This window comes from Sphingomonas panacisoli, assembly GCF_007859635.1.
GTDB lineage: Bacteria > Pseudomonadota > Alphaproteobacteria > Sphingomonadales > Sphingomonadaceae > Sphingomonas > Sphingomonas panacisoli.
This window is the reverse complement of sequence record NZ_CP042306.1, coordinates 2,122,907-2,180,577: the sequence shown is the minus strand read 5'-3', so window position 1 is coordinate 2,180,577 and position 57,671 is coordinate 2,122,907. Positions and strand designations below refer to the sequence as shown.

General features: G+C 64.5%; 52 protein-coding genes, 1 tRNA gene and 1 pseudogene (2 of these 54 running past the window's edge). 29 read left to right on the top strand and 25 right to left on the bottom strand.

Features of this window, described 5'->3' with window-relative positions; all coding sequences use genetic code 11:
- The 8 genes and pseudogenes from lptG to proB all read right to left on the bottom strand — a co-directional run.
- On the bottom strand, positions 1–16 hold the 5' end (the start) of the coding sequence (lptG, locus tag FPZ24_RS11020; protein WP_240047701.1) for an LPS export ABC transporter permease LptG. 1,076 nt of this gene lie to the left of the window's left edge; the window shows 16 of its 1,092 coding nt (coding positions 1–16); its start codon is at positions 14–16; its stop codon lies beyond the left edge, outside the window.
- Between the two features lie 5 nt (positions 17–21).
- Complete coding sequence (lptF, locus tag FPZ24_RS11015) at positions 22–1,263, bottom strand: LPS export ABC transporter permease LptF (RefSeq protein ID WP_186728777.1); 1,242 nt, start codon at positions 1,261–1,263, stop codon at positions 22–24.
- A gap of 98 nt (positions 1,264–1,361) precedes the next feature.
- Positions 1,362–1,715: a response regulator gene (locus FPZ24_RS17845; protein ID WP_338061651.1), complete on the bottom strand. Its 354-nt coding sequence runs from the start codon at positions 1,713–1,715 to the stop codon at positions 1,362–1,364.
- Positions 1,716–1,914: 199 nt separating this feature from the next.
- A pseudogene (locus FPZ24_RS17840) lies at positions 1,915–3,132 on the bottom strand (ATP-binding protein); the annotation flags it as partial.
- 231 nt (positions 3,133–3,363) lie between these two features.
- Entirely contained in the window at positions 3,364–4,620 is a 1,257-nt protein-coding gene (spt, locus tag FPZ24_RS11005; RefSeq protein ID WP_146571944.1) for a serine palmitoyltransferase, read from the bottom strand.
- A gap of 4 nt (positions 4,621–4,624) precedes the next feature.
- Positions 4,625–4,867 carry an acyl carrier protein gene (locus FPZ24_RS11000; RefSeq protein WP_146571942.1) on the bottom strand — a complete coding sequence of 81 codons (243 nt, stop codon included), beginning with the start codon at positions 4,865–4,867 and terminating at the stop codon, positions 4,625–4,627.
- 61 nt (positions 4,868–4,928) lie between these two features.
- The gene (locus FPZ24_RS10995) at positions 4,929–5,834 is read right to left on the bottom strand and encodes an SDR family oxidoreductase (RefSeq protein WP_146571940.1); all 906 of its coding nucleotides are present in this window, start codon (positions 5,832–5,834) and stop codon (positions 4,929–4,931) included.
- Positions 5,831–6,940, bottom strand: coding sequence for a glutamate 5-kinase (gene proB / locus FPZ24_RS10990; protein WP_146571938.1), 1,110 nt, complete (start codon positions 6,938–6,940; stop codon positions 5,831–5,833). The genes FPZ24_RS10995 and proB overlap by 4 nt, the downstream gene beginning before the upstream one ends.
- Positions 6,941–7,009: 69 nt before the next feature.
- On the opposite strand from proB, the gene FPZ24_RS10985 reads away from it, so the two are divergent.
- The gene (locus FPZ24_RS10985; protein ID WP_186728775.1) at positions 7,010–7,480 is read left to right on the top strand and encodes a nuclear transport factor 2 family protein; all 471 of its coding nucleotides are present in this window, start codon (positions 7,010–7,012) and stop codon (positions 7,478–7,480) included.
- Between the two features lie 12 nt (positions 7,481–7,492).
- Here the strand turns inward: FPZ24_RS10985 and FPZ24_RS10980 are convergent, their stop codons facing one another.
- The 6 genes from FPZ24_RS10980 to rplU all read right to left on the bottom strand — a co-directional run bounded on the left by FPZ24_RS10980 (position 7,493) and on the right by rplU (position 11,028).
- Positions 7,493–7,831, bottom strand: a complete 339-nt coding sequence (locus FPZ24_RS10980; RefSeq protein ID WP_146571934.1) for a YciI family protein — start codon at positions 7,829–7,831, stop codon at positions 7,493–7,495.
- Between the two features lie 13 nt (positions 7,832–7,844).
- Positions 7,845–8,891, bottom strand: coding sequence for a GTPase ObgE (gene obgE, locus FPZ24_RS10975; protein WP_146571932.1), 1,047 nt, complete (start codon positions 8,889–8,891; stop codon positions 7,845–7,847).
- A gap of 77 nt (positions 8,892–8,968) precedes the next feature.
- Positions 8,969–9,562, bottom strand: coding sequence for a TetR/AcrR family transcriptional regulator (locus tag FPZ24_RS10970; RefSeq protein WP_146571930.1), 594 nt, complete (start codon positions 9,560–9,562; stop codon positions 8,969–8,971).
- Positions 9,563–9,639: 77 nt separating this feature from the next.
- Positions 9,640–10,185, bottom strand: coding sequence for a GNAT family N-acetyltransferase (locus FPZ24_RS10965; RefSeq protein ID WP_240047429.1), 546 nt, complete (start codon positions 10,183–10,185; stop codon positions 9,640–9,642).
- A 165-nt stretch (positions 10,186–10,350) separates the two neighbouring features.
- Positions 10,351–10,617 (bottom strand): 50S ribosomal protein L27, encoded by a 267-nt coding sequence (rpmA, locus tag FPZ24_RS10960; protein ID WP_146571928.1) that lies wholly within the window; start codon positions 10,615–10,617, stop codon positions 10,351–10,353.
- A 6-nt stretch (positions 10,618–10,623) separates the two neighbouring features.
- On the bottom strand, positions 10,624–11,028 hold the full coding sequence (gene rplU, locus FPZ24_RS10955) for a 50S ribosomal protein L21 (RefSeq protein ID WP_146571926.1): 405 nt from the start codon (positions 11,026–11,028) through the stop codon (positions 10,624–10,626).
- Between the two features lie 281 nt (positions 11,029–11,309).
- Between rplU and FPZ24_RS10950 the strand changes: the two genes are divergently transcribed.
- Positions 11,310–13,904, top strand: a complete 2,595-nt coding sequence (locus tag FPZ24_RS10950) for a TonB-dependent receptor plug domain-containing protein (protein WP_186728773.1) — start codon at positions 11,310–11,312, stop codon at positions 13,902–13,904.
- A 50-nt stretch (positions 13,905–13,954) separates the two neighbouring features.
- On the opposite strand, the gene hspQ is transcribed toward FPZ24_RS10950, so the two are convergent.
- Positions 13,955–14,335, bottom strand: coding sequence for a heat shock protein HspQ (gene hspQ, locus FPZ24_RS10945; protein WP_146571922.1), 381 nt, complete (start codon positions 14,333–14,335; stop codon positions 13,955–13,957).
- A 111-nt stretch (positions 14,336–14,446) separates the two neighbouring features.
- On the opposite strand from hspQ, the gene FPZ24_RS10940 reads away from it, so the two are divergent.
- Positions 14,447–14,534: transfer RNA gene (locus tag FPZ24_RS10940), tRNA-Ser, on the top strand.
- 768 nt (positions 14,535–15,302) lie between these two features.
- Here the strand turns inward: FPZ24_RS10940 and FPZ24_RS10935 are convergent.
- Positions 15,303–16,382: an ABC transporter substrate-binding protein gene (locus FPZ24_RS10935; protein WP_240047428.1), complete on the bottom strand. Its 1,080-nt coding sequence runs from the start codon at positions 16,380–16,382 to the stop codon at positions 15,303–15,305.
- 102 nt (positions 16,383–16,484) lie between these two features.
- Here FPZ24_RS10935 and FPZ24_RS10930 point away from each other — a divergent pair, with 102 nt between their 5' ends.
- The 12 genes from FPZ24_RS10930 (at position 16,485) to FPZ24_RS10875 (ending at position 30,933) form a co-directional block, all read left to right on the top strand.
- Complete coding sequence (locus tag FPZ24_RS10930; RefSeq protein ID WP_240047427.1) at positions 16,485–17,153, top strand: response regulator transcription factor; 669 nt, start codon at positions 16,485–16,487, stop codon at positions 17,151–17,153.
- On the top strand, positions 17,154–18,563 hold the full coding sequence (locus FPZ24_RS10925) for a sensor histidine kinase (protein ID WP_146571918.1): 1,410 nt from the start codon (positions 17,154–17,156) through the stop codon (positions 18,561–18,563). It begins immediately after the preceding gene.
- A gap of 88 nt (positions 18,564–18,651) precedes the next feature.
- Positions 18,652–19,722, top strand: coding sequence for a YncE family protein (locus FPZ24_RS10920; RefSeq protein ID WP_146571916.1), 1,071 nt, complete (start codon positions 18,652–18,654; stop codon positions 19,720–19,722).
- A gap of 66 nt (positions 19,723–19,788) precedes the next feature.
- Positions 19,789–21,141 carry a 2-hydroxycarboxylate transporter family protein gene (locus tag FPZ24_RS10915; RefSeq protein WP_205012832.1) on the top strand — a complete coding sequence of 451 codons (1,353 nt, stop codon included), beginning with the start codon at positions 19,789–19,791 and terminating at the stop codon, positions 21,139–21,141.
- Between the two features lie 117 nt (positions 21,142–21,258).
- Positions 21,259–21,930 (top strand): response regulator transcription factor, encoded by a 672-nt coding sequence (locus FPZ24_RS10910; protein ID WP_146574401.1) that lies wholly within the window; start codon positions 21,259–21,261, stop codon positions 21,928–21,930.
- The gene (locus tag FPZ24_RS10905; protein ID WP_146571914.1) at positions 21,923–23,263 is read left to right on the top strand and encodes a sensor histidine kinase; all 1,341 of its coding nucleotides are present in this window, start codon (positions 21,923–21,925) and stop codon (positions 23,261–23,263) included. Before FPZ24_RS10910 ends, FPZ24_RS10905 begins: the two co-directional genes overlap by 8 nt.
- Positions 23,260–24,606, top strand: a complete 1,347-nt coding sequence (locus FPZ24_RS10900; protein ID WP_146571912.1) for a TolC family protein — start codon at positions 23,260–23,262, stop codon at positions 24,604–24,606. Before FPZ24_RS10905 ends, FPZ24_RS10900 begins: the two co-directional genes overlap by 4 nt.
- Positions 24,603–25,637, top strand: coding sequence for an efflux RND transporter periplasmic adaptor subunit (locus FPZ24_RS10895; RefSeq protein ID WP_186728769.1), 1,035 nt, complete (start codon positions 24,603–24,605; stop codon positions 25,635–25,637). Before FPZ24_RS10900 ends, FPZ24_RS10895 begins: the two co-directional genes overlap by 4 nt.
- Positions 25,634–28,726: an efflux RND transporter permease subunit gene (locus FPZ24_RS10890; RefSeq protein WP_146571908.1), complete on the top strand. Its 3,093-nt coding sequence runs from the start codon at positions 25,634–25,636 to the stop codon at positions 28,724–28,726. The genes FPZ24_RS10895 and FPZ24_RS10890 overlap by 4 nt, the downstream gene beginning before the upstream one ends.
- 67 nt (positions 28,727–28,793) lie before the next feature.
- Entirely contained in the window at positions 28,794–29,537 is a 744-nt protein-coding gene (locus FPZ24_RS10885; protein WP_146571906.1) for a hypothetical protein, read from the top strand.
- 65 nt (positions 29,538–29,602) lie between these two features.
- Entirely contained in the window at positions 29,603–30,136 is a 534-nt protein-coding gene (locus tag FPZ24_RS10880) for a hypothetical protein (protein ID WP_146571903.1), read from the top strand.
- A gap of 2 nt (positions 30,137–30,138) precedes the next feature.
- A complete protein-coding gene (locus tag FPZ24_RS10875; protein ID WP_146571901.1) occupies positions 30,139–30,933 on the top strand; it encodes a class I SAM-dependent methyltransferase in 795 nt (264 codons plus the stop codon).
- Here FPZ24_RS10875 and FPZ24_RS10870 read toward each other — a convergent pair.
- Entirely contained in the window at positions 30,909–32,384 is a 1,476-nt protein-coding gene (locus FPZ24_RS10870) for a PstS family phosphate ABC transporter substrate-binding protein (protein ID WP_186728767.1), read from the bottom strand. The genes FPZ24_RS10875 and FPZ24_RS10870 overlap by 25 nt on opposite strands.
- 174 nt (positions 32,385–32,558) lie before the next feature.
- On the opposite strand from FPZ24_RS10870, the gene FPZ24_RS17195 reads away from it, so the two are divergent.
- From FPZ24_RS17195 to FPZ24_RS10845, 6 genes are all read left to right on the top strand, one after another.
- Complete coding sequence (locus FPZ24_RS17195) at positions 32,559–33,173, top strand: hypothetical protein (protein WP_186728765.1); 615 nt, start codon at positions 32,559–32,561, stop codon at positions 33,171–33,173.
- Entirely contained in the window at positions 33,173–33,976 is an 804-nt protein-coding gene (locus tag FPZ24_RS10865; RefSeq protein ID WP_186728763.1) for a tripartite tricarboxylate transporter substrate-binding protein, read from the top strand. The genes FPZ24_RS17195 and FPZ24_RS10865 overlap by 1 nt, the downstream gene beginning before the upstream one ends.
- A 209-nt stretch (positions 33,977–34,185) precedes the next feature.
- Entirely contained in the window at positions 34,186–34,656 is a 471-nt protein-coding gene (locus FPZ24_RS10860) for a type 2 periplasmic-binding domain-containing protein (protein WP_186728761.1), read from the top strand.
- Positions 34,657–34,712: 56 nt separating this feature from the next.
- Positions 34,713–35,828, top strand: coding sequence for a PstS family phosphate ABC transporter substrate-binding protein (locus tag FPZ24_RS10855; protein ID WP_205012831.1), 1,116 nt, complete (start codon positions 34,713–34,715; stop codon positions 35,826–35,828).
- Between the two features lie 113 nt (positions 35,829–35,941).
- Positions 35,942–36,799 (top strand): PstS family phosphate ABC transporter substrate-binding protein, encoded by an 858-nt coding sequence (locus FPZ24_RS10850; protein WP_146571891.1) that lies wholly within the window; start codon positions 35,942–35,944, stop codon positions 36,797–36,799.
- 110 nt (positions 36,800–36,909) lie between these two features.
- On the top strand, positions 36,910–39,312 hold the full coding sequence (locus tag FPZ24_RS10845) for a TonB-dependent siderophore receptor (RefSeq protein ID WP_146571889.1): 2,403 nt from the start codon (positions 36,910–36,912) through the stop codon (positions 39,310–39,312).
- Positions 39,313–39,448: 136 nt separating this feature from the next.
- Here the strand turns inward: FPZ24_RS10845 and FPZ24_RS10840 are convergent, their stop codons facing one another.
- Positions 39,449–40,537 (bottom strand): PstS family phosphate ABC transporter substrate-binding protein, encoded by a 1,089-nt coding sequence (locus FPZ24_RS10840; RefSeq protein ID WP_205012830.1) that lies wholly within the window; start codon positions 40,535–40,537, stop codon positions 39,449–39,451.
- A gap of 182 nt (positions 40,538–40,719) precedes the next feature.
- Here FPZ24_RS10840 and FPZ24_RS10835 point away from each other — a divergent pair, with 182 nt between their 5' ends.
- On the top strand, positions 40,720–41,709 hold the full coding sequence (locus FPZ24_RS10835; protein ID WP_186728759.1) for a PstS family phosphate ABC transporter substrate-binding protein: 990 nt from the start codon (positions 40,720–40,722) through the stop codon (positions 41,707–41,709).
- Here FPZ24_RS10835 and FPZ24_RS10830 read toward each other — a convergent pair.
- Genes FPZ24_RS10830 through FPZ24_RS10820 form a run of 3 tightly spaced genes read right to left on the bottom strand, consistent with a single transcriptional unit; the run spans position 41,661 to position 43,942 of the window.
- Positions 41,661–42,983 (bottom strand): HAMP domain-containing sensor histidine kinase, encoded by a 1,323-nt coding sequence (locus FPZ24_RS10830; RefSeq protein ID WP_146571885.1) that lies wholly within the window; start codon positions 42,981–42,983, stop codon positions 41,661–41,663. The two genes, FPZ24_RS10835 and FPZ24_RS10830, sit on opposite strands and share 49 nt — an antisense overlap.
- Entirely contained in the window at positions 42,976–43,653 is a 678-nt protein-coding gene (locus FPZ24_RS10825; RefSeq protein ID WP_146571883.1) for a response regulator transcription factor, read from the bottom strand. Before FPZ24_RS10825 ends, FPZ24_RS10830 begins: the two co-directional genes overlap by 8 nt.
- A 4-nt stretch (positions 43,654–43,657) precedes the next feature.
- Complete coding sequence (locus tag FPZ24_RS10820; RefSeq protein ID WP_146571881.1) at positions 43,658–43,942, bottom strand: PepSY domain-containing protein; 285 nt, start codon at positions 43,940–43,942, stop codon at positions 43,658–43,660.
- Positions 43,943–44,160: 218 nt separating this feature from the next.
- On the opposite strand from FPZ24_RS10820, the gene FPZ24_RS10815 reads away from it, so the two are divergent.
- Complete coding sequence (locus tag FPZ24_RS10815) at positions 44,161–45,045, top strand: protein-L-isoaspartate(D-aspartate) O-methyltransferase (protein ID WP_240047426.1); 885 nt, start codon at positions 44,161–44,163, stop codon at positions 45,043–45,045.
- Here FPZ24_RS10815 and FPZ24_RS10810 read toward each other — a convergent pair.
- Together FPZ24_RS10810 and FPZ24_RS10805 are read right to left on the bottom strand one after the other, a co-directional pair.
- Positions 45,026–45,733: an acid phosphatase gene (locus tag FPZ24_RS10810; protein ID WP_146571879.1), complete on the bottom strand. Its 708-nt coding sequence runs from the start codon at positions 45,731–45,733 to the stop codon at positions 45,026–45,028. The two genes, FPZ24_RS10815 and FPZ24_RS10810, sit on opposite strands and share 20 nt — an antisense overlap.
- 3 nt (positions 45,734–45,736) lie before the next feature.
- Positions 45,737–48,091: a TonB-dependent receptor gene (locus FPZ24_RS10805; RefSeq protein WP_240047425.1), complete on the bottom strand. Its 2,355-nt coding sequence runs from the start codon at positions 48,089–48,091 to the stop codon at positions 45,737–45,739.
- Between the two features lie 260 nt (positions 48,092–48,351).
- Here FPZ24_RS10805 and FPZ24_RS10800 point away from each other — a divergent pair, with 260 nt between their 5' ends.
- From FPZ24_RS10800 to FPZ24_RS10775, 6 genes are all read left to right on the top strand, one after another.
- Positions 48,352–49,038 (top strand): response regulator transcription factor, encoded by a 687-nt coding sequence (locus FPZ24_RS10800; RefSeq protein WP_146571878.1) that lies wholly within the window; start codon positions 48,352–48,354, stop codon positions 49,036–49,038.
- On the top strand, positions 49,025–50,434 hold the full coding sequence (locus tag FPZ24_RS10795) for a HAMP domain-containing sensor histidine kinase (protein WP_146571876.1): 1,410 nt from the start codon (positions 49,025–49,027) through the stop codon (positions 50,432–50,434). Before FPZ24_RS10800 ends, FPZ24_RS10795 begins: the two co-directional genes overlap by 14 nt.
- 177 nt (positions 50,435–50,611) lie before the next feature.
- Entirely contained in the window at positions 50,612–51,493 is an 882-nt protein-coding gene (locus tag FPZ24_RS10790) for a hypothetical protein (RefSeq protein ID WP_146571874.1), read from the top strand.
- A 20-nt stretch (positions 51,494–51,513) separates the two neighbouring features.
- Complete coding sequence (locus FPZ24_RS10785; RefSeq protein ID WP_146571872.1) at positions 51,514–52,599, top strand: YncE family protein; 1,086 nt, start codon at positions 51,514–51,516, stop codon at positions 52,597–52,599.
- 83 nt (positions 52,600–52,682) lie between these two features.
- Positions 52,683–55,724, top strand: coding sequence for a TonB-dependent receptor domain-containing protein (locus FPZ24_RS10780; RefSeq protein ID WP_186728757.1), 3,042 nt, complete (start codon positions 52,683–52,685; stop codon positions 55,722–55,724).
- A gap of 204 nt (positions 55,725–55,928) precedes the next feature.
- Complete coding sequence (locus tag FPZ24_RS10775) at positions 55,929–56,846, top strand: MlaA family lipoprotein (RefSeq protein ID WP_146571868.1); 918 nt, start codon at positions 55,929–55,931, stop codon at positions 56,844–56,846.
- On the opposite strand, the gene FPZ24_RS10770 is transcribed toward FPZ24_RS10775, so the two are convergent.
- Both FPZ24_RS10770 and FPZ24_RS10765 read right to left on the bottom strand, forming a co-directional pair.
- On the bottom strand, positions 56,847–57,359 hold the full coding sequence (locus tag FPZ24_RS10770; protein ID WP_146574393.1) for a DUF2141 domain-containing protein: 513 nt from the start codon (positions 57,357–57,359) through the stop codon (positions 56,847–56,849).
- Positions 57,359–57,671, bottom strand: partial view of a hypothetical protein gene (locus FPZ24_RS10765; protein WP_146571866.1) — the 3' portion only. The gene runs 620 nt beyond the window's last position; the window shows 313 of its 933 coding nt (coding positions 621–933); its start codon lies beyond the right edge, outside the window; its stop codon occupies positions 57,359–57,361. Before FPZ24_RS10765 ends, FPZ24_RS10770 begins: the two co-directional genes overlap by 1 nt.

Genomic DNA, 57,671 nt, shown 5'->3' with positions numbered 1-57,671 from the left:
ACGGGAAGAATTGCATCGAGATCACGCCGTAACCCCCTCTGCGGGGACATCGTCGTCCTCGTCATCCGCACCCGGCTGGATTCGTCGGCCGGGCAGCCAGCGCCGAACGGCCTTGGATAGCTTCGAGAACACGCGCTCCAGCGCGCCGATCGGCTGACCGCCGGGGACGTAGGCGATCGTGTAGTACATCCACAGCACCAGCCCGCCGAAGATCGTGAACGGTACCCACAGCGCCAGGAACGGATCGATCTGCCCGAGCCCACCGACCGCCTGGCCGTATTCGTTGACCTTGAAGTACGTCACGATCATCACGATCGCCAGGAACACGCCGAGCGCCGAGGTCGATCGCTTCGGCGGTACGCCCAGCGCCATCGCGAGCAGCGGGAGCAGGAACATCGCGGCGACCTCGGTCAGGCGGAAATGGAACGCCGCGCGGCTGGTGTCGCGCGATTCCTCGTCCTTGTTGCTCTTGCGGCCGAGCACCGCGAGTTCGGGCAGTGTGCGTTCGAGGTTGCGCCCGCCGCGCCCGCGGAACGGATCGCTCTTGGGCAGCGGGATCGGGATATTCCACAGGTCGAACCGCAACACGCGCGGCGTCGGTATGCCAACCTCGTTGCGGACCAACGTCCCCTTGGTCAGCTGAAAGATGATCTCGTCGGGATTGGCTGTGCCGAAGAACTTGCCCTTTTCCGCGGTGACGGCAAGCGCGTTGCCTTTCTTGTCGGTCTGCTGGAGGAAGATGCCCGACAGTTCGCGGCCTTCCTCGCGGCTCTGTTCGATGCGGACGGTGGGGCCGTTATTGGGGAAGCTGGTGAATTCGCCGACCTTGATCGATGCGCCCAGCGCGCCCGTGCGCAGTTCGTACCGCAGCCGCTCGTAGTTGAAGCGCGCCTTGGGCTGGATGTAGCCGACGATCCCGAGGTTCAGAACCGCCAGCACAACCGCGTACATATACGGCACCAGCATCAGCCGGTTGTAGCCGATCCCCACCGCGCGCAGGACGTCGAGCTCCGACGACGTGGCGAGCCGGCGGAATGCGAGCAGGCAACCGAGCAGCAGCCCGATCGGAATGCCCAGCCCGAAATATTCGGGCAGCAGGTTCGCGAGCATCTGCCACACCACGCTGACCGGTCCGCCCTCGGTGGCGACGAAATCGAACAGGCGGAGCATGCGGTCGAGCACCAGCAGCATCGCCGCGATGACCAGCGTCGAGAATAACGGGACCGCGATCAGCCGGGCCATGTAGCGATCGATGGACTTCATGTGGGGTGGGACGTCGGTCCTTCGGCCGGGGGCGGCGTGGCTGCGTGTTCAAACGGCTATAGGCAGGCATTGGTCCGCCGTCAGCCGGAAAAACCGTCCTATTCTGCGGCGAGCTGGTCGGGCGGGGCGGGGCGGTCGAACGCCATCGCTTCGGCGATCGCGTGTTCCAGCCCGGCGATGGTGAAGGGCTTGCGGAGCACGGTTCGCCCGCCGAAATCCGCGGCCGCGCCTTCGCCGGCATAGCCGGTCACGAACAGCACCGCGATGTCAGGGCGGCGCGCGACCAGGCCGATGACCATCTCCGGCCCGGTCTGGCCCGGCATCAATACGTCGGACACGACCAGGTCGAACGGTCCGAGATCGTCGAGCATGCGCGGCGCGTCGAGCGGATCGGGGCAGGGGATTGCGCGATGGCCGAGCTCCTCCAGTGCGCCGACCGTCGCGGTTAGCACGCGTGGATCGTCTTCCACGACCAGGATGCCGAGCCCGGTGATGGTCGGCCCGCGATCGATCGGCACCGCAGGTGCGGCCTGGGTATCGACCGCCGACGTCGCGATGTGGCGCGGCAGATAAAGGGTGACGGTGGTGCCTTCGCCCGGGGTCGAGATCGATCGTGATCTCCCCGCCCGATTGCCGCGCAAAGGCGAAGATCTGGCTGAGGCCGAGGCCGGTACCCTTGCCGACGGGCTTGGTGGTGAAGAACGGTTCGAACACGCGTTCGAGCAGTTCGGGCGCCATGCCACACCCGGTATCGGTAACCGCTACCGCGATATGATCGCCGCCCAGGCAATGCCCGATCTGGCCGGCGGTCAACGTCGTCGCGCTGGTCCGGATGCTCAGCCGTCCGCGCCCGTCCATCGCGTCGCGCGCGTTGACCGCGAGGTTGAGCAAGGTGTTTTCGAGTTCGTGGCGATCGGCCCAGATCGTCCAGCCCGCGCCGTCGTCGCCGCGCTCGACAGTGATCGCGTCGCCCAACGTGCGATCGAGCAGATCGGACATGCCCGCGATGGCGTCGATCGGCCGCAATGCCTCGGGATTGAGCGCTTCTTCGCGTGAGAAAGCCAGTAATCGGCGGGTGAGCGCGGCCGCGCGATTGGCGCCGTCGGTCGCGTTGTCGAGATGGCGCGCGGCGCCTGCCGGATCGCTTGTAATCGCGCGGCGGGCCAACTCCAGTCCGCCCAGAACGACCGCCAGCATATTGTTGAAATCGTGCGCGATCCCGCCGGTAAGCTGACCGACCGCTTCCATTTTCTGGACTTGGCGCAGCTTGGCTTCCTGCTGGCTGAGCGCGAACGTCGCTTCGTCGACCGCTTCCTCCAACTGTGCGGAGCGCTCGCGTTCGCTATCCGCGTCCGCCCGCGCGACGGCGCGCTCCTGCATCGCCCTGATCGTCAGCGCGCCGAGGACGATCGCGCCCAGGACGATCGCGATCCCGAAGATCGACAGGATGCCGGCGATCTGGCTCGAACGGTTGACCGTCGCCATCGCCGCCGCATTGCGCTTGTCGAGCAAGGCGTGTTCGGCGGCCGTGATTTGTTCGAGCTCGTTTTCGATTTCGCGCAACGACGACGATTTTCCGGCCTCGTAGTAGCGCGAGTAAGCTTGCTGATCCTTCTTGTAGGCCGTGCTGAGCGCGGTCACCGACAATTCTTCGCCGCGCTGTTCGAACGCGGCGCGCAGGCGGTCGATGGCGTGTTGCTGATCGTAATTGTCGCCGGTGACGTCGTCGAGACGGTCGATCTGCGCCCGCGCCTGCGCCCATTGATCGGCATATTCGCGGCCGATACCCTCGTTCCCGCTGACGACGTAGCGACCGAGCGCCGCCTCGGCGCGCGCGATCGTACCCGACAGCGTACGGGTCAGAATCATCACGTCGTAGCTGTGGCTTTGCAGCTTCAGCGCTTCGTCGCGCTGGGCGTTCGCGCCCGACTGCAGAACGATGAGCGCGATCAGGATGCCGACGCCAGCCAACGCCATCACCGCCAGGGTTACCCCCCGCCAGATCGCGCGTGCCCTATCGACCAGCCGTGGTTCGGCCTCGCTCCCGCCCATGGCGTTTATTCTAGCGAATCGCGCGAATCGAGGGAAGCCCCGGTATTCTCAGCCGATTGCGGACGTCGCGCGGCCTGCAGCCTGGAACATGCCGAGTATGCGGTCGATCTGTCCGGAGGTGTGTTCCGCGCAGAGCGAGCATCGCAGCAAGAAGGTGCCGGCCGGCGTGGCGGGCGGGCGCGCCATGTTCACGTAGAGCCCGCCGTCGAGCAGCGCCTGCCACATCATCACCGCCTGTTCCTGGTCGTTCAGGATTACCGCGATGATCGCGCTGTCGGGCTTTTCGGTGCCGAGCTTGAATCCCATCGCGGTCAGCCCGCCATGAAGTTTCCGTGCGTTTTCCCAGAGATGTTGGCGTTTGTTATGTGCGTGCTTGAGTTTGCGGATCGACGTCGCGGCGGTCGCCACGACCGATGGCGGCAGGCTGGCGGTGAAGATATAGGGGCGGCAGGCAAGGCGGATCGCTTCGAACTTCGGATGGTTCGACACGCAGAACCCGCCTACGGTGCCGACCGACTTGGAGAAGGTGCCGACGATGAAGTCGACGTCGCAGCCTTGCTCCTCATACACGCCGCGGCCGTTGGGGCCGTAAAATCCCATCGAATGCGCTTCGTCGGACAGCGTCATCGCGCCGTGTTTCTTCGCGACGTCGACCATTTCCTTCAGCGGCGCGATGTCGCCGAGCATCGAATAGACGCCCTCGAGCACCACGAGCTTGCCCGCTTCCTTGGGGAGGCGGCCGAGCCGTTTGTCGAGATCCTCGACCGAGTTGTGGCGGAAGCGGACGACCTCCGCATAACCCTGCTTGCAGCCGTCATAGATCGAGGCGTGGCTGTCGGCGTCGAGGATGACGTATTCGCCCTTGCCCGCCAGCGTCGATATCATGCCGAGATTGGCCATGTAGCCGGTCGAGAACACGATCGCGCCGGTCGTGCCGTAGAAATCGCGCAATGCGTCCTCGACTTCCATATGGTCGCGGAACGTGCCGTTGAGCATCCGGCTGCCGTTGGTACCCGACCCGAACTGGTCGAGCGCATCCTTGCCCGCCTGGATCACGTCGGGGTCGAACGTCATTCCCATGTAATTGTACGTGCCGAGCAGGATCGTGTCCTTGCCCTTGATCACCGCCTCGGTCGGTGACTTCACCTGCTCCATCACGATCGCGAACGGATCGGTCACGCCGGTATCGATCAACGCCTGGCGTTCGGCGATCAGCCCGTCGAACTTCGACATCAGGTCGCGCTCGGGCGCCACCGCGGGAGGATCGGCGGGAAGTGTCTCGGTGGTTTGGCCGGCGTCGGTCATGGGATCAGGCCCTCAGCTTCTCGACCGCATCGACGAGTTGGCCGACCGTCTCGATTTCGGCCTGCATGTTCATCGTGATGATGATGTCGAACTCGTCCTCGATCGCCGCAACGAAATCCATCACGGTCAGCGAATCCCACTCGAGGTCGTGCTGGAACGTGGTCGCGTCGGACAGCGCCACGCCCTTCTTGTTGAACGGCTGGATCAGGCCGGTGACGGTCTCGAAGGTCTTGGCGCGGTCGGTCATCGTTGTTCCTTATGCTGGCCGATGGCGGGTGCCAGCCAAATGCGGCGGCTTTGCAGCGATTCTATAGCAATCCTTGCGCACGATACCATGCCGCAGTCGCCGCTAGCGCATCGCGCGTGTCGATCTGCGGCGCCCAGACGTCGGCGGGCGGCCGGGCGTGGCTGACCCAATCCTTGTGACAGAAATAACGGACGCGGTCGGGGGTCAGCTTGGCGCCTTTGCCGCGAACGAGGCGGTCGCCGGCGGAGATCGTGTCGAGGAGGACGCGGGGCAGGGGGAGCGGGAGTACCTTGCTGTCGGTCGCGACCCCGATCGCGCGGGCAAGGTTGCGGTGATCCCAGCCGTCAGGTGCGCCGTCGTCGGGCTCGACGATTTGCCGCGTGAGCGCGTTGCTGGTGGGGAGCGCGATCAGTAGCCGCACCAGTTCCTCGACCGCGATGATCGACAGTCGCCCGCCGGCGGGGGGCAGTGGCATGACGTGTTTGGTCGCGAGCTTGAACAGCTCGAGCATCTCGTTGTCGCGCGGACCGAAGATCGCGGGCGGCCGGACGATGGTCCAGTCGAGGTTGCTCGCGATCAGCACCTTGTCGGCCTCGGCCTTCGACCAGCCATAATCGGAAAGCTCTGGCTCGCGCGCGGCGATCGACGACACCTGGACGAAGCGGCGGATGCCGGCTTGCTCGGCCGCAGCGATGACGTTGCGCGTGCCGTCGATGTTGCCCGCTGCGAAGCCAGTGCGGTCGGCCGCGTTGATGACGCCGGCGACGTGCAGCACGGCGTCGGCACCGGTCACCAAGGTCGCGAGGCTCGCGGCATCGTCGAGCGCGCCCGAAATCCACGTCACCCAGGCGCGTTCGGTCTGCGGGCGGCGGGTGAGGGCGCGGAGCTCGACCCCGGCCGCGAGCGCCTGATCGAGAACATGACTGCCGACGAACCCGGTCCCACCGGTCAGCGCGATGACCGTCATGCCAGCACCATGTGGTTGCGATGCACCAACGCGGCGCGCGGAGCGTAGCCCAGGATCGCGGCCGCTTCGTCGCTCCGTTTGCCTGCGATGCGTCCAGCATCGACCGCGTCATATTCGGCCAAGCCGTTGGCGACGACACCTTCCGGCCCTGCGATCGCGACCAAATCGCCCCGCGCGAAATCACCCTCGATCCGCGTCGCACCGGCGGGGAGCAGGCTCTTGCCTGCAGCGAGTGCCGCCACCGCTCCGGCATCGACATGCACCACGCCACGGCTGCGCAGCCGCCCGCCGAGCCATGCTTTGCGCGCCGGCGCCACGCGTTCGGCGGCGAACAGCGTACCGCGTCCGGTCTCGACATAGCGCGTCAACGGATGGTCGATCCGTCCGGACGCGATAGCCAGTTCGATGCCGGCACGCGCGGCAATCCGTGCCGCCTGGACCTTTGACGTCATGCCGCCGGAGCCCATGCCGGACGACGAGCCGCCCGCCATCCCCTCGATTGCCGGGTCGATCCGCGCGACACGCTCGATCAGGATCGATCCGGACTGGGAAGGGTCGCGATTGTGGAGGCCATCGACATCCGACAGCAGGAGCACGCCGCGCGCGCCCGCCGCTTGCGCCACACGCGCGGCGAGCCGGTCGTTGTCGCCGAAGCGGATTTCCTCGGTCGCGACGCTGTCATTCTCGTTGATCACCGGCACCACGCCGAGCCCGAGCAGTCGGTCGAGCGTCGCCGCGGCGTTGAGATACCGGCGCCGGTCCTCGAGATCGTCGAGCGTCACCAGCATCTGCGCCGCGGTCAGCCCTTCGGCGGCGAGGCATTCGGCCCACACCTGGCTCAGCGCGATCTGCCCGGTCGCGGCGGCGGCCTGGGCATCCTCGAGGGAAGCGCGACCGCCCTTGGCGAGCTTCAGCCGTCGCGCACCCAGCGCGATCGCGCCCGACGACACCACCGCGATCTGCTGCCCGGCCTTCGCTGCGGCGGCGATGTCGGCGGCCAGGCTCGCCAGCCAACCGCGCCGCACCTCGCCTTCGGGCGTCACCAACAGCGACGACCCGACCTTGACGATCAGGCGAGGGCAGTGGGCGGGCGCGAACCGTTGCATCGCCGTTCCGTTAGCGCCGTCGCGCCCGTTATGATACCGTCGCCGAGTCTTTTGAGGGGGAGATGCATCATGAAAGCATTGTCGATATTCGTCGCGTTCGCTGCTCTGCTGATTGCGCCGATGGCGTCCGCGCGCGACGCCGGGATCGCCACGACGATCCGCGCCATGGCCGACGGCTTCAACAAGGGTGACATCGCGGCGGTGAAGGCGCTGCACGTCGTCGATCCGACGATCGTCGATAACGTCGCGCCGTTCGTGTGGTCGGGCGGCGGCTCGTTCGACAAATGGCTCGGCGATCTCGGCAAGTCCGAAGCCGCTGCGGGCAAGTCGGATGGTCAGGTCTGGTTCGGCGATTCGGTCGATGAGCAAGTCAGCGGCGACCAGGCCTATGTCGTCGCGCCGTGCCGCTACACCTACAAGCAGGGTGGCAAGACGATGCGCGAAGAAGGCTTCATCGCGCTCGTCATGGTCAGGGTCGGCGCTGCGTGGAAGATCGCGTCATGGAGTTGGGCGAGCCCGGCTGGCGTCGCAGCCAAATAACGCGCGGGCGGGCTAGCTCGCGGGGTCGTACATGAACTCGCGCAGTTCCTGCGAACAGCGGCACGCGACGGCGATCTTGCGCGCCCATTCGACGGCGTCGTCGCGCGTTGGCAGTTCGAGCACGGTGTATCCGCCCTTGAGGTAGCTGCCCGGATAGATTTCCGGCGACGTGGATCCATCGGCGGCGACCAGCACCGGATCAACATCTTCCGCGATCCCGCCGCCGAACACGTAGACGCCGGCTGCCTTCGCTTCGTCGATCACCGCGTGCGCGGCCGCGGACACGGCGGGAAGTTCCTCGTCCGTGATGACCATCGCTTCGCTCGGAAAGGAGATGAGGTATTTCGTCACGTGCCGCTCCCGATCAAACCGGCGACCATTCGATCGCGTCCTCGCCCTCGTCATCCTCCGGGACCGCGTCGGGGGCGGGGCCGATCGCTTCGAGCAATTGGTCGAGCACCCAATCGACCCCGGTACCGCTGACGCCGGAGATCGGCAGCACCTCGGCGCCGCTGGCTTCCTCGAGCTCAGCGGACAATGCGGCGATCAGTTCGTCGTCGAGCGTGTCGATCTTGTTGAGCGCGACCACCACCGGCTTGTCGGTCAGTCCGCCGCCATAGGCCGCGAGTTCGTCGCGGACGATGCGATAGCTTTCGGCGACGTCGTCGTCATTGGCGTCGACCAGATGAAGCAGCACGCGGCAGCGCTCGATATGGCCGAGGAAACGGTCGCCGATGCCGGCACCCTCGGCCGCGCCCTCGATCAGGCCGGGGATGTCGGCGATCACGAACTCGCGCTGGTGGTGTCGGACGACGCCCAGTTGCGGGCGGGTGGTGGTGAAAGCGTATTCGCCTACCTTCGCCTGTGCGTTGGTGACCTGGTTGATGAAGGTCGATTTACCGGCGTTGGGCAGCCCGACCAGCCCCGCATCGGCAAGCAACTTCAGTCGCAACCACACCCAGGCTTCCTCGTCCGGCCAGCCGGTACCGTGCTGACGCGGCGCGCGGTTGGTCGATGTCTTGTAGCTCGCATTGCCGCGCCCGCCGTCGCCACCGCGTAGGAACACCACGCGCTCGCCGACCTTGGTGAAATCGAGCAGCACGTCTTCCTTGTCCTCGGAAATTACCTGCGTGCCGACCGGAACTTTGATGATCAGGTCGTCACCGCCCGCGCCGGTGCGGTTGCTCCCCGACCCACCCTTGCCCCGCGGCGCCCGGAAATGCTGCGTGTAGCGGAAATCGATCAGCGTGTTCAGGCCGGCGACCGCCTCGAAGATGATGTCGCCGCCCTTGCCGCCGTTGCCGCCATCGGGCCCGCCATATTCGATGAACTTCTCGCGCCGGAACGATACCGCGCCGGGGCCACCGGCGCCCGAGCGGACGAAGATTTTTGCTTGGTCGAGGAAATGCATGGCGCGCGGCCTACCGCTTTAGCGGCGCTAAAGCGAGGCCCGAGCGCACCCGGCCGGCGCGGCCCCAAGCCGCGTCGCTAGTCCCGCGACCCTGCGCTGCCGATCATCGCGGCATAAGCCAGTTCCCGCGCCCGCTCGCGCGGCAGCCCGAGAACGCGGGTCAGCGGCGCGCCGAACAGCGCATCGCCCAGCGCCATGATGACGAGTTGCAGGGTCTCGTCCTCGATCGGCAACGCGTCGTGGTGATCGTCGCGCAATTCGTCGACTAGGTCGTGGATCGCCTTCAGGATCGGATCGAGTGCATCCTCGTTGCCCGACAGGATCATCCAGCTTGCGAGCGCGCCGGCACCGCCGGTATCGAACGCGTCGAACGCGAGATCGACGACTTCGCGCGGATCGTGCTCGCTCGCGCGCTGGCGAAAGACGGTGTCGCGGATCGTCGTGGTGATGAACCCCGCCATCCGTTCGATCAGCGCCTTTTGCAGGCCTGCGGCCGAGCCGAAATGGTGGAGCAGATTGGCGTGCGTGCGGCCGATTTTCGCCGCGACAGCCTTCAGCGTCACCGCCTGCGGACCGAGCTCCACCAACAATTCGCGCGCAGCGTCGAGTGCGGCGTCGCGCGATTCCTCGGGCGACAGGCGGCGGCGGACGGGCAGGGGGGTAACGGACATGGATCGTCTGTCGGCGGTTTACCGTGCAAAATCAATCCGCCGCCGCCCGTGGGATCGCCGGGCGACGACGGACTGCGCTATGCCGCGATCGGCATTCGCGACTCGTCGGCGTCGAAATCGAGCTCCAGTGTGGCGCAATCGAACTCGCCGTTGCGCGCCAGGCAGGGCATGCGCGCGACACCATTGGGCCGGAAACCGAGCTTCCTCAGCACCTTGCCCGAGGCTGGGTTGTCGAGGAAGTGCCGCCCGACCAGACGGCGCAAGCCCAGCGCGTGCTGCGCCATGCCGAGCACCGCATGGCCCGCCTCGGTCGCATAGCCGCGGCCCCACGCGCTCGGGGTCAGCCAATAGCCGATCTCGATCCCGCCGCCCGGCGCAGTTTCGTGCAGACCGATTCCGCCGACCAGCCGCGGTGTCGGCTGCTCGTGCGCGAAGATCAGCAACGTGACATCGCTCTCGCTCTTGGGTGTCGACAGCCATTCGAGCGCATGCGCCTCGGTGTACGGCCATGGCAGGCGGGACAGCTTGAACGCGACGTCCTCGTGCGCGATCGCCTGGGCGAGCACGGGGGCATCCTCCGGCCAGCCGGGCCGCAGCGTCAATCTCTTCGTCCGCGCGAACATCTTACTCTCCATGTGTTGGCCGCTGGCACATCGATGTGACGTGCCGGCGACGGTTCGGTGGAGGGAGCAAGAAAAAAGGGAGCCGGGGCGACCCGTCTCCCTTTTCGGATTTCTGCATCGAAACCCCGGATCGCCCTGGTGGGCAACCCGGATGGTCACCCGATGTTATTCGGCCGCAATCGGCATATCTACCGAACAGAACTTTCGGCCGAGCTTGCCGTCGTGGAAGGTCACGCGACCGTCGACGAGCGCGAACAGGGTATGGTCCTTGCCCATGCCCACGTTGCGGCCCGCGTAGAACTTGGTCCCGCGCTGACGCACGAGGATGTTGCCGGCCACGGCGAGCTCGCCGCCGAACTTCTTCACGCCAAGACGACGGCCGGCCGAATCACGACCGTTGCGCGACGAACCGCCTGCTTTTTTATGTGCCATCTCGAATTACTCCGCGGTCTTCTTCGCCGCGGCCTTCTTGGGCGCAGCCTTGGTTTCGGTCGCAGGCGCCGCGTCAGCCTTGGGCTCGGCGGCCTTCTTTGCCTTCTTCTCTTCCGCGCCGATCGCCACGATCTTCAGGATCGTGTGGTTCTGGCGGTGGCCGTTCTTGCGGCGATAGTTGTGCCGGCGGCGCTTCTTGAAGACGATGACCTTCTCGCCCTTCGCCTGCGCGACGATCTCGGCGGCAACGGTCAGGCCGGAAACGCTCTTCAGCTCCGAGCCTTCGCCCGCGAGCAGCACGTCACCGAGCGTGATCGACGCTCCCGCTTCGCCGTCGATCTTCTCGACGACGATCTTGTCTCCAGCGGCAACGCGATACTGCTTGCCGCCCGTGCGCACGACTGCGAACATGGCCCTCATCACTTTTCAAATAAACGAACCCCGGCAAGCAAGTGCCTGCCCGGGAAAGAGGGGCGAGCTAAGCGAAGCGCGCCGCCCTGTCAACCGCACAGGTGACGTTGAAGCGTTCGACATGCCTGTTGCCCGTCCGCCACACTAAATGTGCGTATTGTGCAGGCGCAGCACAACTTTGTTGTTACATTTGGATGACAGCATACAGTCTCGGCTCAGGCAGCGAAGGGAGGAGAGGGCCCGGCGCTGCTTCGAGAAAAGTAATTATGGGGAAAACGACCATGCGTCGCACAATTATCGCATCTTTACTCACGGCGTCGGCCATCGCGCTGACGACGCCTGCATTCGCACAGGATGCGCCCGCCGAACCACAGGCGAGCGAGGTTCCCGCCGCGGATATTATCGTCACCGGGTCGCGCATTCCCGGGCGTACCATCGCGGATTCGCCGGTGCCGATCGACGTGATCGGTGGCGACGCCTTGACCAACGCCGGTTCGAGCGAGACTAACAAAGTGCTTCGCGACCTCGTTCCGTCGTTCAACTTCCCGCAGCCGTCGCTGACCGACGGCACCGATTCGGTCCGCCCGGCGACGCTGCGCGGTCTCGCGCCTGACCAGGCGCTCGTGCTGGTCAACGGCAAGCGCCGCCACACCGCCGCGCTGATCAACCTCAACGGTTCGGTCGGTCGCGGGTCGTCGTCGGTCGATCTCAACGAAATCCCGCCGATCGCGATCGACCGGGTCGAAGTGCTGCGCGACGGCGCATCGTCGCAATACGGTTCCGATGCGATCGCCGGCGTGATCAACATCCAGCTGTCGAAAAGGACCGGCGTCAGCGGATCGGTCACGTTCGGCAAATACGACACGACCATGTCGGGCGTGAACGAAGAGTTGGGCGTCCAGACCACCGGCGGCGTGCCGACCGTGCTCACCCCCGGTGCTAATGCGCAGGCCGACGTGCTAGCGCTGAATTACGGGGACGAGGTCAGGCGCCACGACGGCGATACGTTGACGACGGCGTTGCGGGTCGGCTTGCCGGTCGGTGACGGCGGCTATCTCGTGCTGTCGGGCCAGTTCCGCGATCGCGACCCGACCAATCGGTCGGGCGCCGATCCGCGGCGTCAGTATTTCACCGTCGGCGACCCGCGCGAACTGACCTTCAACCGCTTCAGCCATGGTTATGGCGACGGCAAAACGGTCGATTACAACCTGTTCCTGAACGCCGGGATGAACGTCGGCCCGAACTTCGAGCTCTACGCGTTCGGCAGCTACGGCATCCGCGACGGGACGGGCGCGGGCTTCTATCGTCGCTCGAACGATGCGCGCAACCGGGACTTCGCGGCATCGACCACGACGTTCGTGCCTTATTACGCTGACGGCTTCCTGCCCAAGATCTACAGCCAAATCGAGGACGTGGCCGGTGCGGTCGGGATCAAGGGCGATGTCGGCGGGTTCAACGCCGATCTGTCGGTGGTCTACGGGTCGAACCAGCTCGACTACCAGACGATCGACAGCTTCAACGTCTCGCTCGGCGGGATCAATTCGCCCCGTCGGTTCGACGCCGGTGGGCTGGCGTTCGGTCAGACGACCGCCAACCTCGACCTGAGCAAGAAGTTCGATGTCGGCGGCCTGTCGAGCTTCGGCATTGCGTTCGGCGCCGAATATCGCAACGAGAACTTCAAGATCCGTCCGGGCCACCCGACCAGCTATATCGGCGGCCCGTACATCGCCAATGGTGCTGCGCCGGGCGCGCAGGTGTTTCCGGGCTTCAAGCCGGAAAACGCCGTCGACCGGTCGCGTGACAGCTATGCTGCTTATGCGGAAGTCGATGCCGACATCAGCAAGGCTTTCACCTTGCAAGCCGCCGGCCGCTACGAGCATTTCAGCGATTTCGGCAGCACGGTGAACGGCAAGGTCGCGGCGCGCTTCGAGCCGATCAAGGGCATCGCGGTGCGCGGTTCGGTCTCGACCGGGTTCCGCGCGCCGAGCCTGGCGCAGCAATACTTCTCGACCACGTCGACCAACAACGTCGGCGGTACGCTGATCGACATCGTGACGGTGCCGGCCACCAGCGCGATCGGTACGGCGCTCGGCGGCAAGCAGTTGAAGGCGGAGAAGGCGCTCAACCTGGCGGGCGGCATCGCGCTCAACCCGATCAGCGGGCTCAGCATCACGGCCGACTATTACAATATCCGCATCAAGGACCGCGTGCTGCTGACCGAGAACCTGCAGGGTACGGCGGTCGTCAACCTGCTGACGGCGGCGGGGATCACCGGGGTTACCTCGGCCCGCTTCTTCGTCAACGGCGCCGACACGCGCACGCAGGGCGTCGATATCGTCGCCAGCTATCGCTTGCCGGACTTTGGCGCGGGCAAGTTCTCGCTGACGGCGGGCTACAACTATAACGAGACGAAGATCATCAAGCGCGCCTCGTTGCCGTCATTGCCCGGCCTGGTGCTGTTCGGGCGCCAGGAATCGTTCCGCATCACCGACGGTCAGCCGCGGACGAAGCTGAACCTGGCGGTCGATTGGGATCTGGGTCCGGTCGGCGCGACCTTCCGCACCAATCGTTACGGCACGGTGTGGGTCGTCAATACCGGGACGCTCGCACAGGGACTCGGCACAGTTGCCGGCGATCTCAAGCTGACGCCGAAATGGGTGTCCGACGTCGAACTGCGCTTCCACCCGATCGATCAGGTCACGCTGACGCTCGGCGCGGACAATGTGTTCGACGTCTATCCGGATCGCTTGCCGATCGGCGGCGCGACTGGCGCAGCCGGCTTCACGCCGAACAGCTACTTCATCCCGTACTCGCAATTCTCGCCGTTCGGGTTCAACGGCCGGTATCTGTACGGACGCGTCGCATTCAATTTTTGATGCGGTAGATAGAGCAAAGGGAAGGGGGCCGATCGGCCCCCTTTTCGTCTCTAGTGTTTGTGTTCGCGTCTCAGGCTGTATCGTCCATCGACTAGGCCGCTGAACAGCCCGTCGATCGCCGGATGATCGACCGGCTCGTCGCTGTCGTCGTGCAACAAGTTCTGCTGGCTGACATAGGCGACGTAGCTCGACTCCGCATTTTCGGCGAGCAGATGATAGAACGGCTGGTCCTTCGCCGGCCGCACCGCTTCCGGGATCGATTCATACCATTCCTCGCTATTGGCGAAGACCGGATCGACGTCGAAAATCACCCCGCGAATATCGAACATGCGGTGCCGCACCACGTCGCCGATCGAAAAGCGCGCGGTGGCGATCGGCGGCATCGGCACGCCGGCATGGGACACGACATCATGGGGTTCGGAAACGCTCATGACCACAATGTAGGGTTTTTGCGGCATCGCACAAGCAGCCCGCTTGTGCCTGCCGATCAGTTACGTTAGAGGCCCCGCCTCGACCCGCGCCACGGCGTGGAACCCCCTAGCGGAGAGGTGCCAGAGTGGTCGATTGGGACGGTCTCGAAAACCGTTGTGCCGCAAGGTACCGTGGGTTCGAATCCCACCCTCTCCGCCAGGGCGAAAAAACTCTTTAAAATCAATAGCTTATAGCGAAAATCGCGAAACTCTCTCGGGATTCGAACTGGGGCAGCAAGCTATTGATTCAAAACGATTTTTATATAATTAATAGTTCGTTTTGTCCAAAAAAAACGAAACTCCGAAGCGTGACGAAAATAGTGGTCATAACTTTGGTCATAAGGTCACCACTTTGTGACAAGGCAGTATGATATTTACGTTCGACAACTAGTCCTCTGTCACCTGCTTGGCATTGGTCTGCGTCGCTGAGAGTAGCGTGATCGGTAGGGCAGAGAATTAACTGGTTTTAAGGGCGACGCATCGAATGCGCGGCTCGCGAAAAAACCGAGAGCCCTCAAGTGATAAGCGACATTCCATTGCGTCAGTCGGGGCGACAAGACGTATCTTGCTTCTGCGCAAGCAGCATAATTTTCGAAAGGCTGCTTCAATGCTGTCCTGTCCGAAAGCCGACAGTCCGCAATCGGCCCAAAACAGTCCGACGGCTTATTCACGTTTCAAAAACTCTGAGCGTCAAGGTGGCTTCGCTCCATGACAGTCTCATGCAAGGTCGACCGGCTAGCCCATCAAAAAAAGAGCTAGGAGCGGATCATGGAAAAGGTTGTCGGAGATAAAGTCGCGTCACACCCTGCGACTTTCCTTGGTGTGGTATCGTTGGCGCTTACTGGTGTTGCGTTCATGCTGGACTGGCTGGGTCAGTTCATAGCGTAGCGACGCGAGCGTTCGACCCGTTTTGAATGGAAATCGGCGGTTATTGCTGGGCCTTGGCCAAAGACGTGCGCCAGCGCTCGAGAAAGTATCGGCGAGTAAGTTGATCCTGATCGACCAACAATCCCGGACCCACCCTAATGGCGCGCGGCCGAAGCCCCTCGGGTTGTAGGCGCGTCAACGATCGCACGTCGGCCCGCACCGACGGCATGTCCTGATCGACTAGGTGCGTCTGGCCCCGCCGCGACAATAGGAAGTCGAGAAATACCTTGGCGGCGTTCGGATGGCGGGCGGCCGCCGGGATGACCGCGATACGGGACATCAACAGCGTATAGTCGCTCGGCAGGATCATCCCGAGTTGCTGGTTTCGTTCGACTTCGCCGAGCGCGAACGAACCGACGATGTTGTATCCGATCGCCGCATCTCCGGCTTCGACCGCGCGCACCACGTTCTCGGCACTCGTGAAGAGCTTGACGTCGTTTGCACCCATGGCGCGGACGAGCCGCCAGATATCGTGTGTCGCCTGTTGGTCTTGCGATAGATAGAGATATCCGACTGCGGACGAGACCGGGTCGGAGGTAGCGACGCGTGCGCCGGGTTTGCCGGCGCTACGCTCGAGGAACTTCGTCAGATCGGTGTGAGTGCGCGGCATAGCGGCGTCCGCGATCGCCGCGCGATTGTAGACCATGACGATCGGTTCTGCCGTAATCCCCCAGGCTTGGTCCTTCCAATTGGCCCAGTCGGGCAGGTTGTCGCGTTCCGGGGAGCGATAGGATTGGGCGTATCCGTCGTTGACGAGCTTGATCTGCAAATCCATCGCCGACGACCATAGGAAATCGGGGATTTCGCCGCCCGTGGCGGTCGCCGCCATGATGCGATCGTTGATCTCCCGCGCGGGCATTTCGATATAGGTCACGCGGACGTTAGGATGGATCGCCTGGAAATCGGCGATCAGCCGACCCGCCTTGACCTTGTCGATGGCCGACCAGATCAGCAGACCGCGTTCGGCGTCGGCGGCGCGTTCGAGGTCGGCATAGGCTGCTGGATAGCCATCCGGAACAGGTTCGGCGGGGCCACGCGCGCACGCCGCCAGCAACAACAGGGGCGTCGAGACCGCTGTCATCCGCATGCCCCATCCGATCATATCGCGCCTGACATCCATCCCCGGCTTTTCAACGCGCGGTTTCTGCTTGTAAGCTGGCGCCGTCAACCGAACGGAGCCGTCGTGGCGCGTATATTGCTCGTCGAGGATGATCCGTCGCTGGCCCGGGGCTTGGCCGGATCGCTCAAGGCCGTCGGCCATACAGTCGATGTGGCGGAGGACGGCGAAACGGCGTTGCTGGCGGCGCTCGACGAGCCGTTCGGTCTTATAACGCTCGACTTGGGCCTGCCGGATATATCGGGGCTGGAAGTCCTGCGGACGCTTCGGTCGCGCGGAGTCAAAACGCCGATCCTGATCCTGACGGCGCGCGATGCGCTCGAGGATCGCGTCGAAGGGCTCGATCTCGGCGCGGACGATTATCTGCTCAAGCCGTTCGAACCGAGCGAACTTGAAGCGCGTATCCGTGCGTTACTGCGCCGTTCTCAGGGAGAGGCATCGTCGGTGATTGCGGTCGGCAAACTGGTGGTCGATCAGGCCCATGCCACGGCCGCAGTCGATGGGCGCATGCTCGATCTGCGTCGGCGCGAATGGGCGCTGCTCGACCGTTTGCTCGCCCGGGTCGGGAAGGTCGTCTCGAAGGATCGCCTGGCATCGGAAATTTTCGGCTTCGACGAGCCGGTCGGCCCGAATGCCGTTGAGGTCTACGTCGCGCGACTGCGGCGCAAGCTTGGCGACGATGGACCCGAGATCCGCACCATCCGCGGGCTCGGCTATATGTTGGTCGGCGACTGAATGAAGATTTGGCGGCTGGGCCTTCACGGCGGCTCGCTGACCGCGCGTCTGCTGCGCAGCATGGTCCTGCCGATGGCCGGTGTCGCGTTGCTCCTAGGCTTCGGCGGCGCCATCGCGATCAGGGGCGCGGTGCAAGCGGTCAGCGACCGGATTCTCGGCGCGGCATCGCGCGCCATCGCCGAATCGCTCAATGTGGAAGACGGCGAAGTCGCGCTGAACCTGTCGCCGGCGATCTTCGGGATGCTCGAGGATAACGAGCGCGACAACGTCTATTACAGCGTAACATCGCTCGGCAAAGTCGTAACCGGCTATAGCGATCTGCCCAACATCGCGCCTCGCGGCTTGCGCGATACCGAAGTCGTGTTCAGCGACGCGGTCTTCAAAGGGCGCCCGGTACGGATCGTGGCGGAAGGACGGCGCCTCCCCGGGATCGGCCAGCCGGTGATCGTTGAAGTTGCAGAAACGCTGGGTGCGCGCGAGCGTATCGTGCGCCGCCTGCTAATCGGGCTCGCCATTCTCGAAGCGGCGTTGATCGGTCTCACCGCCGTCCTTCTGCCGGTTGCCGTGCGATGGGGCATGCGGCCGCTGATCCGCTTGCGCGCCGGAATGGACCAACGGCTCGGCTCCGACCTTCAGCCGCTGCCGACCGAGGACGTGCCGGTCGAGTTGCGCGATCTGGTCCGCGCGTTCAACGGCATGCTGGCGCGTCTCGATGCCACGCTGGAAGGCATGCGGCGCTTTACCGCCGATGCCTCGCACCAGATGCGCACGCCGCTGTCGATCCTGCGCACGCATATCGCGCTACTGCGCAAGGCGCCGCCGGACAGCGAGGACGCGGCGCATTCGATCGACGATATCGACCACGCCTCCGCGCGGCTGCAGCGCCTCCTCGTGCAGCTGTTGGCGCTGGCGCGCGCCGACAATGCGGCGGTCGCGCCGGAGGCGGCGGAAATGATCGAAGTCAATGACTTCGTTGCGACCGTCGCGTCCGACCATGCGGCAGACGCGGTGCGCGAAGGGATCGAACTGAAGTTCGAACGCGCTGCCACCGAGCTTCGGGTGATCACGCACCCCGGCTTGTGCGCAGAACTGATCGGTAATCTGATCGACAACGCGATACGCTACAATCGTCCGGCTGGATCGGTCGAGGTGTCGATCGAACCGGTGGCGGGCGGCGCCGATATCGTCATCGAGGACGACGGCCCGGGGATTTCCATCGCCGACCGCGAAAAGGTATTCACCCGCTTCACGCGCCTTGACCGCGACAATCGACGGCCGGGGAGTGGTCTGGGCCTGCCGATCGCGCGGGCGCTGGCCGAAGCGATCGGCGCTACGCTTCGTCTCGATACGGCGCGATCCGGTCAGGGATTGCGGGTGACGGTGGGGCTCCGGGCCGCGCCCGCAACCTGACAGCATCGTGACAGCTTCGCGGCGTACCAGCACCATCAAGCGACAGAGCCGCACCCACGCGCGCCGGCTGAACCTGATGGAGGGGATTTTGCACAAGCTCATGTTTTCCGCCGCGATGATCGCGCTGCTCGCCGGTTGCGGCGGCAGTTCGAGCGGCAATAGCGCGACCAACGCGAGTGGCGACAATACGACGACCGCTGCCGGCGGTTCGGCCTATTCGATCGACCGCGTTGCGCTGCCGGGCGAAGGCCGTGGCGACTATCTGACGGTCGATGCCGAAGGCCGCCGTCTCTACGTCACGCATTCGACGCAAGTTCACATCCTCGACCTCGATACGTTGAAGCCGATCGCCGCGGTGACCGGCCTGAAGGCGGCGCACGGCGTCGCGCTCGACACGACGGGCGGCCACGGCTTCGTGTCCGACGGCGACGCCAATGCCGTCATCATGTTCGAGTTGGCGACGGGCAAGATCCTCAAGTCGATTCCGGTGGGCAAGAAGCCCGATTCGATCCTGCGCGACGCTGCGACCGGCAACATCTTCGTGTTCAACGGCGATTCCGAAGAAGTGAGCGTGATCGACCCGGCCAAGGCCGCCGTCGTCGGCACGATCAAGCTGCCCAACGGTCCCGAATTCTCGCAGTCCGACGGCAAGGGCAAGGTCTGGGCGAATATGGAAGAAGGCAACGATATCGCCGAAATCGACGCCAAGACGATGAAGCTGATCCGTACGATAAAGCTCGACGGCTGCGACGGCCCGGCGCCGCTCGCGTTCGACCCGGTCAATCGCCGCCTGTTCAGCGGATGCGGCAACAAGACGATGGTTGTGACCGATGCCGATGCCGGCAAGGTCGTCGCCACCGTGCCGGTCGGCGGCGACCCCGACGGCATTTCGTTCGACGTCGACAAAAAGCGTATCTTCGTCGCCAATCGCGACAAGAGCTGGACCGTCATCTCTCAGGATGGCGCGGACAAATATTCCGTCGTCGAGAACATGCCGATCGACGAATACGCCAAGACCGTTGCCGTCGATCCGAAGACGCATCGCCTGTTCACCTCGACCGCCGACCTCGAATGGCCGCCCAAGCCGACCAACGGCAAGAAATGGTTGCCGAACGCCAAGTCGGGCTCGTTCCGCTTGCTGGTCGTTTCGGAAAAATAAGCACGGTGCGGCGGGCGGCGGCATCGATCCGCCGCCCGACCGTCCCGGCACGAGGGGAGAGCCGACATGGCTGAAGCAATCACGGTCGCACCGATCGACGAAACGCACACGATCGACGGCGAAGAAGGTCCGCGCCTTTGGTGGCGGATCATGGACACCAAGATCGGGATCGTCCCGGTCCCGGTATTCGTCATTATCGTCGCGATGATCGCGGCCTTCGTCGCCCGCGGGGAAGTGCCGGCCGACCTCACGACCGCCATCCTCATTCTCGGCGCTGGCGGGTTCGCCTGTGCGGAGGTCGGCAAGCACATTCCCGTGCTCAAGAAGGTCGGCGCGGCGGCCATCCTGGCGACGTTCGTGCCATCGTTCCTGGTTTATGTCGGTGCAATCCCGAAACCGCTCAAGACGGCGATCTCGGACTTCACCGAGCAGAGCAATTTTCTCTACCTCTTCATCGGCTCGATCATCGTCGGATCGATCCTGGGCATGGACCGCAAGATGCTGATTGGCGGGTTCCTGCGGATCCTGGTCCCGATCCTAGCCGGCTCGATCGTCGCGGCCATTGTCGGCTGCACGGTCGGTACCGCGCTCGGCCTCGGGTTCAAGCACACCGCCTATATGATCGTCGTGCCGGTGCTCGGCGGCGGCGTCGGCGAAGGCGCGATCCCGCTGTCGATCGGCTATGCCGCACTGAGCGGTGCGAAGCAGGGCGACCTGCTCGCCGAAATTCTGCCCGCCGTGATGTTCGGCAGCCTGGCCGCGATCCTGATGGCGGGAGGCCTCAACATGCTCGGCAAGCGCAAGCCGCACCTGACCGGTGAGGGTCAGCTTCAGCCGGGCGAACATGATGTGCATCTGAACGAAGGCGAAGCGCCGCGCTTCATGCCCGATCTGCAGACCATCGGCGGCGCGGTCGTCCTGGCGATGACGCTCTACACGATCGGCGCGCTGGTGCAGGACTGGACCAAGTTTCCCGGGCCGGTGACGATGCTGTTCCTCGCCGTCGTGCTGAAGCTCGGCAAACTCTTCTCGCCCAAGCTCGAGCAGGGCGCGTATCGCAATTACCAATTCTTCGCGCAGATCGTGACCTATCCGCTACTGTTCGCGATCGGCGTCGCCAAGACGCCCTGGGAAAAGCTGATGAGCGCGTTCACCTTCGCCGAGATCACGACGATCTTGGCGACGGTCGCTAGCTTGGTCGCGACGGGGTTCTTCGTCGGTCGCTTCGTCAATATCTACCCGGTCGAATCTGGGATCATCACCTCGTGCCGCGCGAGCCAAGGCGGCACCGGAGATGTCGCCATCCTCAGCGCATCGAACCGCATGAACCTGATGCCGTTCGCGCAGGTTGCGACCCGGATCGGCGGGGCGTTGACTGTCACGTTGGCGATCGCCCTGGTCGCCAAGTTCGGCATGTAATGCCGGCGGGCCGCCGGGATGGACGCCGGCGGCCCGCAAACATTGGCGATTTGTATAAATCCGGAAACACGTCACCAATCTCGGCTCAGTCAAAGCCGACACAGGGAGGATGCCGTGTTGAAAGTGCTCGTCGCGGAAGATGATGCCGAAACGCGCGATTACATCGAGCGCGGCCTGCGCGAGCTCGGCCACACCGTGGTCGGCGCGGCGGATGGTCGCGATACCTTGTTCTTCGCCACCAGCGAGCCGTTCGACGCGATCATTCTCGACCGCATGCTGCCGGGCCTTGACGGCATGACGATCCTCAAGTCGATCCGTGGCGCCGGCGTCGATACGCCGGTGCTGATGCTGACCGCCCTGGCCCGCGTCGAGGATCGGGTGGAGGGACTCGAGGCCGGCGCGGACGACTATCTGGTCAAGCCGTTCGCGTTCACCGAACTCACCGCGCGGCTCAACGCGCTGTCGCGCCGCCCCGCCGCGGTCATGGCGGAAACGACCTTACGAATTGGCGACATCGAGCTCAACCGATTGAAGCATGAAGTGCGCCGCGGCGGCCAGCGGGTCGATTTGCAACCGCGCGAATATGCGTTGCTCGACGAATTGATGACCAATGCCGGTCGCGTCGTTACCCGCACGATGCTGCTCGAGCGGGTGTGGGATTTTCACTTCGATCCCAAGACCAACATCGTCGAAACGCATGTCAGCCGGTTGCGCTCGAAGCTGAACGCCGGGTTCGATCACGACCCGATCCAGACCGTGCGCGGCTCGGGGTATCTGTTCGATGCCTAGGCTCACTTCCTCGACCGCCTTTCGCTTCGCGACGTTCTACAGCGCGACGTTTACGCTGCTCATCCTAGCGCTCGGCGCCGCGATGTACTGGGCGATCCGCCACGAGCTCCGATACGATCTCGATCAGCGGGTGGTGACCGAGCGCGATGCGGTCGGGCGTGAAGCGGCGGTAACGGGCTTGGCGCATGTCGTCGCCGAACGGGCGAAGCGCGAGCAGGGCGATATGCGCTATGCGTTGCTCGACGCCAGCGGACGGATGGTCGCTGGCCGTGCCGTCGTCGCCGCGCCGTCGCTCGGTTGGTCCGACATGAACTTCGTCAAGAACAACGGCCAGCCCGATGCGACCCGGGCCTTCTCCGCGCGAACGCCCGACGGCGGCTTGTTGATCGTCGGTGCGGATCCGGAAGCGATCGAGGGGCTCGACGAGCGGATCATCCCGCTGTTTGCAATTGCATTCGGTCTGATCGCCGTGATCGGCGCGTCGGGTGCGTTTCTGTTGAGCCGCATGCTCGGCGGGCGGTTGGAAAACGTCACGCGCACTGCTCATGCGATCATCGGCGGCGATCTGGCGCAGCGCGTTCCGCTGTCGGGCCGCGGCGACGAGTTCGATCGCCTATCGGCGACGCTCAACCAGATGCTGGACCGCATCGCGGCGCTGCTCGACAATCTGCGCCAGGTATCGAGTGACGTGGCGCATGACCTGCGCACTCCCGTCGCGCGACTACGGCAGAAACTGGAATTGGCGCTGACCGGCGATCGCGATGCGCAGGAATTGCGCGGGGCGATGCAACATGCCGTCGGTCAGACCGATGACATTCTGGAGTTGTTCTCCGGAATTCTGGCGATTTCGGAGGTCGAGGCGGGAGCGTCGGTCGCCAAACAGGAATTCGACCTCAGCGCACTCATCAGCGATCTCGCGGACATCTATCAGGCGGTCGCCGAAGAGGACGGCAATCGTCCGTTCGAACGGGATATTGCGGCAGGTGTCGCGCTGAACGGCAACCGAGGTTTGATCGCGCAGCTCACCACCAATCTGCTCGACAATGCCCTACGCCATACGCCATCCGGTGTCGGGATCGGGATCGACCTGATATCCGATGCGGAAAACGTTACGATCGCGGTTTCGGATCGTGGGGCAGGTATTCCGCCCGCACAGCGCGACAATGTGTTTGCCCGCTTCACGCGTCTCGAAGTCAGCCGCACCACGCCCGGACATGGCTTGGGCCTCAGCTTGGTCGCGGCGATCGCCAAGGCTCACGGCGGCACGGTCCGTCTCGACGACAATCATCCCGGAGTGAAAGCAATGGTCATACTTCCCCGGCGGCCGCTGTGAAGCGGGCGCTGCTTGCCTTGGCGCTGACCGGCAGTGTGTTGTCGGGCTGCGCCAGCTATCAGCGATCGCCGCTACGTCCTGCATCGGACGTCTTGGCCGCGCCGGACCCGGCAATCTTGTCCGCCGACGCGTCGAAGATCGACCGCCCTTATCTGACGCCACAGGCGATCGACTTGAGTCAGCCGCTGACGCCCAACGCGCTCGCGGTGATCGCGGTGCTCGAGAACCCGGACCTGAAAGCGCAGCGTGCCAAAAGCGGCGTCACCGACGCGCAGGCCTTCTCCGCGCGGCTGCTGCCGGATCCGACGTTCGGCGCCAATTTCGACAAGATCCTGTCGGGCCCCGACGTGTTCAACGCATTCGGTGCGCAGCTCGGATTCGACCTCAACGCGATCCGCACCGCGCGCGTCACGCGTGAATCGGGCGAGGCGGCGAAACGGCAAGTGCGGCTCGATTTGGCCTGGGCCGAATGGCAGACGGCGGGGCAGGCGCGGTTGCTCGGCGTCCGCGTGCTCGCGCTCACGGAGCAGTTGAACATCGCGCGTGAAGCCGCGGCTTCGGCGCTGCGGTTGTTCGAAGCAGCGCAGCGCGCCGCAGGGCGAGGGGATGTGGCCGCATCGGAACTCGATACACGCCGCCAGGCATTGGTCGATTCATCGAGCAAGGCGCGCACGGCCGAGAGCGATCTCGCGACGGCGCGTGGGGAACTCAACAAGACGCTTGGCTTGCCGCCGGAGGTCGAGGTCAAGCTTGCACCGCCAGCGGCCTCGCCGGTGCCACCCGACAGCGCGACGCTAGTCGCTCAAGCGCTCGAACGCCGGCTCGACTTGCAGGCGTTGCGCGCGGGATACGGGGTTGCCGAGGCCGACCTTCACAAGGCGGTGCTCGAACAGTTCCCTAACCTGTCGCTGACGATCGCCGGCGCGCGCGATACCGCCAACAACTATACGGTCGGCCCGGCGATCGGCTTCGCGCTGCCGCTGTGGAATCGCAACCGCGGCGCCATCGCGGTCGCCACGGCAACCCGCGAGCAACTAAAGGCGGAATATGACGCGCGGCTGTTCCAGACCCGGGCGGAAATCGACACCGCGATCAAGGGGCTGAGGGCGCTGCGCCGCCAGCGGACCGAACTGGCTGGCCAGTTGCCTGCGTTGCAGAAATATGCCGACGCGACAGAACGCGCGGCGAAGCGCGGCGACCTGTCGCTCGCGACCGCCGACACCGCGCTGCAGGCGATCCGCGATCGCCGCCTCGCGCTTCTCCAGATCGATCAACAGATCGCCGAACAAACCATCGCGCTCGAACTTCTATCGGGCGGCCCCAGTGAAGGATGGACCCGATGAAGACGCTCGCATTTCTGCCGCTGTTCCTGCTCGCTGCCTGTGGCGGCGGCGCCGAAGAGGAGAAGGCGCCCGAACCCACGGCGCAGGTCCGCACCGCGCCGGCGGAGCTTGGGTCGTCGACCGACGCGGTATCCGTCTATGGCGCGACCGAAGCGACGCCGGGCAGCACGCGCGCGATCATCGCGCCTGCCGAGGCGATTGTCGTGTCGGTCTCCGCGCCGACCGGGACCGCGGTCGGCCATGGCGCGGTCGTCATTACCCTGCGCGCTAGCCCCGCCACGCAAGCCGCGATCGCCAAGGCGGCGGCCGACGCCGGTCAGGCGCAGGCCGCCTATCAACGCGCATTGCGGCTGCGCAAGGACGGGCTGGTCAGCGATGCCGATGTCGAGACCGCACGCGCCGCCGTCGCCTCGGCTAACGCCGCGCGGATGGGCACTGGAATGGGCGGCAGCGTGGCGCTGCGCGCGCCCGTTGCCGGCACCGTCCAGAACCTGACGGTCAAGCCGGGCGACCAGGTCGCCGCCGGCACGTCGCTGGCGACGATCGGGACGCTGGGCGATTTGCGCGCCAAGTTCGGGGTCGATCCGGCGCTCGCGCCGCGGCTGCATCCGGGCCTGCCGATCAAGATGAGCACGATCAACGGCGGCGCCGAAACCGACGCGACGATCATCGGCGTCGATCCGCAGGTCGATCCGACTACGCGGCTGGCATCGGTCTATGCCGCCGTGCCTGCCGGCATGCGGCTGGGCGCCGGCGAGCCGCTGCGCGCGTCGCTCCAGGTCGGGGCGACCGCGACGGGCATCACCATTCCCTATGCCGCGCTGCTCGACAATGGCGGCAAGAGCTACGTGTTCGTCGTCAAGGGCGGCGTCGCCAAGGAGCGCGAGGTGTCGCCGGGCAATTCGATGGGTGACCGTATCCAGATTCTGAAAGGGCTGCAGCCCGGCGAACGCGTCGTGATCGAGGGCGGAACCGCGCTCGAAGACGACATGAAGGTCGTCGAACCGGCGCCGGCGGGAGCGAAGAAGTGAGAGAGCTTCTCCAGCGCCATCGCCGCTCGATCTGGCTGAGCGTCTTCCTCATCTCGCTGGCGGGTCTCGCCGCGGCGACCCAGTTGCCGGTGACCCTGTTCCCGCACATCGACTATCCGCGCGTCGTCGTCTCGATCGACGCGGGCGAGCGCGATGCGCAGCAGATGGAAGCCGACATCACGCGGCCGGCGGAAATCGCGTTGCGCGAAATCCCCGGGGTCACGCAGATTCGATCGACTACCAGCCGCGGTTCGGCCGAGGTTGCGCTCAGCTTTGCCTGGGGCGACGACATGGTCGCCGCGACCAACGCGACCCAAGGCGCGCTGGCGACGATCCTGCCCGATCTGCCGACCGGCACGCGGTTCAGCGTGCGGCGATCGGACCCGACGATCTTCCCGGTGCTGGGCATTTCGCTGACGTCGAACAAACGTGACGGCGTCGCACTGCAGCAACTCGCGCAGCTGAAGCTTCGTCCGTTGCTCTCGACGGTGTCGGGCGTGGCAGGCGTCGATGTCCTTGGCGGTTCACCGCAGGAAGTTGTGGTCGAAGTCGATCCCGGCAAGATGCAGGCGGTCGGGCTGACCATCACCGACGTCACTGCGGCGCTGACCGCGGCGAACAGCGTTGCGGCGGTCGGCAAGATCGAGGATCGCCATCGCCTGTACCTTGCGCTGGTCGAAGACCGGCTGACGAGCGAAGCCGATATCGCGGCGGTTCCGGTAAAGGCGGGCAGCACGCCCGGCGCGGGGGTGACTTCGCTCGGCCAGATCGCGACGATCCGTCGCGCGCCGGCACCGGCCTGGACCAAGGTGACGTCGAACGGCACGAACGCGGTGCTGGTCAATATCCGCCAGACGCCCACCGCCGACGCCGTCGCGTTGGTCAAGGATGTCGAAGCGCGACTGAAGAGCGTGTCGTTGCCGTCGGACGTCAAGGTCAGCAATTTCTACGATCAGTCGGAACTGGTGACCGGCGCGGCCAATTCGGTGCGCGACGCGATCCTGCTCGGCGCGCTGCTCGCGGGCGTCGTGCTGTTCCTGTTCCTGCGGTCGTGGCGTCTGATGGTGATCACCGCGGCGCTGCTACCCGCCGTGCTGGCCGCGGCCTGTCTGGCGCTCCTGTCGTTCAAGATGAGCTTCAACATGATGACGCTCGGCGGCATGGCTGCGGCGGTCGGCCTGGTGGTCGACGACGCCGTTGTGATGCTCGAACATCTCATGCGACGCTTGCAGGAAGCCGATCACGATCATCAGAGCGAACGGCCATCGATGCTGGCGGCGGCGCGCGAGATGGCGCGCCCGCTGTTCGGATCGACCGCGGCGACGATCGTCGTGTTCGTCCCGCTGGCGTTCATCACCGGGGTCACCGGAGGCTTCTTCAAGGCGCTGGCGGTGACGATGGTCGCGGCGCTCGCGGTATCGCTGCTGTATGCGCGCTTCGTGCTGCCGATCATTGCCGACGGCTGGCTCACGCTCAAGGATGCCGAAGCGGCGGACAAGGCGGAGAAGTTCACCGGCCCGATCGTCAACCGCTACGGCCGTATGACCGAGCGGGTATTCGCGCGGCCCGGTCTGGCAGCGGGCGTCGTTGCGCTGGTCCTCGTCGTGCTCGGCGGGTTCGCCTGGACCAACCTGCAGTCCGGCTTCATGCCGGTGATGGACGAAGGCGGTTTCATCCTGGACTATAAGGCAAAGTCGGGCGCCGCGCTCAGCGATACCGATCTGCTATTGCGCCGAGTGGAGAAGATCATCCGCGAAACACCTGAAGTCACTAGCTATTCGCGACGTACAGGCGTCCAGCTCGGTGGCGGCCTTACCGAAGCCGACGAAGGCGATTTCTTCATCCGGCTCAATAATGACGGCAACCGCCGCGACATCGAAGAGGTGATGGCCGAGGTTCGCCAGAAGGTGCAGGAGCAGGTGCCGGGTCTCGAGATCGAAACCGCGCAGCTGATGGAGGATCTGATCGGCGACCTTACCGCCGTGCCGCAACCGATCGAGGTCAAACTGTTCGGCGACAATCCCGACGAGCTGTCGGCCTCGACCGAAAAGGTGGTGGGTGCCTTGGAGAAGATTCAGGGCGTGGTCGAAGTCGCGAGCGGCCTGCGTGTCGCCGGCGACGCGATCATCATAAAGGTCGATCGGGCGGCTGCGGCGCTGGCCGGTGTCGATCCGGATGTGGTGTCGAAGCAGATCGAGACTCAAACCGGCGGCACCATCGCGACCCAGATCCTGGCCGGCGAGCAAGTCGTCGACGTCCGCGTCACCGTTCCGCAGGACCTGCGCCGCCGCGCCGACTCGCTTGGCGCGATGACGGTCCGCGCCACCGATGGGCGCACGGTCGCACTGCGCCAGATCGCGTCGATCAGCATCGCCGCCGGCCAGCCGCAGATCACGCGCGAAGACCTGGCGCCGTTCATCCCGGTCACCGCCCGGCTTGAGGGTAAGGATCTCGGCAGCGCGATGAACGAAGTACAGGCGGCGGTGAAGGCGCTCAATCTGCCGTCGTCGGTCCGCGTCGATTATGGCGGGCTCTATCAGCAGCAGAAACAGTCGTTCCGCGACCTCGCTACGGTGTTCGTCGCCGCGCTGTTGTTGTCGATGCTGCTGCTTACTTTGCTGTTCGAGAATTGGGCGTTCACCGCTGCAGTGATCGGGACGGTAATGCTATCGACGACCGCGGTGTTCATGGGATTGTGGGTGACGGGGACCGAGCTCGACATTTCGGCGCTGATGGGGCTGACGATGGTGGTCGGGATGTTGACCGAGCTCGCCATCTTCTACCTGGCGGAGCTTGAGCCGGGCCGGCCGATCGATGGGCCGAGTTTGCTCGAAGCGGGCAAGGCGCGGTTGCGGCCGATCCTGATGTCGGCGCTGATCGCGATCCTGACGCTGGCGCCGCTGGCACTCGGCTTGGGCCGCGGATCGGGGCTGCAGCGACCGCTCGCGACCGCGATCATCTTCGGGCTGGCGGTGGGTGCGCCGCTGGTGCTGACGATCCTGCCCACGCTGGTCCTGCTGCTGACCAAGTGGCTCGGCGGCAAAGCCAAGGACCAGCCCGATCCTCAGGCAGAGCTCGCGACAGCCTGATGACAGCGCACTGACCTAATTCCGTTGCCGTGCACGGCGAACGATCGTGCCGGCATCGGAGGGGTTGATGATCAAGGCTTGGGGGATTGCGACGGCGATCATCGGCGTCGCTTTCGTGCTGCCCGCGACCGCGCAAACCTATGGTGACACGCTTACCGCGACGCTTGCCGCCAAGCGCCCAGATATCGTCGCGATCGCCATCGATGCAAACGGGAAGGGCGGTAAGCCCATCCATATCGCTTGGGGTCCGCAGAACGGCCCGTCGTCGAGCGCGCCGCTGGTCAATGCGGTCGGGGAGCCAATCGGCACCATAACAGTTTGGGCGCGCAAGCTGATCGACGCAAAGCCGGTCGCGCGCGCGGCGTCGCGTCGCATCTATGTCGCCGACAACCTCGCCGAGCCCGACCCCTTCGTGCCGGGCGCAGTGCGGGCGCCACGGGCGCAGGCGTTGGTCGACACGATGATCGACGCCTATCCCGATCTCGTCACGCTCGCGATGCACGTCGCGCTGCCGGGGGCTCAGAACACCATCATCGCTTCAAATTTCGGTCGCATCGGCAAGGCGGCGGACAAGGATGACGACGACGTCATCGCCAACGGCATCGTTCGCAAGGAAGTGACCAATGGAGGCCGGCGGCTGGCGGTCGAATTGCCGCAGCTCGATGCGCGGCGGCGCGTGATCGGCGCGCTCAGCACAAGTTTCACGATGAAAGATGCAGCCGACGAGCCGCGCGTGTTGGCGCGCGCGATCGCGCTGCGCGACGCGCTCGCCCGCCGAACCCCATCGGTCGCCGCGCTCGCTGGGAAATAGGCGACAGCTTCCCGTCAGCTTGGCGCGCTAGGCCGGGGTCAACAATCAAAGCCAGGAGAGGTATTATGAAACGCAACTTCTTGATGATCGCCGCCGCCGCCGGGCTGGGGCTCGCCGCGGTCGCCGGTGCGCAGACCGCTGCCCCGGCCGCCCCAGCGAAGAACTGGACGCCGCCGGCGGCCAAGATTTACGCGCAGGTCTTGTCCGACGAGACGATGAAAGCGCATCCCGAACTCCTGAGCGTGACGCTGCATGGCGTGCCGCCGGGAATGACCGACGCCTATACGATGTTCGCCGGCTCGTATCCCGACCGCATCGGCAATCCGGACGATCCCGATGATATCGACGTGTCGAAGAAGGGCATCACCATCGTCGATCCGCGCTGGCATCGGACCAAGGACACCAGCCCGAAGTTCGTCGTGCTGATGCCGATGCGCGACGCGCAGGGCAACAATATCGGCCTGGTCGTCTATGCCTTCAAGGTTCCCGTCGCCGGCAACCAGTATGAGCGCACGCTCTACACGAAGGCGCTCGATCTGCGCGATGCGCTCGCGAAGAAGATCCCGAGCTACGAGGCGTTGTTCGCTCCCGCGAAGTGACGATGTCGGGCCGCATCGATCGTGGCGTGGGCCGAAGCATCTTCGGCCTCGATCCCGCCGGCTATCATGCGGCCCGGCTCGATTATCCAGACGCACTCTATGAACGCATCTTCGACCGCGCGGATTTCCCCGTCCGCGCGGTCGTCGAAATCGGCGCGGGTACGGGACACGCGACGGCCAAGCTGCTTGCGCCGGGTGTCGAGCGGCTCGTTGCCGTTGAGCCCGATGCCGCACTCGCCGACTATTTGCGGACCACGTTTGCCGGCGGCCCGGTCGATGTCGTCAACAGCGACTTCGTCGCCGCGCCGATCGACGGCAGATTCGACCTCGCGGCGGCGGCCTCATCTTTCCACTGGCTCGATCCTGACGCCGCGCTAGGCCGAATCCATGCTCTGTTGCGACCCGGAGGGCGCATCGCTTTGTGGTGGAACGCCTATCGCCAGCCAGGGATCGGCGATCCGTTCGCCGACGCGACGATGCCACTGCTCGACGGCATCGATCTGCCACCGTCGGAATCGATGCGCGGGCATTATTCGCTCGATGCCGATCTCCACATCGGACGGCTGCGCGAAGGCGGGTTCGACGCGATCGAGCATCACGTCTTTCGCCGCGAACGTATGCTGTCGGCCGCCGATGCCCGCGCGCTGTATGCCAGCTATTCGTTCGTCCGCGCGTTGCCCGACGATCGTCGGACAGCGTTGCTCGATGCGATCGGTGATCTCGTCGATCGTGAATTTGGCGGGTCCGCGCCTAATGTCGTGTTGACCGCGCTCTATCTCGGCCGGCGCACCGCTTGATCGAGCTTCGCCAGTTCGCGTTTAGCTTCTGCGGCGGTCAGCGGGAAATAGCCTGAATAGCGGACGCGTTCCTGGCCATCGCGGCTCAGGATGAAGTGCAGGAAACCCGCGACCTGCGGCGAGATCGCGCCATATGCCAGCCGAATGTACATATAGCGCGTCAGCGCATAGCGACCTGTCGAGGCACTGTCGGCGGTGAGTGGGATGTACCGCCCGTCGGTGCCGGCCACGTCGAGCGCGACCAGCGTCGGATCGCCTTCCTCCAGCCCGCCGAATCCGATCGCCGCGGGGTCATCGACGATCGCCTTCGCCGTGGCCGCAATCGGTGCTTCGGTCGCCTTGGCGTTCCAGCCGCCGCCGTTGAGCACCATCATCTGCATCGACATCGCGTTCGGCGCGACGCGGGGCGGCATGCGGACGTGGATCGGCCGGTCGGTCCAGGCGCCGGTCAGCCCGAGTTGACCCCAACGCGTGATGGTCGGGTCGGCGCCGAAGATGCCGGCCAACTGCGCCATGGTGATCCGACGAATGGGATTGGCGGGATTGACCAGGATCGCCTGCGCTGTCGTGCGCTGCGGCGTGTTGAAACCGCCGCGCGCGACGGCGATTTCGACCGGCGCACCTGGGCCATAGACAGATCGCCAGTCGGCGAGCTCGTCCGGCCACAGTTCGCGTCCCATTGGCGCGATATCGGTTTGGCCATTGAGCAGCGCATCGAAGCCGTTGAGCGTCCCCAGATGTTCCCAGATCTCGCCCTTGCGAATGCCGGGTTGGAGCGCGGCGAAGCGGCATTCCCAGCTATCCATCAACGCCTTCATGCCGTCGCTGCCGACACTGCGGATCGGACCGGCCAAGCGCGCCGTCGGGCGATAGGCGGCCAAAGCCGGATCGAGCGCCGGGACGAATTCGTCGAGCTTGGCGCGTTCGTCGGCCAGCGCGGCAGGGTCGAGCGGCGTAAAGCCCGGGGTTCCGGCGAGTACCCGCTGCCCCTCTTCGCTGAGCGCCAGCGCGATGAAATTGGTGATACGCGCGGGAAGGGGCGCGCCGGGCCGGCGGTTGAGCGCGATTCCGGCGGGACGTCCGCCGATCGAGCCGATCCGGACGATCAACGGCTCCTTGATCATGTCTCCGTGGAATTGATGCTCGTACGGCGCGATTTCGGCGGGGGCGAACGGGCGCATGACCGGTGCGATATCGGCAAGGTCGAACATCAGCGCGCCGACCGCGCGCGCACCGCTGCCATATTCCCAGCGCGTCGGGGCGCCGCTCGCCGGATGACGTTGCCGGTACAGCGCAAGCAATCGGTCGAGCGCGGGCTTCATCGCGCCGTCGCCGACCGCACTGGGCGCGCGTGCCACGGTCGCGTCGGCGGCGCACACCAACGGCGCTGCGGCGGCAGGCTGGGCAAACGTTGCGGCAGCTATTGTCAGGGCGGCGAGGGTCAGGCGCATTCTTGTCTCCATCCGATCCGTCATCCCGCTCCCGTGCGAACCCGGCAATCCGACGGATTGCCTATACCCATCGGGCGATCGTGAGACGCGACAGCCTGATGACAGCTACCCGGTCCTACACCCGTCAGGAGGCAAGCGAACGAAGAGTCGCTGTCCAGGAGAAGGAGCACTGAGATGCGTCTGGGTCGCATCGCCGTCTGGCGTCACCTGATATCGCTGATTGCCTGCGCTGCGGCGGTCCTCGGCGCTTTTTTGCCGCAATCGGCGATCGCTGGTCCGCGCATGCAGCGCCTGACGCTGGTCGTGCCCGCAGCTGCGGGCGGTGGCTGGGATTTAACCGCCAAGGCGATGAAGACCGCGCTCGAACGCGAGGGGTTGGTGGGACAGGTCAGCATCGTGCGGTATCCCGGCGCGGGCGGCCTGATCGGCCTCTCCCAGTTCGTATCGCGTCATCGTGGCGAAGACGACGTGTTGCTGATCGGCGGCCTTGTCATGCTGGGTGCCGCGGTTCGCGACGAGGCGGCGGTAACGCTGCGCGACGTTACGCCGATCGCACGCCTGACGGGCGAATGGAGCCTGTTGGCCGTTCGGCAGGATTCGCCGATCCGCACCGTCGCCGACCTCAAGGTGGCGCTGAAGCGCGACCCCGCCGCATTGCGCTGGCTGGGCGGCGCGCTCGGCGGCCCGGATCAGGGCCTGGTCTGGCAGATTGCGGAGCAACTCCGCATACCGCTCGACGAGGTGACATATTTCGGCCGCGCCGGGGGCGTCGGGTCAGCGATTCGCTGATGGAGGGTCGCGGCGATATCGGCGTCGGCGGCTACGCCGAATTCGCGCCCCGGATCGCCAGCGGGGAATTTCGCGAGCTCGGGATTGCCGCGCCGGATCGTGTCGCGGGCGTCGATGCCGCAACTTTGCGCGAGGGCGGGCTTGACGTATCGATGATGAACTGGCGCGGCGTGTTCGCGGCGCCCGGACTCGCCGCCGACAAGCAGGATCGGCTGACCGCGTTGATCGCGACGATGGCGCGGTCGCCGAGCTGGGCAGAACAGCTGCGCGCCAATCGCTGGGCGGATACCTATCTGGATGGCAGCCCCTTGCTGCAATTCATTGATCGCGAGCAGACCCGCTGGGCCGGGCTGATTAACCCGCCGACCCGGTCAGACGACCAGCCGATCGAGGTGTCTAGCCTGCGGATGGGCTGGGGCAGGTTCGCGCTGCTGATGACCGCGATCGGCGCGCTTGTCGCCTTCGCCGCGTCGCTGTGGTTCCAGCTGCGCCGCCGCCGCCGTGCTTCCGCCGACCTGGAAAAGCGCTGTGGAGAGCTTGCCGCAAAGCTGCAGAGCAACACGATCACCGCGGGCAAGCTGGTGAAGGACGGGATCGACATCGACTTCAGTGACTGGAAACTGTCCGGGGCCGAATGCGATGTCGCGTGGCTAATGCTGCGCGGATTGCCTTTGCGAGAAGTCGCCGACGTGCGCGGGACGAGTGAACGCACCGTTCGTCAGCAGGCTCAGGCGATCTACCGCAAGGCCGGTCTGGAGGGCCGTTCGGACCTTGCCGGCCGCGTGTTAGAGCGCTTCATCTAGGGCATTGCGCCGATGCTTTGCGTCATACGACGGATCGATTCACGGGGCCGCTTCGGCAGCATCGGGCGATGCTCATGCCACCGGATCTTCGCCCAGCGGATTTCGTCCGTTTTCCACGGCGATCGCTCCTGTTGCTCGCGCTCGCGGGGGTTGCCGGGACGGCGTTCGCAGCGACGGCGCCACAATCCTACCGTACGAATGCTCCGCAATTGCAGGGCAAACTCACGATCGTCGGCGCACGCGCCATGGCGCGGGTTGTCGAACGCTGGGTGGCGATCTTCCGCCGCGAACATCCGGACGTCGATGTGATCGTTGCTCCTGCTGGATCGGGCGTCGTCGCCGAAGCGCTGGCCGACGGCGTGGCCGATGTCGCGCCGTTGCCGCGCGTGCTGAACCAGAGCGAGCGCGGTCTGACAATGGCGTCGAGCCGCGATCCGCGCGGCGTCGTTGTCGGGTTCGCTTCGGCGAGGGGGCAATCAAGCGCTCGACCTTTGGTCATCTATCTCAACAAAGCGACCGGTGGACAGCCGAATGGCATTGCGACCGAATTCGCGCGCGTGGCGCTCAGTCCTGAAGGTCAGCGCCAATTCGCCGCGGGTGCCCTGACCGGCGTGGAGCGCAAGCATGCCTTGTCCGCGCTCGGCGGTCTCGTCGGTGGCATGCCGGCAACGGCACAATGAAGAAGGGATTGGATTTGATGCGATTGGCTCGAGGGTTTTTGGCTGTAGCCGGATTGATGTGCGCCGGACTGGCGAGCGCCCAGGACGCCGCACCGCCGTCGAAGCCCGGCCAGCTGATCTGGGTCGAGCCGTCAGCCGCGCCGGTCTTTCCGCAGACCGAGGAAGAGAAGAAGGCGGGGATGGTCGAAGGGCGCACGTTGCCCGCACCCGAATTGCTACAGCCCGATCTCGATCCCGCCCTTCCACGCTATATTCCTACCAAAGGTCTCAAGCTCAAAGCGCATTTCCGCGCCGGCGTGTCGGACGTCTTGCCCGGCCTCGCCGCGGCGTGGGTGGCGGCGTTCCGCAAATATCATCCCGGCTTCCAGCTCGATCTGGTCAAACCGTATGCCGGCAGCCTCGGTGCGCTCGAGTTGATCAAGGGCAATCTCGACCTCGTATTCGTATCGCGCGAACTCAAGCCGACCGACATTTCGGGGTTCAACGCGAAGTTCGGATACCCGCCGTTTTCGGTGCCGATCTCCGGCGGGACCTGGCGTCATTTTGGGTTCCTCGACGCGATCGCGTTCATGGTCAATCCGGACAATCCGATCCGCAAGCTCAGCTTTGAACAGCTCGACGCCGCCTTCTCCTCGACGCGGTTGCGTGGTGGAAAGCCGATCAAAACCTGGGGTGATCTCGGCCTGACCGGCGAGTGGGCGAACCGTCCGGTGCATCTCTACGGCATCAAGCCGTGGAACGGGTTCGAGGAGTTCGTGCGCGAACACGTCCTATCGACGCCGCAAGGCCGCGGCGAGTGGAACGACAAGATCCATTACGACGAAACCTTCTTCAACATCGCGCGCCGGGTTGCGGCCGATCCCGAAGCACTTGGCTATACCGGCTTGTCGGCGATCGATTCCGAAGTGAAGATCGTGCCGCTCAGCGTGGAGGGTGGTCCCGCTTTGTCGCCGAGCTACGAGAATGTCGCGAGCGCTGCCTATCCGCTGTCGCGCGTCCTGTACCTGAACACGAACGCGCGGTCGGGCGCGGCGCTCAATCCGGCGTTGCGCGAATTCCTGCGCTTTGTGCTGAGCCGCGAGGGCCAGGCCGTGGTTCGCAAGCAAGGCATCTATCTGCCGCTCCGCGTAGGCCAGGTCGCGCGCAGCCAGGCCTATATCGAGGGCAAGTGATCGGCCGACGATCAGCGGCGCTGGCGTTCGCGTTCGCCCTGATCGCGGCCGCGCCTCAGGGCACGGGCTACGTAACCGCAGAGGGCCGGTTTCGCGTCGTTGGATATAACGACATGGACGAAATTATCGGCGACGCGACACGGCGGATCGCGGCGTCGGGCACGACGGTACGATACGATCTCGATCTCAAGAGCACGCGATCGGCGCCCGCTGCGCTGATCGCGGGGAACTCGCTGCTCGCGCCGATGGGTGCCGCAATGGAGCCTGCAGATCGCGCCGCATTCCGCGCGGCATGGGGCAGCGATCCGATCGAGTTCCGCATTGCCCACGACTCGCTCGTCCCCGGCACGTTATCGTCGCCGACCGCTATCCTGGTTGCCGTCGACAATCCGTTGCGGCGGATCACCCTGGCCCAGATTCGGCGCGTGTTCGCGTCGAGCGCCGACGGTACGGCGGCGGTGCGTTGGGGCGATCTCGGCCTCGGCGGCCGCTGGCGAACGCGGCCGATCCGCGCGGTTGCGCTGGCCCGCGACACGGCGATCGGCCGGTTTGCCTTGGCCGGGCCGCTGCGCGCATCTGCGTTCGCGGCGGCGGTCGAGGGCAAGCGCCAATCGCGGGATGTAGCGGCGGCGGTGGCGGCGGACGACGCGGCGATCGGCCTGGCCAATGCCAACTTTGCGGGCCCCCGCGTCAGAGCATTGGCGGTGATCGACGACCGTGGCCGCACCACCGCGCCGACCCGTGCCGGCATCCGTTCCGGCCGCTATCCGTTCGACCGATTTCTGCTGATCTACGCCCGTCGCGAGGCCGATGGCGCCATCGCGCCTGCCGCTACATTGCTGCTCGAATCGCTGCTGTCCGACGCTGGTCAGGCGGCGATCGGCCGGCAATCGCGCGGATACCTGCCGTTGAATCGCAGTGAACTTGCCGTCGAACGCGTGAAACTCAATAAAAACATTAAACCACAATAAGATAGCCTGTCCGTCATTTAACGGATGGAGGCGAAATCGTCATTTTGACAGAGGTTAAGCTCCAGAGCGGTAACCGCCTTAACAACGACCATGGGTCAGGGGAGGATAAGATGAACAGCAGCCGAAACGGCGCGAAGACAACGAAGCGCGTGCGGATGATCGGCGCTTGTTCGCTGCTGGCGATCGCGTGCGGCATGGCATCGCCTGCTGCGGCGCAAACGGCGCCAGCCGCCAGCGACGATCAAACCGCTGCCGCACCCCAAGACGCCGATACGAACAACGGCAATACGCCGACCGACATCGTCATTCGCGGCCGCTTCGTCAACGACGCCGCGGTGAGCGCGACCAAGATGGACATTCGCATCCTCGACACGCCGGCCAGCACCGAAAGCTACAACAACAACTTTCTAAAGGCGATCGAGACGACCAACGTATCGGACCTCTATCGCTACATGACCGGTGTCCAGCGCGCGGGTAACACGAGCTACGACATCACGTTTCGCGGCTTCAAGACATCGGGCAACGATCGCGGCGCGATTCTGACCGACGGTTTGCCGGGTCTCTCCGTTCGCTTCGGTTCGCCGCCTACGATCGGCACCGACCATATCGAGCTGGTCAAGGGGCCGACCGCCGTTCTTTACGGCCAGGGTCAACCGGGCGGCTTCATCAACATCATTTCCAAGAAACCGAAATTTACGCCCTCGTTCGAGATCGGCTTCAAAGGGGTGATGGGCGTCGGCTCGTATGACCGTCAACTCGGCGGGCTGTTCTCGTTCGATTATACCGGCCCTGTCGACAAGGATCAGACGCTCGCCGTTCGGGTCGTCGGCGAGCTCGGCTATACGCGCGGGTTCCGCAAGAACTCGTATGAGCAACCGATCTACATCTCGCCGAGCGCGACCTGGAAAATCTCGTCCAAGGATACGCTGACCATCGGCGGCGAGTATCGCTACGTAAAGACGCACTACGACACGTACCTCGTCGCGCCCGGCAACGACGCCAGCCTGATCGCGAAGATCGACACCAACTATCAGGGGAAGGACGACTATCTCGTCGAGCGCGGGGCGATCGGCAACCTGTATTACACGCACAATTTCAGCGACAGCGTGAAGTTCTATGTCGGTTATCGTTATGTCGATCACGAGGATCGGCAGCGCAATTTCGACGTCAATGCCTTTGCCTCGTCGCCCAACCAGCTGACCACGATCACGCGCCGCGCCCGCGGACAGCTCAATCAGCGCACATACAGCTTCGTCGATACCAATTTGACGGCGAAGTTCGAAATCGCCGGGATCAAGAACAACGTGCTGATCGGCTTCAACGGCGGCCAGGAAACGGCGAGTCTCAATCGCACGCAATTCTACAATTGCACGCCGACCCCGGCGCCGGCCTGCACGTCGCTGAACCTCAACGTCTATAACCCGGCGATCAACACCGCGCCTGCGATCGAGACCTTCCCGCAGTTCAATACCGGACAATCGTCCAATCTCAATTGGCGCTACACCACGCAGAACTCGCTCGGCGGCTATGCGTCGGATCTCATTTCGTTCGGCGATTTCGTGAAGGTGATGGTCGGGGTGCGTTATGCCGATGAACGGCAGACGATTTCCGACAAGCGGATCACGACGTTCGTGCCGGTCAAGAAAAAGGACAGCAAGTGGCTGCCCCAGGCCGGCCTGCTGATCGAGCCCACCAAGCAGCTCACGATCTACGCCGCATACAGTTCGTCCTACGTGCCGGTCGCGGCCGCGTCGTTCGACGTCTTCGGGCTGAACCCGTTCAAGCCGACCGAGGCGAAATCTTACGAGGGCGGCGTCAAGGCCAACCTGTTCGGCGAGCGCCTGAACCTGACGGCGGCGTATTTCGACATCGAGCGCAAGAACGTTCTCAATACCTTCTCGTGCCCGGCCAACCTCGCCGCGCTCAACGCCTTTATCGCGGCCAACGGCATCACCATCCCCGCGAATGCGCCGCGCGATGCCGCGGGCAATTTGATCCCGGCCAGCGGGACCTGTTCGAACCAGCTCGGCTCCGACCGCTCGCGCGGCTTCGAGATCGAGGTCAACGCGACACCGCTGCCCGGCTGGCAGATCACCGGCGGCTATGCCCACACCAAGGCGCGTGTCGTATCGTCGAACATCGCGCCGCAAATCGGCGCGCGGCAGACCAACTCGCCGGACAATGCGCTGAACTTCTGGACCAGGTACGATATCCAGTCGGGCTCGCTCGAAAATCTCGGGTTCGGCCTCGGCGTGTCATATATCGGCAAGCGCGTCGGTCTTTTGCCGACGGTCGGCGCGGTCGGGCCCGAAGCGGGAACCCTGCCGCTCAAGGCCTACACGACGGTCGATGCCGGCATCTATTACAAGGTCGGCGATAACCTCGACCTGACGCTGAAGGTCACCAACCTGCTGGATGCGCGCTACATCGAAAGCGCCGGCTTCACCGCCAACATCCAGTTGGTACCTGGCACGCCGCGCCTGCTGACGGCAACCGCACGGTTCCACTTCTAACAGGAGCGATCCCTGGGGGAGGAGGAGGAGGCGTCGCCGTCGGCGGCGCCTCTTCCTTTCCTGCGGCGCAGACAAAAAAGGGCGCGACCGGCGAACCGGTCGCGCCCTCCGAGGCGACGGGCTTGAGGGGGAATTCCTACATCGTGTCGAGTTTGGCGAGTTCTTCCTTCACGACCGACGCCTGCAACGGAATGTAGACGCCGTCATTCGCCACCTGCTGCTGGCCTTCGCGGCTCAGCACGGCCTTCAGGAATTCCCTGACCTTCGCCGGAAGCTTCGTGCCCGGCTTATGGTTGACGTAGATGTAGACGTAGCGGCTGAGCGGATAGCTGTGGTCATAGACCGACTGCGTGGTCGGGTAGACGCACTTGCCGCCCGTCGTTTCCGACAGCGCGACGGCTTTCGTATTGGGCGTGATGTTGGCGAGCAACGCATAGGTCAACCCACCCGGATGATCCTTCATGTCCTCCGCGGCGACGTTGAAGGCGTGGGTGAAACCCCGACCCTTGGTGAACTGGATCCCGTCGCGATACTCGCCCATCTTCATGACCTGGATCTTGAAATACCATTCGATCCCGTTTGGCGATTTCAGACCGTAAAGGTGAATCGGCTTCGACGCCCAGGCGCCGGTCAAGCCGACCTGGCCCCAGTTGGTGATGTCCGGTCCGCCGCGGTTGCGCGTCGACGAATAGATGCTGTCGAGCTGCTGCATGCTGAGGCAATTGATCGGGTTGTCCTTGTCGACCATGATGATCGACGCCGCAGTCTTGCCCAGCGAGCCGACGCTGCCGGTGGCGACGCGGAAGCCGGTGGCGTCGTAGCCGAACTTCTTGCGGAAGCCCTCGGCTTCGGCGGGCAGCAATTCGCGGCCGACCGGCGCGAGCTCGGAAATCTCGTTGGTCAGGCCGGGGCCACCACTGCCCGACGCGCGCGCTTCCATGTCGACGCTTAGCCGCGGATAGGCCTTGCGCATCATCTTCACCCAGCCGAGCGTCATTTCATCCATGACGTCGGCGCCGACGACGTGGAGCTCCTCTTCCGGCTGGACATCGACCGGACCCGGCACCCACACCGGAATGCGCGGATCGACCTTCAGATTGTGCTCGCGCTTGGCGTATTTGAGCGCATTAGCGGGCTGGAATGCGATCGCGGTGGTCAGACCCAGTGCGGTCACGGTGGCAAGCGCGGCGATATGGCGGCGCTTGAATGAAGCAAAACCTGGCAACGTCCTCTCCTCTAGTTTGGCCGGGCATCCCCCGGATCGCGTGCAGGATAAGCGGGCGGTCGGATTCGCCCAATGCAGCGAATGGCGCGGCCGATCCGTCGAATGACATATAGCCTCGTCGTGCAGTCCGGCCTTTGCTCATCGTCATGCTGCCATTGCCCCTCTGGTTGATGTCCGGCGCCATGATCACGGCGACGCCGGCGGCTTGTCCGGCGTCGCCGCTGCGGGGGAGCGCGCCGTCGATTCTGAAAACGCTTGCCCCGGCGTGGCGCGACGATTTCGTGGTCCGCTTTCCCGACACTCCCGTCGAGCTGCTCACGCCGTTCGGGCCGCCCCAAGGTGCGCTCGATCCCGGCCTCGAGGCGTTCCTGGAAGGCCGCGCCGATTTCGCTTTTCTGACGCGCGAGATTGCCGAGGCCGACTTGGCCACGTTCCGAAAATCGCATCGTGGCGTCTCGCCGTCGGTCGTGCCGGTAGCGACAGGCGCGTGGGATCGGTTCGGGTATGTCGATGCCGTGGCGATTGTCGTCAACAGCGCCAATCCGATACGCCGACTGAGCTATCGTCAGCTCGACGCCATTTTCTCGTCGAGCCGCCTGCGGGGAGGAAGTGTGCCCACCGACTGGGCGGCGCTCGGCGTCGCGGGTTGGCGCGGTCGCCCGATCCACATCCTCGGGGGAGGTGGCTGGGCAGGCGAGGAATCGGCGCGTGCGCTCACGATCCGCCGGCGGATATTGAGCATCGGGGGACGACGGGGCCGCTGGAAGCCCGCGCCGGACAGCGGGTCGGAAGCCGATGTCGTGGATCGCGTCGCCGCCGATCCGCTCGCGATCGGCTTTACCGGTATGGGCCACCTCAAGGTGAATGTACGGCCCGTCGCGATCGCTCTGGGGGATCGATCGCCGGCTTACCTTCCGACGGCCGGTACGATCGCCGCCGACCGATATCCGCTGGCGCGGACCGTCGATCTGCTGCTCGCCCCAGCTACAGCCTGCGGGGCGCGGCTACGGACGTTCGCTCGTTATCTGCTGAGCGACGCAGGGCAGGCGCAGATAGGCGCATCCGGCGTGTTCCAGCCCCTCAGCAAAGCGACGCTGCGACGGTCGTTGCAGTCGGTCGATCGTCAGGGCGTGCGCGGCAATACCATGGTCAGGCGCAGGCCGCGCGGCTGACTGGCCGCAACCGCGATCTCACCGCCATGCGCCGCCGCGACCGCCGATACCAGGCTGAGCCCCAGCCCGTTGCCCGGCGTCGTCCGGCTCGCCTCGGTGCGATAGAAACGCCGCAGGATGGCATCCCGCTCTTCGCGCGGCACGCCGGGACCATCGTCGCTGACGGAGAGACGCACCCACTCGGTATTGGCGTCGAGCGTCATCACGATGTGGGTGCCGGGCGGTGTGTGCGTCTGGCTGTTGTCGAGCATGTTCGCCAGCGATTGTGCGATCAGTTCGCGATCGCCGTGGACGAAGATGTCAGGCTCGATTTCCCAGTCCAAAGTCCGACCGCCATCGTGGAGCGCCGGTAGAAAGCTTTCCGCGACATCGTGGGTCAACGTCGACAAGTCGATCCGGATAAAGCTGCGCTCCAGCCCGCCGCTCTCGACCTCGGTGATGCGCAGGATCGCGCTGAACAGGCGGAGTAGTTCGTCACCCTGATCGAGCGCGCGCTGTGCGGCGCCCTCTTCCTTGCCGACGCGTTCGAGCTGCCCGCGCAATCGCAGCAAGGGCGTGCGCAAATCGTGCGCGACGTCGCTCGATACTTGGCGCAGGTTTTCCATCAGGCTGGCGATCCGATCCAGCATCGCGTTCAGTGCGAGCGCAACCGCGTCGAACTCGTCGCCGCTCGCACCCACGGGCATGCGTTGACCGATATCGCCGGCGACGATCGCGTTGGCCGTTGCGCTGATCGTGCCCAGGCGGCGGCGCAGATAGCGTCCAAGCAACAGGCCGCCCGCACCGCCGATCAGCAATACGACGACGAACGCAGCGCCGAACAACGTCAGTATAGTAGCGTCGATCTGCTCGATCGCTTCCGAGTCGACAGCCACGACCAATCGCCGCCCGTCCGGCAGATCGACCGCCCGTGCGCGGGCGGCGTCGGCGCCCTCGATGGGATCGCGGAAGGTGATCATACTGAAACCCAGTTCGGGGCGTGGCGTGTCGAGCCGCCCGCCGATGCGCAGGCCGGCTTTGTCGAACACGGCATAGCCGAAGGTGGGCTTCGCCCGAGCGGCCTCGCGTGCCCCAATATCCTCGATCAGTTCGGAGCCGTCGCCCTCGCGCGTCAAATCGACGATTTCCCCCGAGATCGCTTGATCCCGTTCACCCCGGAATTCGGCGTCGGCAACGAAATACACCGCTACCCCGAGCAGCAGGATCGCGATGGTGAACGTCAGCGCGTAGGTGAACGCGATCCGATAGGCCGCGCTGGCGCGTAGGCTAGCCATCCCCGCGGATCCGGTAGCCCGCGCCGCGCACGGTTTCGATCGGGTCGTCGCCGAACCCCTCGCGCAATTTCGATCGTACCCGGCTCAAGTGGCTTTCGACGATGTTCGTCTGCGGGTCGAAATGAAAGCCCCAGACCTCTTCCAGAAACATCGTGCGCGTCACCACGCGGCCGGCGTTGCGCATCAGCAATTCCAGCAGGGCGAACTCGCGCGGCTGCAGGTGGATCGACCGGCCGGCGCGCGTCACTTCGCGGCGCAGACGATCGAGCGTGATATCGCCGACGTCGAGCCGGGTCACGACGTCGCTGATCGGCGGTCGGCGCAACAAGGCGTTCAACCGCGCGATCAGTTCGGCCATCGCGAACGGCTTGACGAGATAGTCGTCGGCCCCGGCGTCGAGGCCATCGACCCGATCGGCGATGCCGCCTTTAGCGGTCAGCACCATCACCGGCGTGGGTATCTGGGCAGCGCGCAGCCGGCGCAGCACGTCCAGCCCCTCCATCCCCGGCATCATCCGATCGAGCACGATCGCGTCGAACGTCTCCGTCGCACCGAGGTGAAGCGCATCCTCTCCGTCCGACACGCGAGTCACCACGTGACCGAGCTCGGCCAGCCCGCGTTCGATGAATCCGGCGGCGCCGGCATCGTCTTCGGCGACGAGGATACGCACCGATTCAGTCCTTGCTGTCCAGAGCTTCGTACTTGTCCTCGACGATCGCGCCGGTCATCGCATCGACGCCGATTTCGTGGATGCGCTTGCCTTGGAGGATATCGAACGAAAAGCGCCAGCCGCGGCCTTCATGCTCGTACTCGGCGTCCTTGATCGCCCCCGGCGCGCGCTTGAGCGCGATCGCCCGGGCTTGCGCCATGGTCAATTTGGGCTTCGGCGCGGCCGACGCGGCGGTTGGGAGCAATGCGCCGCTCAAGGCGAGCAGAGGGAGGAGAATGTGGGGCTTCATGGCTGTTTCCTTGACTGACAGTCCAAACGCGACTGCCAGTCTCGACTAGGCCGATGTCGATTGCGGCACGATTGCGCGGTGCTTCCCTTTTCCCAATGTTCCTGAACGGCGGCAAGCGTGGGTAATCCTTCGCGCATTGTATTTTCCCAACCTCGGCTGATCGGCTGGCGCCCGTGCATCGTCTGGCGCATGGCCGAGTGACCAGTTGGGAGCAACGTGTGCCGCTTATCATCTCGGCTTGGCGAGCGACGAGAGGCGATGACCTCAGAAGGCGACTTCAGCGGTCGCTCGCCAGATTCATATTCATCTTTGCCGGTATGGCGATGATCTCGACGGCGGGAGTTTGCGGCGATTTCGGTGCCGACCGCCTGTCCCTCGTCAAACGCATCCGAGAAGAGGTGAGACGCGCAGCGCCTGCGGCGGCCGATCGTGAACTCGATCGTGCGCTCGCGGCGATCGTCCGCATTCCGCGCGAAGAATTCGTGGCGCCGTCCGATCGAGCCCAGGCATATGCCGATACGCCATTGCCGATCGGGTATGATCAGACGATTTCCGACACGTATATTGTGGCGTTGACGACGGCGGCGGCGCGCCTGCCCGATCATGCCAACGTGCTCGATGTCGGCACCGGGTCGGGGTATCAAGCGGCCGTTCTGGCCGAGCTCGGTGCCCAGGTTACGTCGATCGAAATCGTTCGCCCGCTCGCCGATGAGGCGCGAGCCCGGCTTGCGCGCCTGAAATATCGGCAAATCGACGTGCGTGCCGGCGACGGTTACGCCGGCGCGGCGGACCGTGCGCCGTTCGATGCGATCATCGTCGCCGCAGGCGCCGCAGCCGTACCGCAACCCTTGCTTGACCAGTTGAAGGTTGGGGGGCGCATCGTAATGCCGATTGGTCCCTCCTGGGCCAGCGAGCAGTTGCTCGTGCTGACGAAGACGGATTCGAACACGTTTGACCGATGCTCGCTCGGCTGGACGATGTATGTGCCGCTGACCGGCCAGGGCGCTCGCGTACCGAATGCCAGCGGGTTGATGGATCGAAAAATTCGGCAATGCTTCGGCGTGAGCGTCGCCAAGCCGTCGTTCAGTCGCCTGAAAGGCTGACGCTGCGCAGCTCCGCTTTCGCTGCGTCGAAGGCGGCGACGAATTCCGGTTTCGTCATCAAGCGCTCGGCGACCAGCAGGCCCAGCGCTTCGCCGGCGGTGACGTCGCTGCGGAAATGTTGCTCGCAGACGATCCTGCTTTCGCCATAGCGAGCGGCGCGCGCCATGATCGCGCTCGCTTTGGCGGGCACCAGCCGAGCCAGCACGCCCGCCATCGAATAGGCCATCGTGGTATGACCGCTCGGGTAGCTCGACAGCGGCTCGTCGCTGCGCGAACAGCTCTTGACGGTGGGATCGACGATCCACGGGCGCGGGCGTTTGAACTCGTCCTTGCCGCGGTCGGCGACATCCTTTTCGGTGGCGCGCACCAGATCGAACAGGCGTTTGGTCGCCGGCAACTTGTCGAGATCGAAGGCCGGCCCCAGCACCTCGGCGAAGATCATCGCGCTCTTCGCGTCGCTGTCCCATTTCGCCGATTTAACGGCGGCCGGGGTACGTTGCCGTTGGACGTTGTGGAGCTCGCGCAACTCGTTGACCCCCTGCAGGCTGCCTTTTGCCGGTGGCGCGGGCAGCACCGTTTGCGGGTCGAGATCGGCGCTGGAAAGCAGCGACGGCGCTTTGTCCTTCGCTAGCACGCCAGCGCTGGCGCTCAGCAGAAACGCGGCGGCGATGAGCTTTCTGGTTTGCATGGCCTAGAACTTAAACGTGATGTCGCCGGTGATCGCGCGACCCGGTTGATAATAATATTGGTCGAGATTGGTTGCCAGAGGCTGCCCGACCGCCGCGAGCGGGGTCTTGCTGCTCGATCCGATGTTGGTCACCCGCGTGGAATTGAACAGATCGGTGACCTCGACCCCGATACGCACCGGACCGAGTTCGTAGCTCGCCGCAAGAACCGCCGCATTGTAAGGCGCGATGCGATAGGCGCGATAGGACGGGTCGCTCGCGCTCGCGGCGTTGTTCGCATATTGCGCGCCGGTCAACTTGTCGATCAACGAGAAGCGGATCGGGCCGCGCTTGACGATGATCCCGCCGGCCGCGGTCATCACGGGGGCGTTGGCAACTTGAAGCCGGGTATCCTTGGCGATGGCGCGGTTCCGCGAGGCGTTGGCGAATACGGCAATGCCATCGGTGAAGGCGTAGGTCACTTGGCCTTCGACGCCCTGGTACAGCGCGCCGCCGATATTGGTGAACACCGTACCCACGCCCGGCGTCGGCGAGGTGAAGCTGGCGAACTTGTTCTGGAAATCGATCGAATAGACATCCGCGTCGAGCGACAGTCGCTGGCCGTGATAGACGAAGCCCGCCTGATAGTTGGTCGACCGCTCGGGCACCACGTTCGAGAAGCGGGGATTATCGACATAGAGTGCGCTCAACGGCGGGATCAGGAAGCCACGGGCATATTCGCCGTAGATCGACAGTTGCGGCGTCAGCTGCCAGTTCGCCTGCAGGAAGGGTAGGTTAGCGCTCCAGCTGTTGGTCACGTTCTGGGCATAGCGCGTCGTCTGGTTATAGAGCGCCATGATCTTGCGGTTGTAGTCGACATGCTTGAACCCGGGCGTGATCGACAATCCGGGTATCGGCTTGAGCTCCAGTTCGACGAACAACGCGTCATTGTTGCCTTCGCTCTTCTGGTCGAATTTGACGTAGAGCGGCGTCACCGCGCCGGGATTGAGCCCGGTCGCCGGAGCCGTCACCTTCTTCTCGACATAGTTGAACCCGCCGGTCATCAGATCGACGTCGGTCTGTTGCCGATAGGTGTGGCTGAACTCGATCTGCCCGCCCAACGTCAGGATCGCGAAAGGCGCGAGTTGCAGCTTCACCTTGGCGATGTCGCCGAACACGCGGTACTTGTTGGTCTTGGTATAGCCGGGCTGGTTGCCGTTGATCTTCACGCCGGCAGCATTCGTGGTCGATAGAACGGTACCCGGCACGACCGTCACGTCGTTCGCCGACAGCGTCTCGTTGTCGTAATAATAGGTGTAGGCGCGGTTCTCGAACACGCTGCCCGGCGCGATCTGGGCCTCGAGCTTCACGATGCCGAAATCGGTGACCTTCGTCGTATGGTTGTAGCCGAAATATTGCGGTGTGTTGGGGTCGTTGTTGAGGCTGAAATATTTGCCGTAGAGCGATTGCTGATACAGCGTCGATCCGTCCTTGTCCGGCTGGTTGAACCGGTTGTTGTTGTACGTGCCGAGGATGCTCAGCGTCACCGAAGACGACAGCGGAATGACCGCTTTGCCGTAGAGGTTGTAGTTGCGATATTTCTCGAAGCTCAGCTTGCCGTCGGTGTGGGCGTACTGGCCCGTGAACACGAACTTCGTGCCGCCTAGCGCGTCGATCGCACCGGTGTTGACCAGCCCGCGCAACAGATAGGTGTTGAAGCTGCCATAGGCGGCTTTGAGCTGACCGCCGAACTCGTCGCGGGCGGCGCGGCTGAATAGGTTGATGTTACCGCCGAACGTTGCCTGGCCGAGCTGGCTGGCGTTACCCGGTCCGCGATCGACGATCAGCGTTTCGATCGTGTTCGACGGGAAGAACGTGGTCGAATGGTGCGTAGGGTCGTTGGTGTCGCCGAACGGCACGCCGTCATAGGTGATGTTGTATTCGCCGTCCTGGAATCCGCGGATTTGCGCCTTCGATTCCGACAGGCCGATGCCGTTGTTGCCGCCGAAGTTGGAGACACTCGGCGTGATCAGCGCGATCTGGTTGAAGTCGGCGGTGGCGGGCAGCGAGTCCTCGATCAGCGACCGGCTGACGATGGCCTGTGGCTGACGCGCCTCGAGCGATGCCGTCACCGGCGCGATCTCGTTGGCCTTGGTACCGGTGACGACGATGTCCGAACCCTCGGCGATGTCACCGCCGGTGGTCTGGCCGTCGGGCTTGCGTTGATCGTCCGGTGACGTGGCAGGGGTCGGGGTCGCAGCGGGGTCGGCCGGCTTGTCGACGCTCGCCGCAGCCGGCAGGGCAGCGATCATGGTCGCCAAGGCAATGGCAAACGAACTCGCGCGCGCCGTCGTGGCGCGTGCCTGCATCGAACGGATCATGTGATTTCCCCGGCAGCCTTCGTGGCGCCCCGTCGCGCTATGGACCAGCCGTGACACTTTCGTTTCGGAACAGTTTCAAAACGAAGATTGGGAAAATGTAATCTTACGCAGCGACGACCGCACCGAGAGGAATCCGGCCGTTTCGCTCCTATCTGACGTTCGACCTATTGCGGACCGGGGCTTGATTGCGCAGCAAGTTCGAGCCGCAGACGTCATGTAACTGCAGCAAATGGAACCGTCCAAGGGGCGGCAGGAGAGCGATGGCCAACATCTTGATCGTCGAGGACGACGTCAAGACGGCGCGCGAGATTGGCGCGGCGTTGGTCGATCACGGCATGACGAGTGCGCATGTGATGGACGGCGTGGAAGCGGTCCGCCAGGCACGCACGGCGCGGTACGACGCGATCATCCTCGATCGCATGCTGCCGGGCGACCTCAACGGCCTCGAAGTGCTCGCGGCGCTGCGCGGCACCGGCGTCAGCACACCAGTTCTCATCCTCAGCGCGTTGTCCGCCGTCACTGATCGGGTGCGCGGGCTGCGGACCGGCGGCGACGACTACCTCACCAAACCGTTCGACTTCATCGAACTGACCGCGCGCGTCGATGCGTTGATCCGCCGACGGGGATCGGCGCCGGGCGCGCAGGACATGGAATTGTCGGTCGGCGATCTTTACCTCGATCTGTTCCGCCGCAAGGCGAGCCGCGCGGGCGTCGAGATCGATCTGTTGCCGCGCGAATATCAATTGCTCGAACATTTCATGCGCCATCCCGGCGACGTGATGACGCGGGCGATGATATTCGAACGCGTCTGGGGCTATCGCTATGACGATCGCACCAACGTGATCGACGTCCACGTCGCAAAGTTGCGCCGCAAGCTCGACGTCAACGGATTGCCGACGATGATCGAGACGGTCCGCGGATCGGGATACCGCCTTGTTAAGTCTTAAGGAGCTTGGCGGCGCGGCGAGCTTTCGGCTCGCGGCGTTCTTCGCGGCGGTATTCGGGTCGGCGTCGCTGGCGTTCGTCACGATCATCTATCTGACGACGTCGAGCTATCTGTCCGGCAATCCCGATGAACGCATGCGATACCAGGCGCAGTCGTTCGACGGCAATTCGTCGAAGCAGATCGGCTCGTTTCTCGACCAGCACAACATCGCCGATCCGACCGGCCGCCGCCCCTTCGGTCTGTTCACCGCTGAGGGCCAGCCGCTCGGCGGCAATTTGAAGCGCCTGCCGACGCCGATGCCGCCGCTCGAACGCTTCTTCGAAACGACGGTGAGTAACGAGCACGAGAATACGTTGTACCGGTCGTTTCTTCATCGGCTGCCCGATGGCCGTCTGATCGTCGTCAGCCGTAACATCGAGGAGCTCCAGCATTTCCGGAACGAACTGCTTGAGGCTACTCTATTGGGGTTGGCGGTGATGATCGTGCTCGGGTCGGCCGGGGCGATCGCGATCGGCGTCGGATCGATCCGCCGGTTCGACGGACTGACGCGCTCGATCGAGCGGATCACGCAAGGGGATTTGAGCGGCCGACTGCCGGTGCGCGGCACCAATGACGAAACCGACCGGCTGGTCCGCGTGATCAACGCCATGCTGGAACAGATCGAGCGGTTGATGGGCGAGGTAAAGGGCGTGTGCGACAGCATCGCGCATGATCTGCGCACGCCGCTGACCCGATTGCTTGCAGGCCTCGAACGCGCCAACCGCCGCAACCTCTCCGCCGCCGAACGCAAGGCAGAGATCGATCACGCCATCGCCGAGGTCAATTTGATGCTGCGGACCTTCGCTGCGTTGTTGCGCATTTCGGAGATCGAGGACGGCGCGCGACGCGCATCGTTCCGCGAGGTCGATCTCACGCAAATCGCCGCCGACGCGGTCGAATATTACGAACCGGCGGCGGAGAGCAAGGCGATCAGGATCAGGTTCGACCCTCTCGGTTCCGACGGCGTTGCGACCACCGTCAACGGCGACATTGACTTGCTGTTCGAAGCGTTCGGCAACCTGATCGACAATGCCATCAAATACACGCCGTCCGGCGGCAACATCCGCGTCGAGCTGATCGACGGGCCGCAATTGCGCATCACCGATGACGGGCGCGGCATCGATCATCGGGATCGCGAAAAGCTGAAACTACGTTTTCAGCGCGGTAGCCAGGTCAACGGTATCCCCGGCAGCGGCCTCGGGTTGCCGTTGGTCGGTGCGATCGCGCGGTTGCACGGCATGGATCTGCGCTTCGACGACGTGGCCAACAGATGCCGCGTCGTGATGGGTCCGGCGACCATGATGACGGCCACCACGCGCCGCAAACCACGGCCCGCTAAATCCCATAGATTAAATTGATTAAATCGCCGATCGCTGGGTGCGGCGCAGCAAACGACGCATTTGTGCCATGTTGCGCCATTCATGAAATCGCGTTCACATTAAATCGATTTTAGATAGCGCATTTTGCCTTGCCGAACCGGGGCGTCCGCCATTCCCTGTCGATCGACGACGAAAAGTCGCGATGAGGAGGGGTTTATGGCCGTAAGGCTTTGTGCCGTGTTGTTGCTGGCGGGTGCCGCGATCGTCACGCCCGCATTGGCGGACGACGATATTCCACCGGTGGTCGGCGGCAAGACCTATGTCCAGCATCTGATCTCGACCGCGATGGCGCGGCACCCGGGCGTGTTGTCGATCGTGGTCGAGGGACCTCGCGATGCGGGTAAGGAGGTGCTGGTCCTCGGCTCGACGCTGGGCGCATCCCGTGTATTCGGCAAGGTCGATGCACCCGATACCACTCTCGGTGGCGCAGTCTCGCCCGACGGCAAGCGTTTCGTCGTTCGAGAACCGTTTGCCAGCAATTCCGGCCATCGCCTGGGAACCATGGCAATCAGCTTTGCCTATCGTCGTGGTTCGCCCACCAAGAACCTTGTCGCCATCGCCGACGCTATTTCGCGCGAGGTCGCGCGCGTCACGTTGAGCACGAAGAATGCGGTCGATCCCTATCCCTATGATGCGTCGTACGGGACACGCACCTATGCTCAGGCGCTGACCGAACGCACCATCCTGCGGCATCCCGAACTGCTGGTGATGATGATCCACGCAACCCCGCCGGGTAAGCCGAAGAACGTCATCATCGGGTCGAACATCGGCCGGATCGGCAAGATCGCCGACGAGGACGATCTGCGCGTGATCGATCAGGGCAGCACCAATCTGGAAATCGGCGGCGACAACGACCGTTTCGAAACCGAGCTGCCGTTGCTCGATGCGACCGGCAAGCGGATCGGCGCGCTCGGGCTCGTCTTCAACTATCGCGACGGCGACGACAAGGAAGCGATCCATCGCAAGGGGCTCTCGATCCGCGATGAGGTCGCCAAGGCGATCGCCAACAATGCCGCTCTGTTCCGGCCCTCGCGCTGACTCATTTCTCTGGAGATTTCATGCACAAGTCCGTTTCCTTCGCCCTGACGATCAGCCTCGGCCTGTCGCTCGCAGCCTGTCATCAGCCGGCCGCCGTGACCAATTCCGGCGATCAGAATCAAGTGACCGAGATCGCCGGCAACGAGCCGGGATCGGGCGGCCCGCTCACCTTCGCCGGATCGACGGAATTTCCCGGCTATACCGGCGATTTCGACCATTTCGCGATCGACGCGAAGGGCGGGCGACTGTTCCTTGCCGGTGAGGAGAGCGCCGAGCTAGAGGTTCTGGATCTCAAGACCGGCTCGGTGATCAAGCGCGTCAAAGGATATGGCACGCCGCACAGCGTGTTCTACATGCCGGCGACCAACGAGTTATTGGTGATCGACGGAGACAAGCCATCGCCGGTGCTCGACGCCGATACGTTGGCGGTCAAGCGTACTTACGACCTGCCCAAGGGCGCGGACTCGATCGGGTTCGATTCGAGCACCGGCCATCTGTGGATCGTCACCGGCGGCAAGGACGTGCCGCAAAAGGATAGCAACCTGATCGAGATCGATCCGGCGACCGGCAAGGTAATCAAGTCGGTGCATTTCGATGCCGATCACGTCGAGGCGATGGCCGTCGAGCAGAACGGGCCGTTTCTGTATATCAACGTCACCGACAAGAATGTCCTCGCCGTGGTCGACAAGGCGTCGGGTCGGATCATGAAAACCTGGCCGATCAAGGAGGCCGAACAGAACGCGCCGATCGCGATGGATGAAAAGAACCATCGCTTGTTCGTGGTGACGCGCAAGCCCGGCAAATTGCTGGTGCTCAATGCGGATAGCGGCGCCACAATCGCCGCGTTCGACGCGCCGCTCCGCACCGACGAAGTGACGTGGGATGCCGCCAATCGCCGCATCTACGTGACCGGCGGCGAGGGCTACACCAAAGTCATCGAGCAGGACGATGCGAACAAATATCGCGAGGTCGCCAAGGTGACGACGCTGCCCGGTGCGAAAACCGCGGTCGTCGATTCCGCGCAGTCGCGGCTGTGGATCGCGGCGTCGCCCGGCGAAAGCAAGGCGATGGCCAAAGTGCTTTGGTATTCGATCGCGCCACGCTGAGCGCGACAACAAAGGTCGCCGGGGAACAGAAGCCGCAGATCAGCGGCACGAGCCCGGCGACGATAGGATGGGGAGGAATGATGATGAACGCTCGCCTTTGTTCGCGTGCTGCGTTGGCCGTATCGACCGCGCTGGCCTCGGGATTACTCGCCGCCAGCCCTGCCTATGCCCAGGATAGCGCACCGGGCGGCAAGCCGGCCGACGCACAGACGACGGCGCCGGCCGACGATCAGGCTGCCCCCAGTCAGCCCGACATCGTCGTCACCGGTTCTGCCATTCCGACGCCGCCAGATCGCCTCGCGGTACCGGTGACGATCGTCGATAGTGCTTCGATCCAGAAAAGCGGCGTCGCCACCAACGTTCTCGAAATCCTGCGCAAGACCGTGCCGGCTTTTTCCGGGCGCAGTTCGACGGGCAACGCCAACGCGAACAACAACAACCAGCGGACGGCTGGCGGGTCGTCGATCCAGGTCCGCAATCTGGACACGCTGGTACTGGTCAACGGCCGTCGCGTCGCACCGAGCGCGATCTCCGGCGTCAACGGCAAGGTGTTCGTCAATGTCGCCGAGATCCCGCCCGACGCGATCGAACGGGTCGAAGTGCTGACCGACGGCGCATCGGCAATTTACGGGTCAGATGCGATCGGTGGCGTGGTCAACATCATCCTCAAGTCGAACTATCAGGGTGTGCAGGCCAATGTCCGTTACGGCGGCGCGTCGGGCTATAACGAGCGCAGCGCCGGACTTACCGCGGGCATCAATATCGCCAAGAACGTCAACATCACGGCCTCTGCCAGCTATTCCAAGTCCGACCCGCTTTATCAGAACCAGCGCCGCTTCTCGTCGCCGTTCTACTCGACCGGAACCGCCGTGCCGGGATCGATCGGCAATTTCTATCTTGCGCCCGGCGTGTCGAGCCCGACGCTGGGCGGGGGCTACGCCAGTCCGGCGACCGATCCTCAATATCTGAATGCGGGAGCGACCGTTGCAACCGCGCCCGGTACTGGGATCGGCGGGACGTATGACCTGTCGCAGTTCAATACTTTGCTGCTCGGCCAGGAGCAAACGGCCATCGCGGTAACGCTGCGCGCCGATCTGACGGGCGATGGCGCCGTGCAGTTGTTCGGCGACTTCCAGTTCGCGCGGAACGACAATTTCACGCGATTCATTCCCGTGACGCTCGGCGTGACGGTGCCGGCCGGCGCGCCGTTCAACCCGTTCACCGCCGCGACCGCGGTCACGTTCGGCAGTACGGCAAACCCGCCGACCTACAGGACTCGCGAAGACAGCTATCGCGGCACGATCGGGTTCAACGGACAGGTTGCGGCGCTCGGCAAGGGCGGCGGCTGGGAAGTCGCCTACACGCATAGCGAAAACACGATCGACCAGACGATCGCGAACATCATCTACCGCAACAATTTGCTGCCGGCGGTGACTGGCGGGTTCAACTCGGCCTGTGTCGCAACCGCGGGCGGCACGTTCAGCCGGGTGACATCGCTGGCTAGCGGGGCGGCGGTTTGCCAGCCGGCGCTCGATCCGTTCTCGCGTGCCAGCGCGGTCAATCCGGCGTCGCTCACCAACGTGCTGACCGACGAGGTCATCCATGGCCGCAGCATGATCGATACCGCCGATGCCAAGCTTACGGGCTCTTTCCTGAAATTGCCCGGCGGCCCGATCGAGTTCGCGATCGGCGGATCGTGGCGGCGGGAGAAGATTTCCGGCGCGCCAAACGCGATGAACTACGTCCACGTCGACGGCACGCTCGCGACGGCCGTCCAGAGCCTGACGCAGGGTGGCCTTATCGTCGATCCGTTCAAGGCATCTCGCACCGTCACCGCCGAATTCGCCGAATTGCGCATCCCGCTGACGAGCGACAGCACGAATATTCCCGGTTTCTACAATTTCGATATCGTCGGCGCGATCCGGCACGAAAACTATAGCGGGATCGGCAGTTCGACCGTTCCCAAGATCGGCTTCCGCTGGCAACCGATCGCGCACCAGATCACGATCCGCGGCAATTACGCCAAGTCGTTCACCGCGCCGTCGCTGTACGCGCTGGGCGGCCCGATCAACTTCCGCACCTCGCAAGGGCCGATCGGCAATGCCGGCATTCCGGGCGCGCTGAACTACACCTTCAACGCCGAGGACGGGAACAATTCGAACGTCAAACCGGCCAAATCGACCTCTTGGTCATTCGGTATCGTGCTCAAGCCCGACGCCATTCCCGGCCTGAAATTCGATGCCGAATATAACCGCGTCGATGTAGGTGGTCTGCCCGGCGGGATCGGGTTCAACAACATCTTCAGCGACGTCAATCTGAACGGGTCCAACTCGCTGTTCTACAGTAACATCGCGCTCGGCAACTTTCCCGGTCTGACCGGTGCCACCAATGCTGCGTTCGCTACCCCGGGGGCGCTCGGCACGTATCTCGCGAACGCCGCCAACGCGACCTCGCCGAACACGTTCGGTAACCTGTACGTCGTCGATCGCTTCACCAACCTGGGCATCACCAAGGTTCGCAGCCTGAACTTCACCACGAGTTACGACCTCAGTCTGGGTGGAGCGGGCACGCTCAGCTTCCTGAACCAGGCGGCGGTGCTGCTCAGCTTCCGGAATCAGGCGCTGCCGGTGACGGGCAGCACGGTCGCGCCGACCCAGCTTGCCTATCGGTTCGACGGCTACACCACGCAGGGCGGCGGGGCGCAGGGCACGTTGCCGAAGTTGCGCATGTACACCTCGCTCGACTGGTCGATGGGGCAGTGGGGACTGGGTGTGGCCAATACCTATATCGGCCCCGTGCGCGACATCGGCGCGGGCGGATCGAGCTTCTTCGTCCCCTACAACGCCGGCAACGTGCAATATATCAAGGGACACGTGGCCGCGTTCTCGTCCTGGGACTTGCGGGCGAGCTGGTCGTCGAACAAGGATCCTGTGGGTAACGGGTTCAGGCTGACCGCCGGCGTCAACAATCTGTTCGACCGGATGCCGCCGATCTCGACCAACATCAACCCTGCGGCCGGGGCGAACGCGGGCGCCACGGCATGGCGGGGCGAGAACAATACCGACATATCGACCTATGGTGCGATCGGCCGGCTGATCTACATTTCCGCTCAACTGAAGTTCTAGGATCGTCCGCCTAAAAGGGGGCGCGACAAGCGGCGGCTCCCCTGGCCGCCGCTTGTCGTCGCATCATCGCCCGAGCATGGGCGGGCCGCAGGTAAATCCGTCGCGGCACCTGCGGAACGCCCCGTCGCCTGCGTCTTATGGTTGTACCCCATGAGGAGCGGACGACATGATCGCCACGACAACCGGTCATTGGCGGATCGGCCGATGAACGTCCCCGCGCTGATCGCGACGGCTCTACTGTCGACGACGTCGCCCGGCACCGCTGCGAAAGCCAATCCCGACTTGCCTCCGGCTGTCGTCGGCGAGCAAGCGACGTCACCTGACTCCGTTGGAGGCGGGTTAAAACCCGTTCCGTCGCCAGCCGATATAAGCGGCCAGACCACGCAGCCGTCCGAGCGGCCGGTCGAAGAGGGCGACATCATCGTCGTCGCGCGAACGCGCAATCCGGCCGATCCGCTCGCAACGGTCAACGCTCAGTCGTTCGCGGCGACGGCGGCGATGGACCGGGCGATCGGCGGTCCCGCGGCGCTGGCCTACAAGCGTATCGTCCCCGATCCGATCCGGAGCGGCATCCGCAATTTCTTCTACAACCTTCACGAGCCGGTCGTGTTTTTCAACTTCGTGCTGCAGCACAAGTTCGGCAAGGCGGCCGAAACGCTCGCGCGCTTTACGATCAACACGACGGTCGGCGCCGCCGGGCTGGTCGACGTCGCGAAGCGTCGGCCGTTCGAACTGCCGCGGCGCGCCAATGGGTTCGCCGATACGTTGGGCTTTTACGGTGTGAAGCCTGGTCCGTTCTTCTATGTGCCGCTGATCGGGCCCACGACGTTGCGTGACCTGACCGCCGGTTTCATCGACCGACTGTTTCTGCCGATCCGTATCGGCAAGCCGTTTACCAGTCCGGCGTTCAACATTTCGACCGGCGTCGTGCGGGGGCTGGATCACCGCGCGGAGATCGACGGCCGTATCCGCATGTTGCGCGATAGCCCGGCGAATGACTACGACGCGGCGCGCGATTTCTATCTTAAGCGCCGCCAAGCCGAGATCGACCAGCTGCGCGGCAAACCGACTCTTCCCGATCCCGCGATCGACGAGACCGGCGCACCGCCGATGAAGCGATGATTATTTGGCGATCGGGCCGAAGCTGAACAGCCCGCGCCGATAGTTCATGACGATCGTCGTCCGCGTCGGTTTCGGTCCGATACCGAGAGCGACCGATTGAGCGGCAGGCTTCGACCATCCCAGTTTCGGGTTGCGGGAAAATCCGATCCCGTCGATCGACACGCCGAACCGATGATTGGCGTCGCGATCGTGCAGCACGCTGATCGCGTAGGTTCCGGCGGCGGGTGCGCGAATGCATAGGGTGACCGGGCCGTTCTGGGGCGTGCGGACCTCGACCCGCCGGAACACCTTGCCCGTACCGATCAGGACGTTGTCGTCGGCCAGGAAGTCGCCGTCATTTGCCGGGTAGAGTTCGACCTTCAGCAACCCGGCGCGATCGCGCAGCCCAACGACCTCGATGACGGCGGCGGGGCCGGTCTCACCGGGCCGGCATGGGGCGCCAGCCTTGCCCAAATCCGGCGTCGACGGCGGCAGCTCGCCCGTGCCCGCGAGCAACAGTAGGGCGACAGGGATCACGCCGCATTGCTCCGTTCGGTCAGGCTGGCCAGCCCGGTCGACGCGCCGACGACAAGGTGCGCGACCAGCGTCAAGCTGGTGGTAAAGGCGATCGCCGCGGAAGCGTCGGCATTCTTGCCAAGCAGCAGCATCGTCGCGGCAGCGAACAGAATGTCCTTGTTGGCGATCAACGGAAGCCGCGAGATCATCATCTTCAGCGTGGCGAGGGCGAGCCACACGCCGACGGCAATGTCGGGCAGCAGGAAATGCCACATCGCCGCCGACAGTCCGAGCGTGAGCGCGATTCTGACCATGTGGACGGTAAAAACC

Coding starts and splice junctions, on each gene's coding strand:
- obgE (WP_146571932.1), bottom strand. CDS start 8,891: ATGCATTTCCTCGACCAAGCAAAAATCTTCGTCCGCTCGGGCGCCGGT.
- FPZ24_RS10865 (WP_186728763.1), top strand. CDS start 33,173: ATGGAGGGTCGCGGCGATATCGGCGTCGGCGGCTACGCCGAATTCGCG.
- FPZ24_RS10935 (WP_240047428.1), bottom strand. CDS start 16,382: ATGACAGCGGTCTCGACGCCCCTGTTGTTGCTGGCGGCGTGCGCGCGT.
- FPZ24_RS10870 (WP_186728767.1), bottom strand. CDS start 32,384: ATGCGCCTGACCCTCGCCGCCCTGACAATAGCTGCCGCAACGTTTGCC.
- FPZ24_RS17195 (WP_186728765.1), top strand. CDS start 32,559: ATGCGTCTGGGTCGCATCGCCGTCTGGCGTCACCTGATATCGCTGATT.
- FPZ24_RS10875 (WP_146571901.1), top strand. CDS start 30,139: ATGTCGGGCCGCATCGATCGTGGCGTGGGCCGAAGCATCTTCGGCCTC.
- FPZ24_RS10775 (WP_146571868.1), top strand. CDS start 55,929: ATGAACGTCCCCGCGCTGATCGCGACGGCTCTACTGTCGACGACGTCG.
- FPZ24_RS10850 (WP_146571891.1), top strand. CDS start 35,942: ATGGACGAAATTATCGGCGACGCGACACGGCGGATCGCGGCGTCGGGC.
- proB (WP_146571938.1), bottom strand. CDS start 6,940: ATGCAACGGTTCGCGCCCGCCCACTGCCCTCGCCTGATCGTCAAGGTC.
- rpmA (WP_146571928.1), bottom strand. CDS start 10,617: ATGGCACATAAAAAAGCAGGCGGTTCGTCGCGCAACGGTCGTGATTCG.
- FPZ24_RS10790 (WP_146571874.1), top strand. CDS start 50,612: ATGGCCGTAAGGCTTTGTGCCGTGTTGTTGCTGGCGGGTGCCGCGATC.
- FPZ24_RS10895 (WP_186728769.1), top strand. CDS start 24,603: ATGAAGACGCTCGCATTTCTGCCGCTGTTCCTGCTCGCTGCCTGTGGC.
- FPZ24_RS10915 (WP_205012832.1), top strand. CDS start 19,789: ATGGCTGAAGCAATCACGGTCGCACCGATCGACGAAACGCACACGATC.
- hspQ (WP_146571922.1), bottom strand. CDS start 14,335: ATGAGCGTTTCCGAACCCCATGATGTCGTGTCCCATGCCGGCGTGCCG.
- FPZ24_RS10905 (WP_146571914.1), top strand. CDS start 21,923: ATGCCTAGGCTCACTTCCTCGACCGCCTTTCGCTTCGCGACGTTCTAC.
- FPZ24_RS10845 (WP_146571889.1), top strand. CDS start 36,910: ATGAACAGCAGCCGAAACGGCGCGAAGACAACGAAGCGCGTGCGGATG.
- FPZ24_RS10880 (WP_146571903.1), top strand. CDS start 29,603: ATGAAACGCAACTTCTTGATGATCGCCGCCGCCGCCGGGCTGGGGCTC.
- FPZ24_RS10855 (WP_205012831.1), top strand. CDS start 34,713: ATGTGCGCCGGACTGGCGAGCGCCCAGGACGCCGCACCGCCGTCGAAG.
- FPZ24_RS10925 (WP_146571918.1), top strand. CDS start 17,154: ATGAAGATTTGGCGGCTGGGCCTTCACGGCGGCTCGCTGACCGCGCGT.
- FPZ24_RS10780 (WP_186728757.1), top strand. CDS start 52,683: ATGAACGCTCGCCTTTGTTCGCGTGCTGCGTTGGCCGTATCGACCGCG.
- FPZ24_RS10950 (WP_186728773.1), top strand. CDS start 11,310: ATGCGTCGCACAATTATCGCATCTTTACTCACGGCGTCGGCCATCGCG.
- FPZ24_RS10800 (WP_146571878.1), top strand. CDS start 48,352: ATGGCCAACATCTTGATCGTCGAGGACGACGTCAAGACGGCGCGCGAG.
- FPZ24_RS11000 (WP_146571942.1), bottom strand. CDS start 4,867: ATGACCGACCGCGCCAAGACCTTCGAGACCGTCACCGGCCTGATCCAG.
- FPZ24_RS10785 (WP_146571872.1), top strand. CDS start 51,514: ATGCACAAGTCCGTTTCCTTCGCCCTGACGATCAGCCTCGGCCTGTCG.
- FPZ24_RS10820 (WP_146571881.1), bottom strand. CDS start 43,942: ATGAAGCCCCACATTCTCCTCCCTCTGCTCGCCTTGAGCGGCGCATTG.
- rplU (WP_146571926.1), bottom strand. CDS start 11,028: ATGTTCGCAGTCGTGCGCACGGGCGGCAAGCAGTATCGCGTTGCCGCT.
- lptF (WP_186728777.1), bottom strand. CDS start 1,263: ATGAAGTCCATCGATCGCTACATGGCCCGGCTGATCGCGGTCCCGTTA.
- FPZ24_RS10995 (WP_146571940.1), bottom strand. CDS start 5,834: ATGACGGTCATCGCGCTGACCGGTGGGACCGGGTTCGTCGGCAGTCAT.
- FPZ24_RS10885 (WP_146571906.1), top strand. CDS start 28,794: ATGATCAAGGCTTGGGGGATTGCGACGGCGATCATCGGCGTCGCTTTC.
- FPZ24_RS10835 (WP_186728759.1), top strand. CDS start 40,720: ATGATCACGGCGACGCCGGCGGCTTGTCCGGCGTCGCCGCTGCGGGGG.
- spt (WP_146571944.1), bottom strand. CDS start 4,620: ATGACCGACGCCGGCCAAACCACCGAGACACTTCCCGCCGATCCTCCC.
- FPZ24_RS10810 (WP_146571879.1), bottom strand. CDS start 45,733: ATGCAAACCAGAAAGCTCATCGCCGCCGCGTTTCTGCTGAGCGCCAGC.
- FPZ24_RS10965 (WP_240047429.1), bottom strand. CDS start 10,185: ATGTTCGCGCGGACGAAGAGATTGACGCTGCGGCCCGGCTGGCCGGAG.
- FPZ24_RS10970 (WP_146571930.1), bottom strand. CDS start 9,562: ATGTCCGTTACCCCCCTGCCCGTCCGCCGCCGCCTGTCGCCCGAGGAA.
- FPZ24_RS10985 (WP_186728775.1), top strand. CDS start 7,010: ATGAAAGCATTGTCGATATTCGTCGCGTTCGCTGCTCTGCTGATTGCG.
- FPZ24_RS10805 (WP_240047425.1), bottom strand. CDS start 48,091: ATGATCCGTTCGATGCAGGCACGCGCCACGACGGCGCGCGCGAGTTCG.
- FPZ24_RS10830 (WP_146571885.1), bottom strand. CDS start 42,983: ATGGCTAGCCTACGCGCCAGCGCGGCCTATCGGATCGCGTTCACCTAC.